The sequence below is a fragment of the Thalassospira lohafexi genome (assembly GCF_002844275.1).
In the GTDB taxonomy this organism is placed as follows: Bacteria; Pseudomonadota; Alphaproteobacteria; order Rhodospirillales; family Thalassospiraceae; genus Thalassospira; species Thalassospira lohafexi.
Genome location: NZ_NXGX01000001.1, coordinates 692,059 through 749,729 on the forward strand (window position 1 = coordinate 692,059; position 57,671 = coordinate 749,729).

Below are 57,671 nucleotides of genomic sequence, written 5' to 3' on the forward strand. Positions count from 1 at the left end.
CCCGACCGCCCATTGGCGGGTGGGGGAACGGATTTATATCCATGGGGCGTCGAAAAACCGCATTCTGGGCGCGATTGCCGAGGGGGCGGAGGCCTGCCTGTGCATCACCCACCTTGATGGGCTGGTGATGGCGCGTTCGGCATTCCATCATTCAGCCAATTATCGTTCGGTCGTGATTTACGGCAAGGGTGAGGTTGTATCTGATGACGCAGGCAAGATGGAACATTCCCGCCTGTTTATGGAAAAGCTTGAACCGGGACGGTGGGACACCATCCGTGAACCCAACAAGCAGGAGCTTAAAGCCACCATGTTCCTCGGCTTTGACCTGAACGAAGTTTCCGCCAAAGTCCGGGCCGGTGATCCGGTCGATGATGACGAAGATTATAGCTTGCCGGTGTGGGCCGGGGTTCTGCCGTGTCAGAACGTCTGGGGCACGCCGATTGACGATGCCAAGATTGATCCCGGCTTTGTCGGTAAAGGCAAAAAACCGGAATAGGATTTCTCGCTGAAACGAAAACCGGCTGGCAGAGGGAACTCTGTCAGCCGGTTTTCTGTATCGTGATGCTTGATTGTGAGACGGATTAATCGACCATCGCCGCCGCAATTTTTGCGCCAAGGCGGGCATTGTTACGCACAAGGGCGATGTTGGCTTCAAGGCTTTTGCCATCGGTCAGTTCGGTCACGCGTTTAAGCAGGAACGGGGTAACATCGCGCCCCTGAATGCCTTTTTCGGTGGCCTCGACCAGTGCACTTTCAATCGCACCTTCGATGGCTTCGCGTGCGAGTGCCTTATCAGCCTCGGGCGGGTTGCCAATCACGGCCCCGCCTTCAAGACCAAATTCCCATTTCGATGTCAGGAAGGCCGCCAGTTCTTCGGGCGTATCAAGACGCAGCGGCGCTTTTTGACCGCTTTGCACCGAATAGAACGCCGGGAACTCATCGGTGCCATAGGCAATCACTGGCACACCCAGCGTTTCAAGGTGTTCAAGCGTTTTGGGGATATCAAGGATCGCCTTGGCCCCGGCACAGACAACCGCAACACTGGTTTTACCAAGCTCGGTCAAATCAGCCGATACATCGTAATTCCCGGCAAGATCACGGTGAACCCCACCAATGCCACCCGTGGCAAACACCCGGATGCCGGCCTTTTCGGCCAAAATCATGGTGGCGGAAACCGTGGTCGCACCGTCAAGTTTCTTGGCAAGGCAATAGGGAATGTCGCGGCGCGACAGTTTCAGGATGTCCGTGCCCTTGGCGAAATATTCCAGCTCACTGGCGGTAAGACCGATTTTGCAGCGACCACCAATCACGGCGATGGTGGCGGGAACCGCACCATTATCACGCACATCCTGTTCAACAGCGTGCGCCGTTTCAAGGTTCTGCGGGTAGGGCATGCCATGGGAAATAATGGTCGATTCAAGGGCGACAACCGGCTTGCCAGCGGCAAATGCTTCGGCGACTTCGGGGGCGATATCGATATAATTCAACATAAAGTGGCTCATGTTTGAGTTAAAGTTTTAAAGGTCAGAATTAAACAGATCATCCTTCGAAATCCAGCCCAAAGCATTGCATGTCTGCAATGTTTCATATTGATCAATGCCACATCTGAAACGCACTTGTGCCAGTCAACGGATTGTAACGGTTGTGGCAGACGCGTATCTTGTTGAAACCACCAACCTTTTCGGGACCATTCTTTATGCATTCCAAACCAGTTCTGACCCGTGGGCTTCTCGCCTTTATGGCGGTCGGAAGCGGCCTCTCGGTTGCCAGCCTTTATTATGTGCAGCCCTTGCTGGAACTGCTTGCACGTGAATATGGCCTAAGCGACACCAAGGCCGGGCTTTTGGTTACAGTCGCGCAATTGGGTTATCTCGCCGGGTTGATTGTGGTGGTGCCGTTGGGCGATCATCATGAACGGCGCAAGTTATTGACCATCACCTCGGCCTTAACGGCCTTGGGTTTGTTGGCGATGGGGTTGTCGCATTCGTTTTTGATGCTGGTCGCATTTAGCATCATGGTCGGCATAAGCTGTGTCACCGCCCAAATCCTTGTGCCGTTGGCGGCCCATCTTGCCAGTGATGATAAGCGCGGATCGGCGGTGGGCACGGTGATGAGTGGCTTGTTGCTGGGTATTCTTTTGGCGCGTACCTTTTCGGGGGTGATGGCCGAACTTGCCGGATGGCGGTCGGTTTTTATCGTCGCGGCGGTCCTGATGGCGGGCTATTCGGTGGCCTGTTACAAAATCTTGCCCCATCTGGTTCCAACCTCAAACACCAGTTACCGGACACTTTACGCCTCCATCCTGCATCTGTTTCGCGATGAGCCGGTGCTGCGCCGTCGCAGCCTGATTGGCGGGCTGCAATATGCGGTGTTTGGCATTTTCTGGACGGCGATGGCCTTTATGCTTGCCCGTCAATATGACATGTCCGAAGCCATGATCGGGATGTTTGGCCTTATCGGGGCCATTGGTATTTTGGCGGCCCGCATTGCCGGCAGGCTGGCGGATCGGGGTTGGGCAAGGCTGAGCACCGGCGGATTTTTAATGGTAACGGTGTCAAGCTGGGGGCTGCTGTATTGGGGGCAATGGTCGCTGGTTGCCTTTGGCGTCGGTGTCGTGTTGCTCGACCTTGGTATTCAAGGTGCGCATATCTCCAACCAAAGCGAGATTTACCGTCTTAATCCCGAAGCCAGAAGCCGCCTGACGACGGGCTATATGGCCAGTTACTTCCTCGGCGGTGCATGTGGTTCGGCCAGTGCAGCCGTTTCGTACGGGATGGGCGGGTGGCCCGCTATCGTGGCCCTTGGATCAAGTGTGTCGATCCTTTGTGTCGTGATCTGGGCTGTCACGGAATTGCGCTTCCCGGTGAAGCGCATGCGTCAGTAATCCTGATTGTTTCGGGCATAGCCCTCAAAGCAAAACGGCCGCCCCATCGGGACGGCCGTTTGCATCAAAAACCTAAGATTTTGCTTAGTTCTTTTCTTTGTCGACCAGCTGGTTGGCAGCAATCCACGGCATCATAGCGCGCAGTTTGGTGCCAACTTCTTCGATCGGATGTTCGGCATTCAGGCGGCGTGTTGCTTTGAACATCGGCTCACCGCAATGCATTTCCTGAACGAAGTCACGTACGAATTTACCTTCCTGAATGTCAGCAAGGACTTCTTTCATGCGGTCTTTGACCGATGCGTCGATCACGCGCGGGCCGGTGACATAGTCGCCGTATTCTGCGGTGTTCGAGATTGAGTAACGCATGTTGGCCATACCGCCTTCATACATCAGGTCAACAATCAGTTTCACTTCGTGCAGGCACTCGAAATATGCCATTTCCGGTGCGTAGCCAGCTTCGGTCAGGGTTTCAAAACCGTATTTGATCAGCTGGGTCAGGCCGCCACAGAGAACAGCCTGTTCGCCGAACAGATCGGTTTCGCACTCTTCACGGAAGGTGGTTTCGATCACGCCCGAACGGCCGCCACCGATTGCAGATGCATAAGACAGTGCGACTTCAAGTGCATTGCCCGATGCGTTCTGTTCAACAGCAACAAGGCAAGGAACCCCGCCGCCACGTGCATATTCAGAACGAACCGTGTGGCCCGGGCCTTTTGGTGCGATCATCATAACGTCAAGATCAGCGCGCGGCTCGATCAGGCCGAAATGCACGTTCAGACCGTGTGCGAACAGAAGGGCGGCACCCTGTTTGAGGTTGTCGCGCAGTTCTTTGGCATAGATCGCTGCCTGATGCTCATCAGGGGTCAGCATCATGACAACATCTGCCCAAGCAGCTGCTTCGGCCGGGGTCATGGTTTTCAGACCGGCTTTTTCAGCCTTTTTACGCGAAGAGGAACCTTCACGCAGGCCAACGGCCACTTCTGCAACACCGGAATCATGAAGGTTCAGCGCATGGGCGTGACCCTGCGAACCGTAACCGATGATGGCAACTTTTTTGGTTTTGATCAGATTAACATCTGCATCGCGGTCGTAATAAACACGCATCTTTCGATACCTCTGGACGTTGGACCACGCTTATTTTTATCTGCGTGGTGGGATGGATCAAATTTGTTTAGGGGCAAAACCCCCAATGCCTTGCCCGATGCGGATCACCGGGCAGGGCAAACTCACATCGTCAGTGTGCCGCGCGAAATTGCCGCGACACCCGTACGCGAAATTTCCGAAAGCCCCAGCGGTTCCATCAATTTGATGAAAGCGTCAATCTTTTCGGGGCTGCCGATGATTTCATAAACGAAGGAACTGTTGGTCGCATCGACTGCGCGTGCCTTGAAGATATCGGCAATACGCAGGGATTCGACGCGTTTCTCACCCGTTGCAATCACCTTGATCAGGGCCAGTTCACGTTCAACACTTGGTCCCGACAGGGTCAGATCATTGACCTTGTGAACCGGGACAAGACGCGAAAGCTGTGCCTTGATCTGTTCGATGACCATCGGGGTGCCCGATGTGACAACGGTGATACGCGATTCATGTGTATGCGCATCGACCTCGGCCACGGTCAGGCTTTCGATGTTATAGCCACGGCCCGAAAACAGCCCGATGACACGGGCCAGGACGCCTGCTTCGTTATCCACCAGAACAGAAATGGTGTGCTTCGAAATTTCGGTTTCTTTCACGGTTTCGCTCCGCTAGGGCGCGGTGGGGGGCAATATGTTGCCGCCCGCACCGGCTTTTTCATTATGGTTTTGATGATGTCGTCTCACGCTTTTATTGGGTGCGGATCAGACCAGAACCATTCCTTCGTCGGAATCAATGGCTTCGTTGCCGTTGGTTTCCTGCCCAAGCAGCATTTCATTGTGCGGCTTGCCCGACGGGATCATCGGATAGCAGTTTTCCTTATCATCGACAGCAACATCCAGAATAACCGGACCATCAATTTCGAGCATCTTGGCAATGGCATCATCAAGATCAGCCGGATTTTCGCACTTCATGCCGGTAAAGCCGAAGGCCTCGGACAATTTGACGAAGTCGGGCAGGGTTTCGCTATAACTTTCGGAATAGCGCGACCCGTGCAGAAGCTGCTGCCACTGGCGGACCATGCCCATGTAACGGTTGTTCAGGATCACGGTTTTGATCGGCAGACGATACTGCGTCATCGTCGCGCATTCCTGAATGTTCATCATGATCGACGCATCACCGGTAAAGCAGACAACCGTTGCATCCGGGTGGGCAACCTGAACGCCAAGGGCGGCAGGCATGCCGTATCCCATGGTGCCAAGACCACCGGACGTCATCCATTCATACGGGTGTTCAAACCCGAAATGCTGGGCGGCCCACATCTGGTGCTGCCCCACATCGGTGGTGATATAGGTTTTGCGATCACGGGTCAGGGCATGCACACGGCGAATAACGTGCTGTGGCTTGATCACGTCTTTGGGCTGCTTGTAGGACAGGCAGTGTTTTTCACGCCAGCCTTCAATCTCTTTCCACCAGCCATCAAGCGCCTGTGCGTCGAGCTTGTATTGCTTGGCTTTCCAGATTTTGATCATGTCTTCAAGAACGTGACCGATGTCGCCAACAATGCCGATATCGACCGGAACGTTTTTGTTGATCGAACTTGGATCAATATCAATCTGGACTTTCTGTGATCCCGGCGCAAAGAAATCAAGGTTGCCGGTTACACGGTCATCAAAACGTGCACCAACGGCAAACATGACATCGCAATCATGCATCGCCATGTTGGCTTCGTAGGTTCCGTGCATGCCCAGCATGCCAAGGTGCTGCTTGTCAGACGCCGGATAGGCACCAAGACCCATCAGGGTCAGCGTGATCGGAATGCCGGTGGTGCGGGTGAATTCCGCCAGAAGCTTACAGGCTTGTTCGCCCGAATTGATCACACCGCCGCCGCAATACAGGATCGGTTTTTTGGCCGATGCCAGCATTTCAAGGGCTTGTTCGATCTGACCACGGTCGCCTTTGACCACCGGGTTATAGGTCCGGTGCTGAACCTGTGACGGTTCAAGGTACGGCGCCTTGCCAACCAGAATATCCTTGGGAAGGTCAATCACAACCGGCCCCGGACGCCCGGAAGACGCAACGTGGAAGGCTTCATGCATGGTGCGGGCAAGACGTTCCGGATCTTTCACCAGATAGTTATGCTTGGTGCACGGGCGGGTAATGCCGGTGGTGTCGGCTTCCTGAAACGCATCATTGCCGATCAAATGGGTCGGCACCTGACCGGTCAGGCAGACAACTGGAATCGAGTCCATCAACGCATCGGTAAGGCCCGTTACGGCATTGGTTGCCCCCGGTCCGCTGGTTACAAGCACAACGCCGACCTTACCGGTCGAGCGGGCGTAACCTTCAGCAGCGTGGACAGCAGCCTGTTCATGGCGCACGAGAACGTGACGAATTCGGTTCTGTTTAAATATCTCGTCATATAGCGGTAGGACAGCGCCGCCGGGATAGCCGAACACGACTTCCACACCCTGATCTGCAAGGGCCTGCAACACTACTTCCGAACCGTTCAAAATACGTTCTGCCATGATTTTCGAGCCTCTTTACTTAGCGACAACAACGTGTCGCGTGATAACCGCGTGGTTGAAACATGATCCAATTATCCTCGAATTGGAGTTGAAAAATCCGCCGAAACGGCGGTTTTCCGCCATTCCGGCGGTGGAAGCGCCAACCTATCGCCTCACTTTGGCGTGGTCAACAGAAATTGGTTAATATCATGACGCAATTTGTCCGCCAAACTTTCCGAATATTGCGTGTCGATGATTTCCTTGTCGGTCATCTGATGGCGAAACCAGGTTAATTGCCGTTTGGCATAGCGTCTGGTTTCGCGTTGCGACAGGTCGCGCGCGGTCTCAAGATCGGTGGTGCCCGATAAGTATGAGGAAAGCTCTCTGACGCCGACAGCCTTCATTACAGGCGCTGTTGGCGGCAAATTCAAGGCGATCAGATCACGAACTTCGTCAAGTGCGCCTTGCGCGATCATCAGATCAAAACGCCGATTGCAGCGGTCATACAGAATGTCGCGCGGCGGCATGTAACAAAGCTTCTTGAAAAACATGTTTTCGGGCGGCGTCAGTACGGGCTCGTTGTGCCAACTGGCCAATCCACGTCCGGTATGGGCAAAAACTTCGGCGGCGCGAATCATCCTTTGGGTGTTGTTGCCATCAAGCTTCGCGGCGGTTTCCGGGTCATCGCGTTTGAGTTTGTCAAAGAACGCGACGTGGCCCATTTCGGCCAGTTCGGCGGTAACGGTCTCGCGAATCCGCATCGGAACATCCGGGATCGGCGCAATCCCGGCGGTCAGCGCATTTAAATACATGCCAGTACCCCCGGTAATGATCGGAAGTTTGCCCTTGGCGTGACACTCGGCAATTTCGGCCATTGCCATTTCACGCCATTTCCCGGCTGAGCAGGCCTCGGCCCCGGAAAGAACCCCATACAAACGATGCGGCGCACGGGCAAGTTCGCCATCGTCGGGCCGCGCACTGAGCACACGCAGTTCTTTATAGACCTGCATGCTGTCGGCATTGATCACCACACCGTCAAAGGTATTGGCCATATCAAGGGCAAGTGCAGACTTGCCGCTGGCAGTGGGGCCGGCAACGATCAGGACGGGCTGGAAGTCGGGTTTATTGGGTGTGGGCATTTTATAAATTCGTCTCTGATCAATTCGGGTGCCATGGATCAAACAGACGCGCGCCTGTTTGATCAAAGTCTTTTACATTGCGCGTCACAATTGTCATGCCATGAACCAGTGCGGTTGCGGCAATCAGGGCGTCACGTTCTGATTTGGGGTCGGGAACATGCAAACTTGCACATTTGCGCGCAATGATGTGGTCAATCGGCAAGATGCGTTCGTGAAATGCTGCCAAAACCTGTTCTTCAAACCAGTCATGCAGCAATTGCGCCTGTTGGGCATCTTTGCGTGCGATTTTCAAAATGCCGGTTTCAATTTCCAGCACACTGATCGCTGACATATACAGGCTAACCGTCGATACCGAGCGTGCCCAGGCAACAACGTTTTCGTCCGCACGGCCCGATACCGCCTTGCGCAGTTCGGATATGACATTGGTATCAAGGATAAACATCAGGACAGGTCAGCCGACTTTATACCGATATGGGTCGGTTGCGGGTCGAAGGCAAAATCGCCAGTGTCAGCAGGCATCGCCAGCAACTCGACAATCGATGGCAGGTTGCCGGTCAGCTTCTGATACTCTTCAATCGATAACAAAACATGCGATGGCTTGCCCCGGTCGGTGATCACAACCGGACCGCTATTGGATGCTTTCTTTGCGCTGCTTGTATCCTGATTGAATTCACGGCTTGATATTGTCGTAATTCCCATATCGCACCTCCTTAAAAATGTAGAAACAATACTACAATCGAAAGGAGTTCAGATCAAGATAATCGACAAAATCAACAAACGCTCTTGTCATGGTTCGATGCAATCCGGATAAAGGCGATATATCGGTTTAATCTCTTTTCCGCCAAGGAGCCTCCATACCATGAAATTGGTACTGACCCTGATTGCTGCCCCGAACTCGAGTGCACTGACAGATGACATCATTGATCGTGCGGCGATTGCGCTGACCGGGGCGGGGGCACTTGTTGGCGGTGTAAGCTGGCTTGCCGGTGGGGAGGCCTGTGACCTTGAGTTCGACGGCATCACCCTTGATGTCGCCGACACCACGCTGGCCGAGGCCGAGCTTGAAGTCGACGCCGTCACCCAAAAGATTGCCACCCGGCGCAAAAAGCTTCTGATTGCTGATATGGACAGTACCATGGTCACGGGTGAAACGTTGGATGAACTGGCTGAGTTTGCCGGGGTCAAGGACCGGGTTGCGGCGATCACCGCGCGCGCGATGAATGGCGAGCTTGATTTTGAAGCCGCCCTTGATGAACGGGTCGGGCTTTTGGATGGCATGTCGACCGATATGTTGGCCGAAGCATGGAAAACGGTTGAATATACCGGCGGGGCCAAGACGCTGGTCGCGACGATGAAGGCCAATGGCGCGTTTGCCGCCCTTGTGTCGGGTGGGTTTGATTTCTTTACCGCAGCGGTTCGCAAGGAGCTTGGCTTTGATTTTGATCAGGCCAATGTTTTGATGACCAGAGACGGTAAATTGACCGGCAAGGTGCAAAAGCCGGTTCTAGACCGTCAGGCCAAGGTTGATGCGCTTGAAAACCTGACCGAAGAACATGGCATGACAGTGGATGATGCGATGGCAGTTGGCGATGGGGCCAATGACCTTCAGATGATTTCGCTCGCCGGAACCGGTGTGGCCTTCCACGCCAAGCCATCGGTGCGCGAACAGGCGCGTATCTGCATCAATCATGGTGATCTGACCGCACTTTTGTATCTGCAAGGGTATCGGAAATCTGAATTCGTTGTTTGATTGACGAAACCCAAGTTAACGAAAAAGGGCGACCTGTGTGAAACAGGCCGCCCTTTTTGATGTCTGAGACGTACCGAACGGTTTATTCGGTGCTGTTCAGCGTCAGGCCAAAGTAACGCGCGCCAGCCGATGTTTCGATCAACATCAGGATGGTGCGTTTTTCATCGTCAACGGCGGACTTAACCGCATCCATGACGTCTTCGACGTTTGACACCGAACTATGCGACGCTTCAATGATGATGTCGCCCGGACGGACACCCTTTTCAGCAGCAAAGCTGTCGCTGCTGACGTCGGTGACGATGACACCCTCGGTACCTTCTGCAAGGTTATAGCGGGTGCGCAGTTCGTCATTAACGTTGGCAATCTTGATGCCAAGGGCGTCAACCGATGCTTCGGCAATTGCCGGGGCTTCGGTTTGGTCGTTGGCCGGTGCATTTGCGGCAACGACGTCTTCTTCAAGTTCGCCAAGCTCGACCTGTACGGTCTGCTTTTTGCCGTCACGCCAGATCACCACATCGACGTCCTTGCCGATTTTGGTTTCTGCAACGATGCGCGGCAAGTTGCGCATGCTTTCGACTTTCTTGCCATCAAAGGTCAGAATGACGTCACCCTGTTTGATGCCAGCTTCTTTGGCCGGACCTTCGTCCGAGACACCGGCAACCATTGCACCAGCACTTTCATCAAGGCCGACCGAGTCTGCGATGTCTTCGGTAACGGTCTGGATGTGAACACCAAGCCACCCGCGACGGGTACGGCCGTATTCTTTAAGCTGGTCGACAACGCTTTGGGCGATTGCCGACGGGATGGCAAAGCCGATACCGACAGAACCACCTGACGGGGAATAGATCGCACTGTTAATGCCGATCACGTCGCCATCAAGGTTAAACAGTGGACCGCCAGAGTTGCCACGGTTGATTGAGGCATCGGTCTGGATGAAGTCATCATACGGACCCTGGTTGATGTTACGGTTACGGGCCGAAACGATCCCGGCCGTCACAGTGCCACCAAGACCAAACGGGTTGCCGATCGCCATGGCCCAATCGCCAATACGCGCATCATCGGAACTGCCCCATTTAACAAATGGCAGGTCTTCTTTTGGCTCGACCTTAAGCAAGGCAACGTCGGTTTTGGGGTCGCGGCCAATCAGTTTGGCGTCAAGCGTGTCACCATCATGAAGGCGAACGCTGATTTCATCGGCGCCATCAATGACGTGATTGTTGGTTACGATATAGCCATCGGCTGAAATGATGAAACCCGAACCAAGGGCTGTGGCACGGCGTTTCTGCGGGCTTGGGCCACCCTGTTCGCCGCCCTGACCGTTGCGATCCATGAAATCGCGGAAAAGGTCTTCAAAAGGCGAGCCGGGAGGAAACTGGAAGTCTGGTCCCTGACGATCAGCAACCATTTGGCTGGTCGCGATGTTCACAACACTGGGCAGAAGGCGTTCAGCCAGATCTGCGAAGCTGTCAGGAGCGGGGCGGGCATTCGCGATTTGCGAAACACTGGTCACGCCAAGAAGAACAATCACCAGTGCTGCGCTTACTTTGCTCCGCACCGGGTTGTAGAATGCCTGTAGCATGTTTTTGATCCTGTTCGTTGCCGCGTTCACGGTATTTGTATGTTGCAGCGCGCGATGGAGCCTCGTAATTCACCCATCGCTTAACTATCCAAATTAAACCCGACTTTGGCAGAATTTGGGCAAGCCTGAGGAAAAAGAAGGAAATATCATCACTTTATTGTGGCGATAACTCCGTACTGCTGCTGTTTTCCAGCCAAAAACCCAGTCTTACAGCCAGGTTCGCACGGCCCAAATTGCCCCAATTGCTGCTATGGCTGCAATCAGTCCGCCTGCACGAAGTTGTGATTCCGGGATTTCCTGAACCATTTCCATCACCCGTTTCATGCCGCCCGGAAACAGCGAATAAAACATGCCTTCTAGCGCAATCGCCAGAAGTATGGCTGTGGCAAGTTCCTTCATGGGTGCGGACGTTCCGGCGGTTTTTTTTATGTCCGTCAGCTATGTTTGCTAACAGATCAAAATTATGAAAACAAAAAGGGCGACCTGACTAATATGCAGGTCGCCCTTGTGTTTTGTCTAGCGGCTTGTTTGCGGCGCCGACTTATTAAAGTATTGGAAAAACTCGCTGTCTGGTGAAAGCACCATGGTCGAGCCGTTCGAAAGCGCGGATTTGTAGGATTCTAGCGAACGATAAAATTCGAAGAATTCCGCGTCTTGGCCATAGGCTTTACCCAGAACGATGTTTCGTTCCGCGTCGCCTTCACCGCTAAGAACCTCAGCCTGACGGCTTGCCTCGGCAAGGATGCCGATGCGTTCACGATCCGCTTCTGCCTGAATTTTCGCCTTGAGCTCTTCACCTTCTGCGCGAAGCTGTGCGGCCTCGGCAATACGGGAAGAACGCATACGGTTATACACCGCCTGGGACGTTTCCTGTGGCAGATCGGTACGACCAATACGCACGTCAATCAGTTCAACACCAAATTCCTTGGCTGGTTCGATCAGACTGGACTGGATCTTTTCCATGATCTGCGCACGGTTGTCCGACAGAAGTGTCACAAGCGGGGCCTGTGCCAATTCACCACGGATCACCGAGTTCAGACGCTGGCCAAACAACTGAACAAAGTTCGTTGTGTTGGTCGCACGTTGACGGAAGGTCAGCGGATCAACGATTTTCCAGCGGGCAAAGCTGTCAACATTGACACGCTTCTGATCCGACAGAAGAACCTGCTGGACCGGCGGGTCAAGCTCCAGAATACGGCGCTCATAATATTCCACGTTCTGGATCGGCAGTTTGAAATGCAGACCCGGTTCGGAAACAGCATGGACCGGATTACCAAACTGAAGAACAAGCGCCTGCTGGTCCTGACGTACGGTAAACACACACATGGAGCCAACTACGGCGGCGATAACGACAACGACGCCTGCGGCAATAAGTTTAGGACTTGCCATTATTTATTGCCTCCTGCATTTGCACGTTTTTCAATTTCCGGCAGCGGAAGATACGGCACAACGCCATTCCCCTGAGATTTCTGATCAATAATGACTTTGTCAGATTTGCTCAGAATTTCCTGCATCGTTTCAAGATACAGGCGGCGCGTGGTGACATCTTGCGCGGTCAGATAGGAATTATAGATCGAGGTAAAGCGTTCTGCTTCACCCTGTGCTTCCTTGGTCACGCGATCCTTATATGCGCGGGCCTGCAGAATGGTTCGTTCTGCTTCACCTTTTGCACGCGGGATGATGTCATTGCGATAGGCCAGTGCTTCGTTCTGGGAACGATCACGGTCCTGACGCGCACGCTGCACATCGTTAAACGCATCAATAACGTCACGCGGCGGATCCACTTTCTGCATTTTTACTTCAGCAATGAAAACGCCCGACTCATAGCCGTCCATAATCGCCTGAAGCAAAACACGTGTCTGTTCTTCAACCCGGACGCGACCGACAGTCAGGGCTTCTTCCAGATTGGTTTTGCCGATGACTTCGCGGATCGCACTTTCTGCTGCAAGCTTGATCGTGTTTTCAGGATCACGGACATTAAACAGATAGGAGCCAGCGTCGCTGATGCGCCACTGAACCACATAGTCAATGTCGATGATGTTCTGATCACCCGTCAGCATCAGGCTTTCTTCCGGAACGTCCCGGGTGCCGCCACTGCCGACAGTACCATTGCCGCGATAACCGATCTCGATCTGGTTGGTCCGTTCGACGTTCGGTTTAATAACCTCGCCAATCGGGGCCGGAAGGAAATAGTTCAGACCCGGACCCGTTGTGCCAACCCATTTGCCGAACATAAGTGTGACACCCTGTTCGCCCGGTTGGACACGGTAAAAGCCGGTCAAAAGCCACAACCCGATGATCGCGATACCAATCAGCACGAAGCCCTTGTATCCGCCACCGCCGGGGAACAGCCGTTTCAGGCGTTCCTGGCTCTTGCGAATCATTTCGTCAAAATCGGGGGGCGTATTTCCACCGCCGCCGCCACCACCCGAAGGACGCTGTCCCCACGGGTTTTGACCGCCGCCATTATTTCCGCCGCTGCCCCAGGGGCCACCGCCCCCTTGTGAATTCCATGGCATCGAGTGTTTTCCTCTTCTTGCCGTTCGGTGTTTATTTTGGTTACCGAGCGCACGCTCCGTCCAACAAACTCCATTGTGCCAAGCCAGCCTTTTGTCCTGCAAGGATAAACCGGCAGGGCGTAGCTCACTACGCGTAAACGGGCTTGGCGCTGCGGGCAACAGACAATCTAAAGATGATCTGGCCCGACGGTCTTGTTTTAACGCTATTTGACTTTACCGCATCGGGTCGGCGATGGTGCCCATCGATTTTCCCGCTCGTATTTAAGTCAAACAGTACGCCAAAAACAAACACACTGAAACTTGTTGGACGGCGCATGCTCTTTCGCCTTATATGACAGCTTGCCTTGCAAAACAACGATACGCGCTTGCAAGTTCTATATGATCCCGGACTTAAGGCACAAATTGGAGACCGCAATATGACCTCGCCCAACCGTGAACAGATTATCGCCGCCCTTAACAGCGTGATCGACCCGGTAGACGGCCAATCAATCGTCGCCAAGGATATGGTGCAAGGTATTGATATAAATGACCAAACAGTCAATATCATGATTGCTGTTGATCCGCAACGCGGACCGTCCCTCGAAGATTTGCGCCAGACTGCTGAGAAGGCGGTGGCTGCTGTGAACGGGGTCACAACGGCCCGTGTGGCCCTGACCGCCGAGCGCGCCAAGGGTGCACCCGATAGCGCGCCAAAGGCACCGGGTGGCCCGTCACGCCCTGCTGGTGCGGCTTCCGGGCAAGCAGGTCAGGTGGGGCAACGTCCTCAGGGTGGCGGCCAAAAGCCGCTTGAACTGCCTGACGTGCGCAGCATCATTACGGTGGCGTCGGGTAAGGGCGGGGTTGGTAAATCGACCACCTCGGTCAATCTGGCGCTGTCGCTGGCGGCCAAGGGGCTTAAGGTCGGTTTGCTGGATGCCGATATCTATGGCCCGAGTCTGCCGCGGATGCTGGGGCTTCGCGATGCCAAACCGAAACCATCTGATATTGATGGCAAAATGACCCCACCATCGGCCTTTGGCATTCGGATCATGTCGATTGGCTTTATGATTGACGAAGAACAACCGGTGATCTGGCGCGGCCCGATGGCGATGGGCGCACTTGAACAGCTTCTGCGCGATACCGATTGGGGCGTTCTCGACGTGATGGTTGTCGATATGCCGCCGGGAACAGGCGATATTCAACTTTCCATGGCGCAGCGTGTGCCTGTTACCGGGGCGGTGATCGTTTCCACCCCGCAGGACATCGCCCTTTTGGATGCTCGCAAAGGGCTTAACATGTTCCGCAAGGTCAATGTGCCGGTGTTTGGCCTGATCGAAAACATGTCCTATTACAAATGCCCGGAGTGCGGCCATATCGACCATGTGTTTGATCACGGTGGTGCGCATAAAGCAGCCGATGAGCTGAATGTGCCGTTCCTTGGCGAAATCCCGCTTGATCTGAAAATTCGTCTGGGGGCGGATGAAGGCAAGCCGATTGTCCATTCAGACCCGGACGGCGAACACACCAAGGCCTATGGCGCGATTGCCGACAAGATTGCAGCGGCAATTGACGAACAGGTTGGTCCCGTGTCCGAGCCCAAGAAAAAAAGCCTGTTCCCGAAGATCAGCTTTAAGTAACGACTGTTCTGCCAAGGTCTTTTGGCAAATCAGAAAACGATCAAACCCCGCCAGTATGCTGGCGGGGTTTTGCTTTTGCGGTTTGGGACTTGGGACTTGGGACTTGGGGCAGAAGGATTTAAGCCGTTGCAAGCTTGCCGGTGCTCGCAAGCATCCGGTATTCCAGCCCAGCCAATAGGCAAACTGCCAATGCCTGCACGATGACAAAGCCAAAGCCGAGTAACGAGGGCGACATGGCGGGCAGCAGCAGGACGGCAATGCTTGCGATGACCCATCCGACATTGCCAATGATAATCAGCCAAACCAGTGCGGGACTTGGTGTTGCCTGACGTCCGGTGACATACATCAGGACGGCACAGGGAAACAAAATCACACCAGCAATCAGAAGAAGGTCGCTCGGCAGGCCAAACCATTCACCCAGAAGGTCTGCGCCAAGGGTTAGCAGGACGCCAAAGGCAAGGCAGGTTGCGGCGTCGAGCACCAATACAGTTTTTAGCAATTTTGCAGAAGAAGCTACAGACATCGTTCTAACCTTTCGGGTTGGTTGTGATGGCTGCAGCATATCGGCGACAGGTAATGGCCGCGATTACCTCGGAGGTAATGTCACGTCGAATTGTTTAATGATAGTCTGTGTCAAATTCATGCAGGGCAAACAATGAACCAGATAAACCGCGACACATTTTCAGGTGTTTTGAAAGCATGGCGCAAACAACGCCGGTTGAGCCAGCTTGACCTTGCAGGTATGGCGCAGATTTCAACGCGGCATCTCAGTTTCCTTGAAACCGGTCGATCAAAGCCCAGCCGGGACATGGTTCTGCATCTTTCCGATTGTCTTGAAATTCCCCTGCGTGAACGTAACAGTTTGCTGGTTGCTGGCGGTTTTGCGCCGATCTATGCCGAACATGATTTTGCCGATGATCAGTCAATGGCGATACGCGCAGCTGTTGATCAAATTCTGTCGGCGCATGAACCTTATCCGGCACTTGCCATGGATCGACACTGGAACATGGTGGCTGCCAACAAGATTGTCCCTTTGATGCTTGGCGGTGTTGATGCTGAGTTACTGCGTCCGCCGGTAAACCTGTTGCGGCTGAGCCTGCATCCCGATGGTCTGGCATCGCGTGTGGTCAATTATATCCAATGGAAGGATCATTTGCTTGATCGTCTGCGCCGCCAGATCGAGGTGACAGCGGATCCCAAGCTGCGTGGTCTGTATGACGAAGCCAGCCATTATCGCATGCCACCGACGGCAAAGGGTGCTGAAAACACGCCACCGGCAGATGCCGGGGCCTTGTCCGGGCTTGTGGTGCCATTGGTGCTGCAAACAGAGATTGGCACATTACGGTTTGTCAGCACGACGACCGTGTTTGGGACACCGGTCGAAGTCACATTGTCAGAATTGGCAATCGAGACGCTATTGCCTGCGGACGCCGCGACGGGACATGCGTTGCGCCAATTGGCATCCGGTCTTTAAAACAAAACCCCACCGGATTGCTCTGGCGGGGTTTTGTGTTTGCAGAAAATGACCGCTGATTAGGTGGCGTCTGCCATGAAGGACGGCATCCAGCCTTCGTTCAGATCGCGCAGGTCGGAAACGCTGACTTTGGCGTCGCCTTCGATGCTGATGGCATCGCCACCGATCTGACCAACGATGACGGCGGCAACATTGGCACTTGCCGCAGCATTCAGAACCTTGTCCGGATCGCTGGTTGCGATCACGTAGCGGCCCTGATCTTCGCCAAACAGCCATGCGGCTTCGCTGCCCTGTTCTGGCAGGCTGACGTCCGCACCGATCTTGCCCGCCATGCACATTTCAGCAACGGTGACCAAAAGGCCGCCATCGGCGATATCGTGGCAGGTTTTGACAGCACCAAGCTCAATCAATTCGCGCACCAGCGTACCGGCACGTTTTTCCGCATTCAGATCAACCGGCGGCGGTGCACCTTCTTCGCGACCTTCGATGGTCTTGAGATACAACGACTGACCCAATTCGCCCGTGGCCGCACCGATCATGACCAGCGCACCTTCACCAGCTTTAAGGCCGATGGTGGCATGATGAGCCAGATCGGAAATCACGCCAACGCCGCCAATGGCGGGGGTTGGCATGATGCCTTCGCCATTGGTTTCGTTGTAAAGCGACACGTTGCCCGACACGACCGGGAATTCCAGCGTGATGCAGGCGTCTGCAATGCCCTTACAGGCGCCGACAAACTGACCCATGATGCGCGGGCGTTCCGGGTTGCCAAAGTTCATATTGTCGGTGATCGCCAGCGGTTTGGCACCGGTCGCGATCAGGTTGCGATATGCTTCGGCAACAGCCTGTTTGCCGCCTTCGACCGGATCGGCCATGACATAACGCGGGGTACAGTCGGTGGTGGCTGCAATGCCCTTATTGGTGCCAGAAACACGCACAACACCGGCATCCCCGCCCGGACGGACAATCGTGTTGCCCATGACCAGATGGTCATACTGTTCCCAGATCCAGCGACGTGAAGCCAAATCAGGCGACGCAATCAGGGTTTTCAGTGCATCGATATGATCGACCTTGCCCGAAAGGCTGGCCGGATCAATGCGGTCCTGTTTTGGCGTCTCTTCCCATGGGCGGTCATATTCTGGGGATGCTTCGGCCAGCGGATCAATCGGAAGATCACCGGCAAGTTCACCATGCCATTTCAGAACCATGCGTTTGGTATCAGTCAGCGTGCCGATCACCGCAAAGTCGAGTTCCCATTTGTCAAAGATCGCCTTGGCGGCCTCTTCGCAACCGGGTTTCAGCACCATCAGCATGCGTTCCTGTGACTCTGACAGCATCAGCTCATAGGGCGTCATGCCTTCTTCGCGCATTGGCACTTTATCAAGCCACAGCTCAACACCAACGCCGCCTTTGGACGCCATCTCGAACGAGGATGACGTCAGGCCAGCAGCCCCCATATCCTGAATGGCAACGATCATGTCGGTTGCCATCAGTTCAAGGCAGGCTTCAAGCAGAAGTTTCTCGGTGAACGGATCGCCAACCTGAACGGTGGGGCGCTTTTCATCGCTGTCATCATCAAACTCGGCCGATGCCATGGTCGCACCATGGATACCGTCACGACCGGTTTTCGACCCGACATAAACAACCGGGTTACCAATACCAGCCGCTGCGGAATAGAAAATATTGTCCGTATCGGCCAGACCCACGGTCATCGCATTGACCAGGATATTGCCGTTATAGGACGCATGGAAGTTGGTTTCGCCACCAATGGTCGGAACGCCCATGCAGTTGCCATACCCGCCGATGCCTTCGACAACGCCGCTAAGCAAGTGGCGTGTTTTCGGATGCTCAGGCGCGCCAAAGCGCAGCGCATTGAGGTTGGCAATCGGACGTGCGCCCATGGTGAAGACATCACGCATGATGCCGCCAACACCGGTTGCCGCCCCCTGATAAGGTTCGATGAACGACGGATGATTGTGGCTTTCCATTTTGAAAATGGCGGCCTGACCATCGCCGATGTCAATCACACCGGCGTTTTCACCCGGACCCTGAATAACCCAGTCGGCCTTGGTCGGCAGCGTTTTCAGCCATTTTTTCGATGATTTGTAGGAGCAATGCTCAGACCACATAACCGAAAAAATACCAAGTTCGTTGATGTTGGGTTCACGGCCCATGATTTCGAGGACGAGTTTGTACTCTTCCTCGTTCAGGCCGTGTTCTTTGACCAGTTCAGGCGTGATCGGTGTGCTGTTGAATTGGTTGGTGCTCACGATACGGCCTCCACCATGCTTTTGAACAGACCGCGACCATCAATCCCGCCATGTAGCGGATCAATGGCGTTTTCCGGATGGGGCATCATGCCAAGAACATTGCCCGCCTCGTTGATGATGCCTGCGATGTTGCGCTGCGACCCATTAAGGTTGGTTTCTGTGTCAACGGCACCATTGGCATCGCAGTAGCGCAGGACAACGCGGCCTTCGCCTTCAAGACGGTTGAGCGTGTCTTCATCGGCAAAATAATTGCCATCATGATGGGCCACCGGATAATCGACCACATCGCCTTTGCCATACTGGTTGGTAAAGCGGGTTGTGGTGTTTTCGATTTTCAGATGCGTGTTTTTGCAAATGAATTTCAGGCTGGCGTTACGCATCAGCGCACCGGGCAGAAGACCTGCTTCTGTCAAAATCTGGAAACCGTTACACACGCCCAGAATGGTCACACCCTGGCTTGCGCGATCGGCAACGGCGCGCATGATCGGCGATTTGGCAGCCATCGCCCCGCAGCGCAGATAGTCACCATAAGAAAAGCCGCCGGGAACCATGATGATGTCGACGTTGGGAAGCTCGGTTTCGCCATGCCAAACCAGGGTCGGCTGGGTGCCGGTCGCCTGTTTTAAGGCTGCGATGGCGTCATTTTCCCGGTTGATGCCGGGAAACAGGATGACAGCGGATTTCATGAAATACCGTCTCTCGATTAGGGTCCGTTACGTAATCTCGAACCGCAAAAGTCTGCCGAAGCAAAACCTTGGCGGGGCGGTTAAGCCAGCTCGATGGTGTAGTCTTCGATCACGGTATTGGCGAGAAGCTTCTCGCACATTTCGGTGACCTCGGCTTTGGCCTTGGCTGTATCCGTACCGTCGATTTCCAGTTCAATGAACTTGCCCTGACGGACGTCATTAACGCCATCAAAACCAAGACCCTGAAGGGCGTGGTGAACGGCTTTGCCTTGCGGATCAAGAACACCGTTCTTCAGGGTGACATGAACACGTGCTTTCACGGGAAGCTCCTTTAACGTTCGCATGCGAAGGCGCATGCGCGATATTGCTTGCAAACAAAACGCTGTCCGATGACATCGATCACCGATCAGCCATAAGAAAAAGGCCGCGCGAACGCGGCCTTGGGATTATTTGTCTTTATTGAGCATTTCTATTTCGGCGGATTCAGGCAGCACACCAAGACGGCGGGCGACTTCCTGATAGGCCTCTTCAACGCCACCCATGTCGCGGCGGAAACGGTCCTTATCCATCTTTTCGTTGGTTTCTGCATCCCAAAGACGGCAGTTGTCCGGGCTAAACTCATCGGCCAGAACCAGATGGGCAAAATCGCCTTCCCAAACACGGCCAAATTCAAGTTTGAAATCAACCAGTTTGATGCCGATACCGCGCATCAGACCACACAGGTAGTCATTGACACGCAGCGTCATACCGACAATTTCCTCAAGCTCTTCGGCACTTGCCCAGCCCAGTGCGAGGATATGTTCGTCAGATACCAGCGGATCGCCAAGATCGTCGTCTTTGTAATAAAATTCGACAATCGGACGCGGCAGACGTTCGCCTTCTTCAAGGCCAAGACGCTTTGCCATCGATCCGGCCACGATGTTGCGCACGACAACTTCGATCGGAACGATTTCACATTTGCGGCACAGCTGTTCGCGCATGTTCAGGCGGCGAATGAAGTGGGTCGGGATGCCGATTTCCGCCAGACGGGTCATGACGAATTCGGTAATCATGTTGTTGAGCACACCCTTGCCTGCAATCGTGCCGCGCTTCTGCGCGTTAAAGGCGGTGGCATCATCCTTGAAATACTGAATGATCGTGCCGGGTTCGGTACCTTCGTAAAGAACCTTGGCTTTGCCCTCATAGATGGGCGTCTTTCTGGACATTGGCGGGATCTTTCACATCTTGGCTTGCGGGGAGTGTCCCCGAGCACCCTGAAAATCGCGCCCCCCATATAGCAGTGCTGGGCGAGAAACTCAATTGTCGCGTAAGGTCTATTTATGCAGACTTGATAATCGTATTTTGCAACCGTCACGCCGAACGGTGCCGCAATGCAATATTTCCATTGTATTACGCCGTTTTTACAAACAGTTGCCGGTTTATAGTGCCACCGGATGAAACGGGGTCTCATCGGGTTGCCCGTTGGAAAATAACCAGACAGGACGACGGGGAAGTTCGTTTTTGTCAGTGGGAATCGCCGGCAGGCCGATCACGGATGAACACAGGGTTTCAAATCCGATATTGCTTCGGACCAGCATCGCATCGGCGCGAATATCGTGATGATCCGGGTCGGCTGGCAGAGTTCCGGTATCCGCCAGAAGCGCCTGCCAGGCAAACCAGTCATCGGCTTCGGGATTGGGGGCCGGGGCGCTGATGAAACGCGGCAGATTGCGTTTTGTCCGGGCACTATTTTCCGTGTCGTTCAGATCGTGGGCGGTGACAATCGACAGACCTTCGGGAATGTCGGTGATTTCAATCTTGCCTTCGCCATGATTGGCAAGCCAGTATGCATCACGGTTATCGGCAATCACCATGTTAAATGGCCGATAGGCGGTGCCATCAAGTTCGGCCAGTGCCTGTGCCGCATCAATTGCATCGGCATGATCAAGTGCTTCAAGCGGCAATTCACCGCGTGATCGTTTGCCATCGGCTGGGCCAAGGGTGCCAAACCGGTTCAGCACGGCGGCAACCACACCGTCTTCGTTGATGCCAAGCCATGTGCCACCGGCTGTTTCATCCAGGCCGGCAATCACATGGGGGCGGTCTTCCCAGTGGCGGGCCGGGGGCTGCCACGGGCGGTTGTTCATTTCGTCGCGATTGGCGCCAATGATGACAGGCCATTCGTGGTCGGGGCGGCGTAAAATAATGACAGTACACATGAGCCAGATCAAAGCGTCATGGGGGCATATTTGTCAAATTCAAAAGTGACCGATGAAGGGATGAAATTACCTCTGTCCGGTCACACCTATCAATCTGGCCTATCAATCTAACCGTAATCTATTTGAACAATCGGACGTCAAACCGGCAGGAGGGAACATCATGAACAATTTTAATGATCGTGAACGGGGCTTTGAGGCCAAATACAGCTTTGATCTGGAACAGGATTTTCGCATCGAAGCCCATCTTTACAAGATGCTGGCGGTGTGGGCTGGCGAACAGATGGGCATGGCCCCGGCCGATTGTGATGCCTATGCCAAGAAAGTCATTGGCGAAGTGATCGCAAACCCCAAAGAAAACAGCATTGTTACTTTTTTGCTGGCGGATTTCGGCCGCAACAACATTGATGTAACCGTTAGCACGCTGCAGGCGAAACTCGAACAATTGCGCCCGATTGCACGTGCGGAAATGCTTGCGGGTTAAACGCAGTCAAAACCCTTGCAAAAATCTTCGTGTTTGCAAACGCCTAAGGGGTCCCGTATTCTCCGACTGGAAACAATAAAAACAACGGGTGCAACTTCTTAGTGTGGTACTCATGGCATCTGGGTGGAGATGTCTACTTGGGAAAGAAGGGCAAGGGTTTTGCGTATCCTATTGGCAGACGATCACGACCTGGTTCGTGAAGCATTATCGTTGCTGTTTCAGCAATATTTCGAAGATTGCGAAGTCGTCGAAGCCGGGGCATTGGATCCGGCGCTTGATCATATTGCGGCAACCAATGATTTCGACCTTGTTCTGCTCGATCTGCGGATGCCGGGCATGAACGGGCTTGAAGGCCTTAAGCGGACACTTCAGAAGGTCACCGAAACCACGGCGGTTGTTTTGCTGTCCGGAGCTTATCGCAGCGAGGATGTCCGCCACGCCATTGAGGCAGGTGCACAGGGGTTTATTCCCAAAACGCTGCGCGGGCAGGCCTTGGCAAATGCCATTCAGCTTGTCCTTGCCGGTGAAAAATACCTGCCATCGTCCATTCTCAATGATATGACCGACGGTATTGTCGGTGGTCCTGATCGCGAAAAGCGTATGGCGGGTGGTTTCGGGGTCGAGGGGGATTTTGCCCGACTTACACCGCGCGAACGCGAAGTACTGGCGTTGCTATCTGAAGGTCGTCCGAACAAGGATATTGCACGCCATCTTGATCTGCGTGAAATCACGGTGAAATATCACCTGAAAAACATCTATCGCAAACTCAACGTTTCGAACCGCGCCCAAGCGGTAAAAACCGCGCTTGAAGATATGGCGCGCTCGGGAACTTTGTAATATACTCGTCAAAGGCAGCTTTGTTTGAGCTTGCGATCCGGCCCGTGTTTTTCACGGGCCGTTTTTTGTTGCCATTGCGGATGTCGTTTCCGGTACGGGCTGCACTCAGCCTTCCTGTTTGCAGGCATAGTCTGCCCGGGCTTTTTCGATGGTATCAAAGTTCGCCTCTGCCCACAGCCAGACCCCGCAAAAGGCTTTGCTGAGGCCCAATCCCAGCTCTGTTAACCGGTATTCCACCTTGGGCGGGACGACGGGATAGACCGTGCGGGTGACAAGACCGTCCCGTTCCAGCGCACGCAAGGTTTGCGTCAGCATCTTCTGGCTGATGCCTTCACATTCGCGGGCCAGTTCACTGAAGCGGCAGCATTTTTTCTCGGTTAGAATTTCGATCAGAAGCATCGTCCATTTATCGGCAACCCGACCAATGATTTCTTCGACCAGCTTGTCGACCGCAGGGTCGGTTGGCGGAATACTGTTGAGTTCGTGCTGTAGCGATCCCTCTGCCATTCCCATACTCTCTTTTAGGTAAGTATAAAACTTTTTGGTGCCTTCTTCCCTTAAGTTAGCACAAAGGTCATCTTCAGGTCATCCAAAGACCTGATCTGGAAAGGACCCATCCAATGAGTTTTATAAATCGTACCATTCTTATCACCGGTGGCAATTCGGGAATTGGCCTGGCTCTGGCAGAAGCCCTTCAATCCAAAGGCAACCGCATCATTGTCACCGGGCGCAAGCAGGAAAGCCTGCAGGCCGTGCTCGACCGTAATTCGGATATGGTAGGATATCAGCTCGATGTCACCGATGATGCTGCACTGGCTGCGTTTCCGGCCAAGGTGATTAGCGATCATCCCGAGCTTGATACCGTGATTCTCAACGCCGGCATCATGGAGGGGGAGGACTACACCGCCAGCTCGGTCACCGTTGATGTCGCAAACCGGACGATTGCTACAAACCTGACCGCACCCATTGCCATGGCGGCGGCCTTCCTGCCGCATTTGCAATCCCGGCCCAAGTCGGCATTGATTACGGTGTCATCCGGGCTCGCCTTCGTGCCCAAGGCCGCAAACCCGGTTTACTCGGCCACAAAGGCAGCCATCCATTCATGGACGCAGGCCGTGCGTCATCAATTGCGCGGGACATCGGTCGCCGTGCATGAAATCGCGCCGCCACTGGTTGCAACCGAACTCACACCGGGGCAGTCAAAGATCGAAGCCGCAATGTCCCTGCAGGAATTCACTGATGAGGTGGTCGGCATCATGTCGCGCGACCAAGTGCCGGGTGAAATTCTGGTGTCACGCGTGAGCTTCCAGCGCAATGCCGAGGCCGAACACCGTTACGAAGCGGCCTTCACCGCGATTAACGGTTAGTCGCCGGGCGGAGCTCTGGCGGACGGGAATGGGTGCTATTCCTGTCCGCCTTGCGCGGCTGGCCTGACTGCATGACGACAACTCCGGTTATGATTGCTGCCATCGCAATGAGATCAAACAGGTGAACCGTTTCGCCCAAGATCAACGCTCCGGTCAAAAGGCCGATCACCGGCGGGATATAGGTGACACTGGCGGTTTTGACCGCACCAAGGTTCTCGACCAAATAATAAAAGCACATAAAGGCGATGCCCGTGCCAAACAGGCCCAGCCCAATAAACAGCGATCCTGCGGCTTTCCAGTCGGTGAAGATCATCTCAAGTCCATCAAAATCGCCAATCACCATGGCGGTCAGTGACGACAGGCCCAACTGATACGTGCACAGCGCAATCGGTGAAATGCCAAGCGGGCTCAGGAACTTTCGGGCATAGACAAACGACAGTCCAACACATGCTGATCCAAACGCGATGTACAGAACACCGGTCAAATCATTGTTGGCAATATTGGCGTCCCAGGGCCGTGCAATCACAATGACCCCGCCAAACCCGATCAAAAGGCCGGTGATGGAGCGAAAGTTAACCGGTTCGCTGCGCAGGAAAATCGCCGCTCCGACAAAGGAAAAAAGCGGGATTGCACCGCTTAGCATGCCCGCGCTGCTTGTTGGCAAAAGTGAAATGCCTTTGGCAAAGGCAAAATAGTAAACGGTAGCCGCCATCAGCGACATCACCACAAAATGGTGGATGTAGCGGACATGCTCCCAGCGCAGAACTTTGCGCGACAGGGCAAAAGCCAGCACGGGCAAAAACCCTATCACCACACGCACCATAACGATCTGCATCGGAGACACCACACCGCCTGCGATCTTGTTGAACAAAAACGTCATGCCCCAAAGAAGGGCCAGAAAACCAAAAACAAGATACGAGGTGGGGATGCTGCGTTTCATGGCGGTACTTTCGGTGGCGGTGATTGCCAGATTGTAGGCAGCACGCAGATCGGCTACAAATCATGTTATCTGTTCAATGAAATAGAAAAATTGCATCATGGCTGCATATCCACCGCTGAATTCATTGCGTGCGTTCGAGGCATCTATTCGACTAAATAGTTTTTCTCTTGCTGCCGAGGAACTGAACGTCACACCGGGGGCTGTTGGTCAGCAGATCAAAAAGCTTGAAGACTGGCTGGGGATGGAGCTGTTTACCCGGTCCGTTCGGCAGGTGCGCCCAACTGCGGATGGATTGGATTATGCCGCGCGCATTGGGCCTGCCTTGCGCCAGATCGTCGATGCCAGCCAGCAGGTGCGTGGGCGTTCTGATCGCTCGGTACGGGTTGTGATGCCGCCAAGTTTTGCCGCAAAATGGTTTTCACGGCGGATGGCCCGCTTTTTGATCGATTATCCGACAACGTCGCTTCATGTCGGATCGCAAAGCCAAATGATCGATTTTAACCGGGACCCGGTCGATATCGCTGTGCGCTATTTTGATGGATGCGATGACAGCCTTGAGACAGTTCTGCTGTATCGTGGGCGGGCTGCGGCCTATTGCGCGCCGTCTTACCGTGATTACATGGGATTGGCAAAACCATCCGATCTGGTTCGGGCAACCTTGCTCAATGATATTTTGCATGCGTGGTGGCCGGAATGGCTGGGGGCTTATGCCGGTTTGAGTGCGGCGAATGTCAGCACGATCACGCAGATTGAAATCGATCAGACCTCGATGGCCATCGAAGCTGCCATTCACGGGCAAGGCGTGGTTTTGGCCAATCCGCTACTGACCGAAGAAGACATTGCCGAGGGCAAGCTGGTCCACCTCTTCCCCGAAAACGTCCTCACCGTTCCGTTCGGCTATTACCTGGTTCACCCCAAAAATCGCGCCCATCGCGGTCAGGTAAAGCTGTTTCGCGATTGGCTGCTGGCTGAGGCACATGAGCTTGACGTTGGCTGACGTGATTTCGTCATAAGGCGTGACACGTTTTGTTCAAGATTCGGCTTGGCCGGGTTTGGTCTCCGCAGAGCTAACCCAAGCTTAGCTGAAGTCTTGCTGTTTTCCTCCTCTGCAGACCCGCGGACTCCCTACGCGGTCTTCGGCGACTCTGGCGCCTGATATACGCGCAACTCAGCCGGGAATTTTCTTTGAATCATTCTTTTTAACGGCAAACACATGCTGTGTGTTTGTGTTTTTTGCTCATGTGCGGCGCAATAATGATCGTTTTGTTTCATTTTGTGACTAAAATATTGCAAAAAAGATAAAGATCGTTCATCGTCAACGGTAATGATCGGTGGAAATAAAACCGACACTCTAGGGATGGACGTCGAATGAGTGATCTACCAAGACACCAGGCAATCGTTGAATTGCTGGAAGAAAAGACCTTTGTTTCGGTCAATGAGCTTGCATCTGTCATGGGTGTCTCGTCTGCTACGGCGCGACGCGATATCGAAAAGCTTTCGGATGCGGGATTGGGCCAGAAAGTTCACGGTGGAATCGCGGCAAACGCGGTGCCCATGCAGCGTCGTGCGGTCAATCTTCCCTTCATTGAAAACCGTGACATTGCGGTCGAGAATAAACGCGCAATTGCCCAGGCCGCCGCGAGCCTTGTGCGCGATGGTTCATCAATCATCATTCATGCGGGTTCGACCTGTTTTCACTTCGGTACACAGATTGCGTCGCGCAATATTCGCGTCTTTACCAATTCAACGCCGCTTGCGGGCTATCTCTCGGAAAATGGCACGTGCCAACTGACGGTAGGTGGCGGTGATGTGCACCGTGAACCGGGGATTCTCTATGATCCTGCGGGCAAGGGCTATGACTTCTTTGCGGATCAGTTCTTTGTGGGAGCTCTTGGGATCAGCTCACAAGGGCTGCTCGAAAGTCATCCTTTGCTCGTGCGTTTGTGTGACGACATGTCACGACAGGCAAATGAAACGATCGTCCTCGTTGACAGTCGCAAGTTCGCCGAGCGCCCACCGACGGTCGCGCTGCCGCTCACGCGTGTTCATCGGCTCATCACGGATGACGGCTTAACCGATGCCGATGCCAAGGTTTTAGAAGATCACGGTGTTGATTACGTGGTTGTGGAAGCAAGGGAGAGCAAAGGAAAATGACCCCACAAGAACACCCTTTGCTTGAGATGCGCGACATTTCCAAGACCTTCGGGTCAGTTGTTGCGCTGTCAGGCGTATCGCTCACGGCGTATGGCGGCGAGGTTCACGCCCTAATGGGGGAAAACGGTGCTGGAAAATCAACACTGATGAAGATCCTGTCGGGGGCCTATACCCCTGATGCTGGCGGTGATATCCGCATCAATGGGACGGCCATTCAGACCGGAAGTCCCAAAATTTCCCAAGCCAACGGGATTGCCGTGATCTATCAGGAATTGACGCTGGCCCCCAACCTGACGGTTGCGGAGAATGTCTTCCTTGGCAATGAGCGCACACGCCGTGGTATCGTCGACCGGGCCGCAATGCGCGAAGAAACAACCCCAATCCTAAAGCGTCTTGGCGTCAAATTCAGTGCGTCAACGCAGGTGGCGTCCTTGTCGCTTGGCGAACGCCAACTGGTCGAAATTGCGCGCGGAATGTCGCGCGGGGCACGGATCATCGTGATGGATGAACCGACGACGTCCTTATCAAGCAGCGAAACCGAAAAGTTGTTTGACGTGATCGCCGGATTGAAGGCCGAAGGCATTGCGATCATTTATATTTCGCATCGCATGGAAGAAATATATCGCCTGTCTGACCGGTGCTCGGTTCTGCGTGATGGCCACTATGTCGGCACACTCGAACATGACGATTTAAATGCCGAGCGCCTGGTGTCGATGATGGTCGGGCGCGATATGTCGACATTCTACACCAAGGAACACAAGCCCCACACCGGCGAGCGTGACATCGTTTTGTCAGTGAAAGGCATGACCGATTCTCGTCTGGTGAAAGACTGTTCGTTTGATGTTCATCAGGGCGAAGTTCTGGGCATTGCCGGGCTTGTCGGTTCTGGTCGGACAGAACTTGCGCGTTTGATTTATGGTGCTGACCCTGCCGTATCGGGCAAGGTATTTTTGAACGGTAAGGACGTGACACCGACATCACCGCGTGATGCCCTGGCCGAAGGGATCGCCTACCTGACCGAGGATCGTAAGGAACTTGGTCTGTTTCTTGATATGTCGATCTCCGACAATATCAATATATCGGTGATGGAAAACGATTCCGGTCTTGGTGGGACACGCCGCTTTGGCAAAGAAGAAGCGCGCGCACGTCAGTCGTTTGAGAACCTCGAAATCAAATCACCGTCCTCCAAAATCACGGTCGGCTCGCTGTCTGGTGGCAATCAGCAGAAGGTTCTGCTTGCCCGCCTGCTTGAAGCCAAACCCAAGGTCATCATCCTCGATGAACCGACGCGGGGTGTGGATGTTGGTGCGAAATCGGAAATCTACCGCCTGATCGACGGTCTTGCTCAGCAGGGCATTGCGATCATGATGATTTCCAGCGAATTGCCCGAAATCATTGGCGTGTCTGATCGTGTGTTGGTCATGCGAGAGGGTGTCATCGCCGGCGAGATATCTCCGCAAGACGGCAAGGCCATTGAGCAAGAAGATATCATGCGACTTTCAACGGGCCCCTCGGCCAGCCCTTCTGGCGATCATCCCCGTCAAACAGTAACCGCATAAGCTGCCTTATCCTGACTCCCAAAAAGATGGAGACCGAGACGTGACCAACATCGCTGATGCCCAAAACAAGAACAACAGCTTAAAAATACAAGGCGTGATCAGGGCGCTGGGTATGCTGCCGGTTCTGATTCTGCTGGCCATTGGGTTCCAGCTTCTGACGGGCAAGTTTCTTTCAGTGAACAACCTGTCCATCGTGATGCAACAGGCATCGATTAATATTGTCCTCGCAGCGGGGATGACTTTTGTGATCCTGACTGGCGGGATCGACCTGTCTGTCGGCTCGGTCCTTGCTGCATCGGCGATGGGGGCTCTTATTGTGTCTCTTGTGCCGGGCATCGGGTGGATGGCTATTCCTGCTGGACTGGCCTTGGGGCTGATGTTTGGTCTGGTTAATGGGGCTTTGATCGCGTTGTTGGCCTTGCCACCGTTTATTATCACCTTGGGTTCATTAACCGCCGTTCGCGGTGTTGCCCGACTGATGGGCGAAGACACCACGGTCTTTAACGGACAGCTTCCCTTCGCCGTCATCGGGAATGGTTCCTTTCTGGGGATTCCCATTCTGGCGCTGATTGCATTGACCGTCATCGTGGCGTGTTGGTTCATCTTGCGGCGTACGGTTCTGGGGACTTGGATTTATGCCATCGGTGGCAATCACGAAGCAGCCCGTTTGACCGGGATTAAGGTTTCATTTGTTCTGCTGTTTGTTTATGGCGCGTCCGGTTTTCTGGCCGGGGTTGGCGGTATTATGTCTGCCGCACGACTTTATGCCGCCAACGGCCTGCAACTTGGTCAGGCCTACGAACTCGACGCTATTGCGGCCGTGATCCTTGGCGGGACCAGCTTCGTCGGTGGCGTCGGTTCAATCTGGGGCACACTTGTTGGCGCGCTGATCATTGCTGTGCTGACCAATGGTCTGATCCTGACAGGTGTTTCCGATATTTGGCAATTCATCATTAAGGGGCTCGTCATTATCGCTGCCGTTTCCCTTGATCGCTACCGCCTCAAAAGCGGTAACCGCACCTAAGTCTCTCAATGACAAAAATGCATATCTATCTAGGAGGAAAAAATGCAAATTACCAAGAACCTCATGCCGGTACTCAAGAAAATGATGCTGGGCACGGCTCTTGCTGCCTCATTGGCGGGCGGTTTGATGCCGTCGGCGGCACAGGCCGACGATAAGAAACTCGAAAGCATCGGCATCTCTGTTGGTCTGCTGGGCAACCCGTTCTTTGTTGCCACCATCAAAGGCATCGAAGACCACGCCCGCGCAATCAATCCGGATGTCGACATCACCTCGGTATCTGCTGACTACGATCTCAATAAGCAAGTCAGCCAGATTGACAGCTTCATTGCCAAGGGCGTTGACATCATCATGCTCAATGCTGTTGACGACGAGGCAATTGCGCCTGCCGTGATGCGCGCAAAGAATGCTGGTATTGTCATCGCAGCTTTTGACGTGTCCGCACCGGGTGCCGATGTCACGGTTATGACTGACAATATCGCCGCAGGCCGCAAGGCATGTGAATACATCGTCGAGCAACTTGACGGTAAGGGCAATGTTGCCATCATCAAAGGCCCGTCGTCGTCCTCGCTGAACGACCGCTTCAAAGGTTGCTCAGATGTCTTCGCCGCTGCCGGCGGGATAACCGTTCTCTCCGATGGCCAGAACGGCCAAGGTTCGCGTGATGGCGGCCTGCAGGCTATGCAGGGGCTTCTGACCCGTTTTGATGATCTTGATGCTGTGTTCGGTGCGAATGATCCGATGGCGCTTGGTGCGCAACTCGCAGCAAAGCAGTTGGGTCGGACCAATTTGATCATCACCGGTGTTGACGGTGCACCAGACACCGAAGCCAGCCTTGCTGAGGCAGACTCTTTGCTTAAAGCTTCCGCATCGCAGGATCCCTACACGATGGCCGGTCGTGCGCTTGACATGGGCTACGCATTCTTCCAGGGCGAACGTCCAGAACAGCCGACCGTCCTGATCGAGCCGATGCTGATTACGGCTGACAACCTTGATGAATACAAAGGTTGGACCGCCAAGCGTTAAGCTTCGTTTACATGGTGCGCCGGTTGCCGGCGCACCATTCTTTTGACTTTCTCTGATACCGGATGATGACCATCATGAACCTTGATACGCTGAAAGCGAATGTGCTTAACGCGAACCTTGCAACCGTTCGTCACGGACTGGTCAAGGCAACCTTCGGCAACGCCAGCGGCATTGATCGCGAAAGTGGTCTTATCGCCATCAAGCCAAGCGGCGTACCCTACGAAGACATGACGGCCGATCATATGGTGGTCTGTGATCTTGATGGCCGCAGTCAAACCAACCTGTATCGTCCATCATCTGACCTTGAAACACATCTCGCACTTTACCGTGCGTTCGATGGTGTTGGTGCGATTATTCACACCCACTCCACCTTTGCGACGATCATGGCTCAGGCGCGCCATCCAATCATTTCGCTGGGGACCACGCATGCCGATTATTTTCACGGCACGATCCCGGTCACCCGCAATTTGACGCCAGAAGAAATCAAGTCACGCTACGTCGCCGCAACGGGTGACGTCATTGTCGAAGCATTCGAAGGGCGTGATCCGCTTGAGGTCCCCGCCGCATTGGTCGCGGGCCACGGCCCCTTTGTCTGGGGTGATACGCTTGAAAGTGCGGTTTTGAATGCGATGATCCTTGAAGAAGTTGCAAAAATGGCATGGCATACCTTGACCATTTCACCTTCCGCATCGCCGATTTCACAGGACCTTCAGGATCGCCATTATCTGCGAAAGCATGGTGAAAACGCGACCTATGGACAGAACTGAGAGATAACACATGACCTATGTTGTCGGTGCCGATTTCGGCACACTTAGCGTCCGCGTTACGTTGATGGATTGCGACAGCGGTGCGACAGTTGCATCTGTCTCGGAAGGCTATCCGTTGCATCGAAACCCTGCCGATCCGCTGATGGCGCGTCAAGCCCATGCCGATCACATGGCATCCCTCGTCCGGGCGACCCGTGGTGCGATTAAGGCGGCCGGTATTGATGGCCACGACATCGCGGCTTTTGCGGCTGATACCACCGGGTCAAGCGTCGTGGTGGTCGATGAAAACTTACAGCCACTGGCTGATTATTACCTTTGGGCCGATCATTCCGCCCATGCCGAGGCCGAAGAAATCACAGCATTGGCGCGGCGCGAAGGACTGGAAGCACTCGACTGGTGCGGTGGCACATATTCCCACGAATGGGGCTATGCCAAACTGCTGCATTTCTTGCGCAACAATCCGGACAAACGCGATCAGGTTGCGACCGCCCTTGAACATTGCGACATGGTGGCAGCGACCCTGTCGGGCGTTAAGGGTGTTTCTGACATTCCCCGGTCGATTTGTGCAATGGGGCATAAATGGATGTGGAACCCAAAATGGGGCGGGTATCCATCGCAGGATTTCCTGTCGCGCGTTGATCCGTTGTTGGATGGCATCAATGAAAAGCTTGAAGGCCGCTTTGGCATGGCACCGGAAGTCGCCGGGTATTTGTCTGAAGAATGGGCTGAAAAACTGGGCCTGAAACCCGGAATTCCGATCCCGTTTGGGGCGTTTGATGCCCATTGGGATGCGCTGGGGAGCGGCGGCACGCAGGGTGATGTGGTCAACGTGGTTGGCACGTCCACCTGCTTTATCGCAATTGCACCTGATGATGTTGTTCCGGTTCCGGGTATTTGCGGCGTTGTACCGGGCAGTGTCACGCCCGAAACAACTGGTATCGAAGCTGGTCAGTCGGCAACTGGGGACGTTTTCGAAGCCATCGCCAGACGGTCGGGTCGCGATTTGCCGACCTTGATGCAAGGATTGGATGCCTATCGCCCCGGTCAAACCGGGCTTTTGCGCCTGCCGTGGGATAATGGTGACCGCACCGTTCTGGTCCGTCCTGATTTGGGCGGCATTACGCTGGGGTGGGATTTGGGGCATGAGGCCGAAGACGAACTTCACGCCGCCATCGAAGGCATGGCAATGCACACCCGCATCATCCATGACCGGATGGAACAATGCGGCATGAAAATTCGCCATGTTGTGAATGGCGGTGGTATTCCCCAAAAGAACGACGTTCTCAATCAGGTCTATGCCGATGTGTTAAATCGTCCTGTGCATGTGCCTGAAAGCTCCCCAACCGGGGTTGGGTCGTGCATCATGGCGTCCGTTGCCTGTGGGGCGATCGCTGACATTGCAACCGCACAGAAACGGCTTGCGCCCAAGCCACGTATTATCAATCCGCGGCCAGATGCGGTTGCAACCTATAACGAATTGTTTGAAATCTTCCGCGCGATTTATATGGGCTTCGGACAAGGGGACCCGCTTGATCTTGGAAGTATCTTGCCGCGTCTTCGCGCCTTTCGTATTGGCGGGTAACGGCCCCAAAGGTCGTCGTAACAACGTCGTTTGAGTGTTCAAAAATCAAAACAAAAAGCCCCGGCCGTTTAAAACGTGCCGGGGCTTTGTTTTGTTTGCGGTGGATTGCCTTAGTCGGCAAACACACGGGTAAAGATCGTGTCGACATGCTTGGTGTGATAGCCAAGGTCAAACAGCGCTTCGAGCTTATCGGTCGGGATTTTGGCGGTAACGTCTTCGTCGGTTTTCAGAAGCGACAGAAGATCGCCTTCGCGGTTCCAGACCTTCATCGCGTTACGCTGAACGATGCGATATGAATCTTCGCGCGACACGCCATATTGGGTCAGGGTCAGCAACACACGCTGCGAGAACACCAATCCACCCATCTGATTAAGAATCTCGTCCATCCGTTCCGGATAGATGACAAGGTTCTCAACCACATTGGCCAAACGCATCAAAGCAAAATCAAGCGTCACGGTCGCATCTGGACCGATATTACGTTCGACCGAGCTGTGCGAAATGTCACGTTCATGCCAAAGGGCAACGTTTTCCATTGCCGGGATTGCCATTGAACGCACCAGACGGGCAAGACCGGTCAGGTTTTCGGTCAAAACCGGGTTGCGTTTGTGTGGCATCGCCGAGGAGCCTTTCTGCCCCTTGGAGAAAAACTCCTCAACTTCGCGCACTTCGGTGCGCTGCAGATGACGAATTTCGGTTGCCAGATGTTCGATCGACGATGCGATGACACCCAGAACCGCAAAATAGGCCGCATGGCGGTCGCGCGGGATCACCTGTGTTGAAACCGGTTCTGGTTTCAGACCAAGTTTCGCAGCAACATGTTCTTCAACGCTCGGATCGATGTTGGCGAATGTGCCAACAGCACCGGAAATCGCACAGGTGGCGATTTCTTCGCGCGCAGCAACCAGACGATCACGGTTGCGCTTGAATTCGGCATAGAAGGTGGCAAGTTTCAGACCAAAGGTCACCGGTTCTGCGTGAATGCCGTGCGAACGGCCCATGCAGGGGACGTCTTTGGTTTCATAGGCGCGCTTTTTAAGCGCTGCCAGAAGCTTGTCCATATCTTCAAGCAGGATGTCGGTTGCTTGGGTCAACTGAACGTTAAAGCAGGTATCAAGAACGTCCGAGCTGGTCATGCCCTGATGAACAAAGCGGGCTTCTTCGCCAACCTGTTCAGACAGTTCGGTCAGAAACGCAATGACGTCATGTTTGACTTCGGCCTCGACGGTGTCGATGCGATCAATACGGTCCTGAGTATAAGGTTTGTCACCTTTTTCCCAAACCAGCTTGGCAGATTGGGTCGGGATAACACCGAGTTCAGCCAGTTTGTCAGCAGCGTGTGCTTCGATTTCAAACCAGATACGGAATTTGTTCGCCGGTTCCCAGATGGTAGTCATCTGTGGACGGGAATAACGGGGGATCATGCGGTCGCCTCCGGGCAAGATGGTTGGGTGCCGGGGTATGATCTGAATGATCGGATTGCGTGATCACTTCCACGATCATCAGGCCAGCACGCTTTCACCGCGTCGGATAGTCCATTCCGGCCCGATTGGCAAGCCTGCAGACAGGTATGACTGGGATGTGATTGTATTTTTACCGGTTAAAAACTTGTGTTCTGTTAGAATTATAGCAACTTAGATAGAATACATATGCAAACGGACATTATGTATATGATGGCATTCTGGTCATCCGGTTGTTGAGTGGACGGGAAATTAATGACGCGCGAAGGCGACGGGGCGAAGGATCTTCCAAAAGAAGGGACGGAGACCCGCGAAACAGACGCCAACTATCTTGCGCAGCTTGTGGATTTGGGTATTGCGCTTTCCGCCGAGCAGGGACGCGAGGAGCTTAACCAGAAGATCCTGATGGCTGCGCGTAAATTCACCAACGCGGATGGTGGATCGCTTTATCTCGTCAATAAAGACGAAAGCGAACTGCATTTCCGTATCCTGATGAATGATACGCTCAACACATTCTTTGTTTCCGGCCGCGAAAATGAAAAACCGTTTCCACCCTTGCCGCTTTATGATGTCGAAGGGCGGCCCAATTATCGCAACATCGCGACCTATGTCGCGCTGACCGGCAAGCCGATCAATATCGAAGATGCCTATTGTGCCGACGGGTTTGATTTTTCCGGCACGCGCGCCTTTGATGCCAAAACGGGCTATCGGTCGAAATCATTTTTGACCGTGCCGCTAAAAAGTACGCGTGGTGCGATGATGGGGGTGTTGCAGCTGATCAATGCCCGCGATGAAGCCGGGCAGGTGATTGCCTTTGATAAATCAATTGAACCAATCATCGCCGCATTGGCCAGTCAGGCCGCGGTTGCGATTGAAAACAGCCGTCTTTTGCTGGCGCAGCGCGATTTGATGGAAAGTTTCGTGCGCGTATTGGGCCATGCGATTGATGCCAAGTCGCCGCACACGGCCGACCATTGTTCGCGCGTTCCGGTGATTGCGCGCATGCTGGCGCAGGCCGCAGTTGATGACAAACTTGGACCATTTTCCAATTTCTACCTGACCGATATGGAATGGTATGAGCTTGATCTGGCCGCCTGGCTTCATGATTGCGGCAAAATCGTCACCCCTGACCATGTGATGGAAAAGGCGACCAAGCTTGAAACCATCCATAACCGCATTCACGAAATTCGCACCCGGTTTGAAGTCCTGCGCCGGGATGCCGAAATCGATATGCTTAAACGCAAACTGGCGGGCGAAGACGCCGATGCCTGCGATGCCGATTTCAAGCAAAAGGTTGCCGAGCTGGAAAATCAGTTCGCCATGGTCGCCGATGCCAATATTGGCGATACGGAACTTGATACCGACACCATCTATGCCCTGCACGATATTGCCGAACTGACATGGGTGCGCCATTTTGATCGAACAGTCGGGCTGTCGTGGTCGGAAAATCAACGGCTGACCGATGCGGATCTGGTAAGCCTACGCGAAGCGGGCACAGAAACCTTGCTGATGGACCGCGAAGATCAGGTGTATCTGGGCTTTAACCGTGGGGAGCTTTATAATCTCTCGATCCCGCACGGCACCCTGACATCCGAAGAACGACAGGTGATCAATGATCACGTTGTCGTAACGCAGGATATGCTTGCCCAATTGCCTTATCCGCGCGAACTGCAACGTATTCCTGCTATTGCGGGCAATCACCATGAAAAAATGGATGGATCAGGGTATCCGCACGGCATGACCGGCGATGACATGGGCATTCTTGAAAAGGTCATGGTGATTGCCGACATTTTCGAAGCACTCACCGCGGTTGATCGCCCGTATAAACGGCCCAAACTGTTGTCTGAATGCATTTCGATCCTTGGCGATATGCGCGACAAGGGGCAGATCGACAATGACCTGTTCGAGCTGTTTCTGGTCAGTGGCACCTACCTTGTTTACGGTAAAAAATACCTGCGCCCCGATCAGTGCGACGAAGTGGATGTCAGTCAGTTTCTGTCATCGTAACGGGACTGTTTCGGGATGTGGCAGCGGCAAATGTCTTGCAAATGTTTGTTGTCGCACGGCGCACACTGACGTATTCCTGACCGGTGCATTCGTTTCAGGGGCCTGCGTTCTGCTTGGTCCGACGCATATTCAATTGGGTTCAGACGCTAGAATACCGAACCGCCATGACGGACGTAAGGATGTTTGAAACACTCGATATTCTTTTTCTGATCGTTTCGGTGCTTGGAGCCGCTCAGGCGATTTTCCTGATTGTCCTGCTGATGGATGAAGGAAAACGGGCGTTTAAGGCCAATCGCTGGCTGATGGTGTTTGGGTTTTCGGTCGGGATGAGTTTTGTCGACGATACGTTCGATCCGATCATCAGTCCGCTTGTTAACCTGTATCTTGTGCCAGTTTTTGCGCCGTTCTTTTTTGCCTTCATTCCGTCGATCTACCTGTATTTCCGCGAAATTTCCGGCGACCCGGCATCACGGCCATACCGGCATTTTCTTGTCCTGGTGCCCGTAGCTGCAGCAATCGGGCTTATGGTCTATTTCAAGCGTTCGCGCATGATCGCCGATGAGGGACATGTGCGTGATGTCGGCTTGCAGATTACGTTCTCGTCGAGTGGTTTGGCAGATATGGTGCTGCTTGCGATCGTCATCCTGTTTTGCACGCTGTTTGCGGTTTACATGACGGGTATCTGGCGACGGGCCCGGCGTTACCTGCGACAGGCGGACTGGCAGCTTCAGGTTGACAGCGAACGGCTGCGCCGCTGGGTGATAGAACTTCTTGTCGGGATGACGATACTGTTTACCGTTTTTACCGTGACCCAGTTGTTTGATCTTTTTGTTTCGCAGGCCGAGTGGCTGTCGCTTGGCGTAAAGGCGGCGTTCGTTCTTGTGTTTTTCCGCATGTGTCAGGTGATTGCGCAGAACCCTGCGCTGTTTGTCCAACCGGAAACCGGTACGGAAGGTGTGCCCGGTGATGCCGCGACACCGCCAGATACGGGCCGGGATGATGGCAGTGAACAGGCACGGATGCTGCGCATGATTGTCGATGAGGACAATGTCATGCGCATTCGAACCCGGCTTGAGAAAGTCGTTGCTAGCCGCAATGTGATGTTCGACCCGCTTCTGACCATGCCGAAACTGGCTGCGGCGGTGGGGGTAACTCCCAATCAACTTTCTTTCGTGCTGAATAAGCATCTGGACAAAAATTTCTTCGATTTCGTCAATGAAGTTCGGATTAATGAGGCAGAGCGCCTTCTGGTCAGCGAATCGGAACGTACTGTCCTCGATATTGCGACCAGTGTTGGCTTCAATTCGAAATCGACTTTCAACCTTGCATTCAAGACGATCACGGGATTGACGCCAAGTAAGTATCGTCATGAAAACGTTGATAAACCAAACGACTAAGGCGTACGAATGCGCATTCGTACCATCCGGGGGCGCCTGATGCGTACGACCATATAACAACGGACGCCAGGTTCAGGGCTTCGGGGCAGTGTCGGCACATCAACCAATTTCAGGGTGTTCCGATACATGTCTTTCAATCACGTTTTACGCCGCTCCGGTGATATCATGCTTCTTACCGGTCTGGGGCTTTGTACGATGGCGATCATTTTGATGATTGCCGCTCCGGTTCATGCCCAACAAGGCAGAAGAGAAATTCTGCGTGAACAGGTTAACCCAAATGCCGACAGCGAGGACCCGTGGCTTGGCGGGGACTGGCAATTTGGTGCATTTGGACAAATAGAAAGCAATCCTTATCGCGGAGCGGACAGTACCGATTTAGGCGGGCTTCCACTTCTTGCATATGATGCGGAGCGGATGCATATCGGGATCGACGGGATCGACATCAAAGCGTGGCAAAATGATTTTGCCAGTCTGTCAGTGATCGGTGGCTTCCGTGATGGACCATTTGAGTCAGGTGATAGCAACTACCTGAGAGGAATGAAGGATACCGACATGGGATATGATGTTGGTATTGGCTTTAGCACGCGGTTATGGCGCGGCGAACTGATTGGAAGCTATCTGACCGATGTTGCCGATACCCATAACGGTCATGAAGTTGATGTGTCCTATTTCGTGCCGCTGCAATTAGGGGATGTCAACTTTGAGTGGGGTGCCGGTGTTACGTGGCAAAGCGAGAACCTGGTTGATTATGGAACGGGTGTTTCGCGCACTGAAGTCCGCAGCGACCGGGCATACTATGCCCCGGATGCAACCTTCCTGCCGCATCTTGATGTGACCGTCGCCTATCCGTTGACCGAAAGCCTCAATATCATTGGCACCGGCGGGTTCATCTATCTGTCAGATGAATATACCGACAGCCCGATCATTGATGATGACTATGTTCTTAGTGCTGGTCTTGGGCTTGTCTATACGTTCTGATTTTCCGTAATGGACATCAGATCGGGATGATCAAACGGGCAATCTGCACAAAAAAAACGGACCGTCGCAAGACGGTCCGTTAAGTTTCAGGGTGCAATTGTGGTCGGCTTGTTATTCAAATGTTGTCGTGGAAATGACAGGCGACCTCCTGAGTTTCCGAAACACGATCAATTTTCGGGACATCTGTCGCGCATTTTTCCTGTGCAAACGGGCAACGCGTTCGAAACACACATCCTGATGGCGGCGACAGCGGACTTGGCAAATCACCGGTCAGGACAATGCGTTCCTTGTTGCGTTCAATTTCCGGGTCGGGGATTGGTACAGCTGAAATCAGCGCCTTGGTATAGGGGTGTCTTGGCGCGGCATAGATGCTGTCACGGTCCGCAAGCTCCATCACATTGCCAAGATACAGCACCATAATGCGGTGACAGATATGGCGCACAATTGACAAATCATGGCTGATGAAAATCAGCGACAGGTCAAATTCGCGCTGCAATTCCTGCAACAGATTGACGATCTGCGCCTGGATCGACACATCAAGGGCGGAAACCGGTTCATCACAAACAATCAGTTTTGGTTCAAGGATCATTGCGCGCGCAATGCCGATACGCTGGCATTGTCCGCCGGAAAATTCATGCGGATAACGGTTGATCATTTGCGGCAAAAGGCCAACGCGCGCCATCATGCGTTTGACGCGTGTCTTGATTTCATCCTTGCCCAATTCGGGTTTGTGGGTGACCAGCGGCTCGGCAATGATTTCGCCGATCGTCATGCGCGGATTAAGGCAGGCCAGCGGATCCTGAAAAATGATCTGAAAATCACGGCGCAGGGGCTGCATATCGCGGTGCGGAATGCCAACAATGTTTTTGCCAAGCCATGCGACCTGTCCGCCCGACGGGGCAATCAATTGCAAAATCGCCCGGCCCAGTGTCGATTTACCGCACCCTGATTCCCCAACCACGCCCAGCGTTTCACCCGGAAACAGGTCAAAATTCACCCCATCGACAGCCTTAAGCGGACGGTCCTTGGCGAACAGGCCTTTGCCGGGTATCGGGAAATGAACCTTAAGATCGCGGACTGAAAGGATCGGGGCGTTGTCGCGTTTGTCTGGTGCTGTCATGACCGTCATTGCCCGTCCTCCCGGAAACATGCGCTGGCCCGGCCATCCCCAAAATCTTTGAGCAACGGGCGCTCCACACAGCATCGATCCATGACATAGCCACATCGTTCCTGATAGGCACAGCCCGTCGGCAGGTTTTGAAGATTGGGTGGTTGGCCGGGAATGGCGAACATGCTGTCTTCGTTGGCGCGATCAATGCGTGGCATCGATTTCAACAGTCCCTCGGTATAGGGGTGATGACTGTCATAGAAGATGTCGCGCACGGTACCGGTTTCAACAACCCGCCCGCCATACATCACCATCACCCGATCACACAGGCCAGCCACCACACCCAGATCGTGGGTGATCATGACCGTGGCGGTGTTGAAGTCCTTTTGCAGATCGCGCAACAGATCAAGGATCTGTGCCTGTACCGTGACATCAAGCGCGGTGGTCGGCTCATCGGCAATCAGAACTTCCGGATCACACAAAAGCGCCATGGCAATCATCACGCGTTGGCGCATGCCACCTGAAAATTCATGGGGGTACATGTGAACGCGCTGGGCCGCACCGGAGATGCCCACACGGTCAAGCATCGCAACGGCACGTTTTAGGGCATCTGCCTCGGACATGCCGCGATGTTCGACCAGAACCTCTGTCATTTGCCGGGAGATTTTCAAAAACGGGTTGAGCGATGTCATCGGATCCTGAAAGATCATCGACATTGATACACCGCGAATTTTGTTCAAGTCGCGGGACCGCAGATTGAGGATTTCCTTATCCTTGTAGCGAACCGATCCGGTTGATGTGCCGTTCTTGGCCAAAAGCCCCATCAGGGACAGGAATATCTGGGTTTTGCCCGATCCCGATTCCCCGACAACGCCAAGCGTTTCGCCCGGATCAATGTGGAAATTGACGTTATTGACCGCCTCAACTTCGCCGTCCGGGGTTTGAAACCGCGTAGAAAGGTTTTCGACAGTCAGAATATGGTTGGTTGTCATGATGTGTTTCCTTCCTGTCCTATCTGTCTTTCGGGTCCAGCGCATCGCGCAGGCCATCGCCGATGAAGTTGAAACAGAACAGTGTCAGTGCCAGGAACACCGCCGGATAAATCAGCATCCAGGTCGATGCTTCGATCACTTTTGCGCCTTCGGAAATCAGAACACCCCAACTGGTCAGGGGCTCCTGCACGCCAAGTCCAAGGAACGACAGGAAGCTTTCCGTCAGGATCACTTGGGGAATGGTCAGTGTCATATAGACAATCACCGGCCCCAGAACGTTGGGGATCACATGGCGGAAAATGATTTTGAAGTTCGAAACACCCGTGGCATGGGCGGCCTCAATGAATTCACGCCGCCGCAGCGAAAGCGTCTGCCCCCGGACAATGCGCGCCATGGTCAACCATTCAACCGCGCCGAGGGCGACAAAAATCAAAAAGATGTTTCGGCCAAACACCACCATCAACATGATGACAAAAAACATGAAGGGCAGGGAATACAGCACATCGACAAACCGCATCATGATGCTGTCGATCTTGCCGCCGAAATATCCGGCGATGGCCCCATATGTCACCCCAATGATCAGCGACACGGCTGTTGCCAGAAGCCCGACGGCCAACGACACGCGCGCGCCATACAGCACACGGACAAACAGATCGCGTCCATTGCCATCGGTGCCAAAAATATGGCCGTTTTCCCAGTTCGGACCTTCCTGAATATATCCCCAGTCGATCTGGTCATAGGCATATGGGCTCAAAAGCGGGGCAATGATCGCAAGCAGGGTGATAATCCCCAGAATGATCATCGACCCGACAGCGGCCTTGTTGCGAAACAGGCGGATGCGGGCATCACGCCACAGGCTGCGCCCTTCGATTTCCTTGGTCGCACCTGCGGATTGCAGCAGTGCTGTCTTTTCGGATTTATTCATCATCAGGGTGACTTCAGTTTGGGATCAAGAAGGCCGTAAACCATGTCGACCAGGAAATTCAGCATGATGATCATCACCGCATAGACAATCACCACCCCCATCACCAACGGATAGTCGCGATTTAATGCGGCCTTGATGAAATAGGTGCCAATACCGGGCACACCAAAGATGCTTTCAATCACAACCGAGCCGGTCATCACTGCCGCGGTCGCGGGGCCGAGATAGGAAATCACTGGCAAAAGCGCGCCCTTGATCGCATGACGGTTCACCACCAACTTTTCGCGCAGTCCCTTGGCGCGTGCCGTGCGGATATAATTGGAATGCAGCACTTCGACCATGGATCCGCGCGTCAGGCGCGCGATATAGGCAATCTGGGGCAGGGCAAGGGCAATGATCGGCAAAATCTTGTACTGGATTTCGCCGTCTCCCCACCCTGCGGTCGGCAGGATCGCAAGATACAATCCAAAAACAAGCGACAGCAACGGCGCCATGACAAAGTTCGGGATGGCGATGCCGATCATGGCAATTCCCATCACGGCAAAATCAACCGCACTGTTTTGTCGAAGCGCGGCATAGGTGCCAAACCCGATCCCAAATACAAGGGCCAGGGCAATCGCACTTAAACCAAGTTGCATGGATGCGGGCGCGCCGGCCATGATCAGTTCAGCAACGGAAAAGTCGCGGATCTTGATCGATGGGCCAAAATCACCCTGCAAAAGCTTGCCGATATAGATGCCGTATTGTTCGATCAGCGGTTTATCAAGGTCATAGGCGGCCTTGATATTCTTTTCGATTTCGGGCGGAAGTGCGCGTTCCTGATCGAACGGGCCGCCCGGTGCAATACGCATCATGAAAAAGGCCACCGTGATCACGATGAACAGTGTCGGGATCGCGATCAGCAGGCGCCGAATGGCGTAAGATAACATATTTCTCTCTCATCCCCGTCGGGGTGATCGCAGGCCTTGGGCGGGAGGAAGCCTTCAAAGCCTGCGATACCAAGGCGAAATTTACTCGGCGATGTCGAGCCAGCGGGTCAGGTGACGATCCGGGGCATTATCGATCCAGCCCTTGATCTTTGGCGATACAAGCTGTTTCGAGACATAGTAGTAAATCGGGATGTAGGGCTGGGCCTCCATCATGATGGCTTCGGCCTGATGCATCAGGTCTGCACGCTTTTTCAGGTCGCCTTCGTTTTCGGCGTCCAGCATAAGTTCGTTATAGCGCGGGTTATCGAACGCGGCATAATTCAGCGGGCCGGTGCGTTCTTCACCAAGGAACAGGAAGTTCTGTGCATCGTTGTAATCGGCAATCCAGCCTGCGCGGGCGACTTCGAAATCACCAACTTTCAGGTCGGCATAATGGATTTTGCCTTCGGTGTTAAACAGGTCCGCTTCGACACCAATCTGTTTCCACATGTTTTGCGCCGCAATCGCGATACGCTTGTGGTTTTCCGACGTGTTATACCGCAGGGTGAATTTCAATGGATTGTCCGGCCCATAGCCTGCCTCTGCCATCAGTTTCTTGGCTTCTGCGACCTTCTCGCCATAGGGCAGGTCTTTCCATGAAACATAGGCCGGTTCGGTATAGTTGCCCGTTCCCGGTGGCACGAAGGAATATGCCGGAAGTTCACCGGTTTTCAGAACCGCATCGGTGATGGCTTCGCGGTTGATGGCAAGCGAAAGTGCCTTGCGCACGCGTGGATCGGCGAACTTTTCTTTGTCGGTTCGGATCGCGTAATAATAAATGCCCGCATAGGGCGCGATGCGCAGGCTGTCGCTCAGATTGTCACGCAACCAGGAAATTTGTTCGGATGCGATGTCACGTGCGACGTCAAGTTCGTTAGCACGGAACCGGTTTTGCATCGCGGTGCGATCTTCGTAGGCGTAATAAATGACCTCGTCGATCGGAACGTTCTTGGCGTCATAAAATTCTTCGTTTTTGACCAGTTTGGTATGAACGTTCGGAACCCATTCAACCAGTTTGTAAGGGCCATTCACGACGATGTTTTCCGGCTTTACCCAGTCCTTGCCATATTTTTCAACCACGTGACGCGGGATTGCAAAGGCAGTCTGGTGGGTAAGCTGGGCGAGGAAATAGGGGGCCGGTGCGGTCAGCTTGACCTTAAGGGTATGGTCGTCAACGGCAGTTGCTGCGAGTTTCGCGCCATCTTTGCCGGTGTTGACGTCTTCGGCACCTTCAATGATGTACAAAAGCGACGCATATTCAGCACCCAGTGCCGGATCAAGAAGGCGTTGCCACCCTGCGATGAAGTCCTGTGCGGTGACCGGAGTGCCATCTGACCAGTTATGATCCCGGATTTTAAAGGTATATGTCATCCCGTCGTCTGAAACGGTCCAGCTTTCTGCGGCTCCCGGGACCGGCTGCCCATCCGGGCCATATGTCAGAAGACCCAGTGACATATCATCGGAAATACGACTGGTCTGAACGGTCGAGATGAAATGTGGGTCCATGGATTGTGGTTCACCATCATTCCCGACCCGCAGAATCTTTTCGGCTTGCGCGTGGGTGGAGGACAGCATGGTCATCGACCCGGCAATCAAGGCGGTCCCCAGCACAAAGGCCCGTGACGACTTTATCAGTCCGCTCACGAGACCCTTTGTGGTCATCGCATTTTGTGACATGTGAAATGTCTCCCTCAACAATTTTGATTTGTTGTGACGTACTCCCTGAAAGTACGTACGCAAAAATACTGAGGCTGCCATGCGTCAACTGCAAGTCGTGATTTCACATTGATGAAACAAATGGTGGAATTTTGCGCAATATTGTCCATTTCATAGCTGAACTTTGCGTAAACTGCGTAAGTTGACTGATAATCTAAACATGCACGACACGGGTGACAATTTGGATATCAGGTCACCATTCGATATTCAGGAAAATGTGATGTAACCCGGAAAAGTTGTATTTTTGATGTGAAATACTTCACATTCAAGGCTTTGAGGGGACTTCAATCTTGCGAATCGGGCACCAAAGCGCAAGGCGGTCACTTAAGCGTTGAGAAACATGATTTTACGCGGTACGGGTTACTGCGTACAGAAAACCAACCTCTGAGCGGCATGACCCAACATGTTTGAGACCATCGATATCCTGTCATTCATGATCTCTGTGACCGGGATGGTCCAGGCGGGCCTTTTGCTGCTGGTTCTGCGTAATGAAGGAACAAGTGCCTGGCACGTGAACCGCTGGATGGGTATTTTCCTGTTGGCATTGTCGATGTCATTTGCCCGCGACATTGTTCTGCTGCTGGGTGGTACTGCGGTGGCGCTTTTGCTCGAACCGCTTCTTTTCAGCGCCTATTTTGCGCTTGCCCCTGCGGTGTATCTCTATTTTCGGGAAATGTCGGGGGATCTACCAGATAGGCCCTGGCTCCATATGCTGGCGGTACCTTTGGCCTGTTGTGCCGTGGCGGCAATGATGGTGATGGTTTTCATTCGTTACGGTGACCGGCTGTTTGGCGGTGACCCGCTGCACATCACCTTTGATACGGATTTTGACCTCAGCCTGGTGGCGACCGGGTTGCTTGTTGGGCTGTTTGTTTTTGTGTCAGTTTATCACATTGCTCTTAGTCGGGTGGCGCATCGATATACAAAAATGCTCAAGGCCAAGGGCGATCACGACAGTCTGCTGCGGCGTCGATGGGTACGTGGCGTGGTTTTGTGTCTGCACTCTGCACTGGTGGCATTTGTCCTGTCACAGTTGTTGCAGATGGTGTCACGCGACATGCACTGGTCAAATATGCTGGTCAATCTTGGATTTGTGCTTGTTCTGCTGCGTCTGAATTTCCTGCTGGCAAGTCAGCCTTTCCGGACAGGGAACGCCCATGAACAAACGGGGATAAATGATCTGCGCCCGGAACGTCGTTCGGTGATGGATGAGTATCAGACCGCGCAGATTTGCAAACGGCTGGAGCAGGTTGCCGGCGACGGACAAACATTGTTTGATCCGCTTTTGACGATGCCCAAACTTGCCACCCGGATCGGTGTTACCCCCAATCAGTTATCCCATACGCTGAACAATGTGTTGGGCCAATCCTTCTTTGAATTCGTCAATAGCGTGCGTGTTCACAGGGCGGCAGGGCTGTTATGCGCCGAGCACGACCGCACGATCATTGATATCGCAATGGAGGTAGGCTTTAACTCCAAATCGACATTCAACCTTGCTTTCAAGCGCGTTACCGGTATGACACCCAGTCACTATCGCACCCAGGCCATCACCAAACCGGATGGTCTGGATCTGTCTACACGCTTCGGGTTGACGCCAATCACTCCGAGCGGAAACTAAGATTTGTGATATCCAAACCGGACATAGCAGAATGACCACAGAAATCCCCAAACTTGTACTGATGATCATTGCCATTGTGGGGTTGGCACAGGCAGGATTTCTGATGTTGCTGCTCCGGCACGAGGGCAAGCGCGCATTTCGCGCCAACCGTTGGCTGATGGTCTTTGCCTTTGCATCCTGTCTAAGCTTTATCGAAGACATCACCGACGTTTTGCTGACTCCCAAATGGATGCTGTTGATGGCACCGGTTTTCATGTCGATGACCTTTGCCTTCGTGCCGTCCATTTATCTGTATTTTCGCGAAATTGCAGACCGGCCGGTACGTCGACCAATCTATCATTTCGTGGTTCTGCTTCCGGTTCTGGTGGCAACGTCCGGAGTGGTGTGGATTCTGTTTGATCAGTTCGTGCCAGAAATCATTCATGGCACCGATGTCGAAATCGATGTTGCCATTGATCAGCACATCTGGCTGTCAGTTCTTCTGATGACTGTCTTTATCGGGCTTTATGTCCAGCTTTTTGCCTATATGCCCAAGATATGGAAAGTCGCCCTTGGGTATCTGCGACAGGCTGGTGAACAGCTTGGTGCGGATCAGTTGGCCTTGCGGCGCTGGACGCTTGAGATCCTGATCGGCATTACCGTTATTTTCCTGATTTTCACCATGACGTCCGTCATCGACGTCTTTGTTGACGATGGAACATGGCTGACCACCCTTGTTCAGGGCAGTTTTGCCGTCGTATTTTTCCGGATGTGTCATCTTTTGGCATCGAACCCCGCCTTGTTCGTTCAAGCCGAATGGCAGGAAAGCGATCCTCAGGAATCAGATGGATCGGTTACCTCAGCTGGGAAGGGCGCGATTTCAACTGTTGTGGCCGACATGCGGAAATCACTTCTTGAAGATGATGACGTCGTGCGTATTCGCGAACGCCTGACGCGTATTGTGGATAGCACCGATACGATGTTTGATCCGCTTTTATCGATGCCCAAACTTGCGAATATGGTCGGGGCCACGCCAAACCAGTTGTCCCATGTTCTTAATCAGCATCTCGGCAAAAGCTTCTTTGATTTCGTCAATGAAGTCCGCACCAAAGAGGCGTCGATACTTCTGATTGATGAGCCGGATCGCACGGTTCTCGATATTGCGACCAGTGTCGGCTTCAATTCCAAGTCAACTTTCAATCTGGCCTTTAAAAAAATCACCGGCAAAACACCAAGCGCGTATCGCATTGAAAATTCAAAATAATCAAATTCTTAGCCGGTGAGAATGATCATTCGTACCCTGAGATTATTGATATCCGGTTCGAGGATATAGGGCCGGTCGCCAAACAAAACGTTATCAGGCAGCTTCTGCACACCTTCCAATCTCAAGGTGTTTAAATAGATGTCTGAAAATTACGTTTTGCGTCGTGCCGGTGACAGTATGGTGGTCGTCGGGGTGGCGTTGTGTCTTATGTCACTTCTGATGTTGTTCGCGTCTCCTGCGCAGGCCCAGCAGGCGACAAAGGAAATTCTCCGCGATCAGGTCAACCCGAAAACCGGCGGTGCCGTCGACCCATGGTTCGACGGAAGCTGGCAAATTGGTGCATTCGGTGGTGCATCAAATAATCCATATCGCGGGACTGATGATGTTGAGCTTGGTCTGCTGCCGATTGCTGCTTATGATTCTGAACGCATGCATATCGGTGTGGATGGTATCGACATCAAGTTCTTTAAAAACGATGTCTTTAGCGCGTCGCTGATCGGGTCAGTTCGGACCGAACCGTTTGATAACGGCGATGGCAATTATCTTCGCGGGATGGAAGAACGGGACATGGCATTTGAGGCCGGTCTTGGTTTCTCTGCCAACATCTGGCGCGGTGCGTTAATTACCAACTATCTTACCGATGTTAACGACGCCCATGATGGTCATCAGGTGGATGTATCTTATGTCGTCCCGGAGCAATGGGGGGACGTGAGTTTCAGCTGGGGCGGCGGCGTTACCTGGCAAAGCGATAAACTTGTTGATCACATGGTTGGTGTTCGTCACAAGGAAGTTCGTAGCGACCGGGCATATTATGCGCCAGATGCAGCCTTCATTCCATATATCGATTTCACCGTCACCTACCCGTTGACGGAGCAAATCACCCTGATTGGAACCCACGGTTTCCAGTATCTGCCAGACCAGTATACCGACAGCCCGATCATTGATGAGGATTATGTTTTCAGTGCCGGTATCGGCCTTGTTTACAGCTTCTAGGGGCTAAGGAAGCTTCTTTATCGTCTCACCCCTCATGTCTCCATAACGTGTTGGCGAGCAATCCTGCTTTGCCGACCTGACGGGCCGGTTTACCAAGCTTCTATCCAACCGCCGGTCCGTCCTTTTTTCAGGATTACTGCGATGATCCGTGTGCAATTGCGCCTTGTTCTCCCGCTTACCATTCTTGTTCTGTCTGCGTGCAGTGGCATCGGGAGCGAATACGAACCTGTTGTTGATGGACCGCGTGATGAAAAATATCAGGTCGATCTTGGCGAATGCCGGGGACTCTCCAAACAAAGTGAATATCTCGGCGGGAAAGCCAAAACCGACGCCACGATTGGTGCCGCGCTGGGTGGTGTCGTCGGAGCTATTTCGAATAGTTGGGAAGGGTTGCTCGTCGGTCTTGGGATCGGTGCAGCTCTTGGCGCTGGATCAGCCGCCTACGAAAATATCGAAAAACGTGAAGAGATTATTGGAAACTGTATGGCTGGCCGTGGACACAAGGTGGTTGGGTAACTACAGGCTTATGTGCCGAGCTCAAGAAAATCCCACTTGTTGTCATATAAGGTCTTCAAATACCGCCACCGTGCCATATGGCCTTTATTTTCCCACATAGGCCGCGAGCTCATCGGGTGTTCCTTTGGGAAAGGCCTCTCGTAAAAAGTCGAGGAATGCCGACACGCGCGCGCTTAGCAATCGGCGAGACGGGTAGAGCGCCCACAAGGTGATTTCATTGCCGTCAACATCGCCCCACTGCACCAGCGTGCCATCGCCAATATCGTGACCAACGAGGGACACTGGAAGTCGTCCGGCGCCAGCCCCTTTGCGAACGGCATCCCGAACCATGACCAGTGATGACAGGCTCAGAACCGGGTTGATCACGATCCTTGATGGGCCCTTCGGCGTTTTCACATTCCAGATTTCGTCCTGGCGGACTTGGCCCCGCACGACAGCCGGGACGGCGGAGCCGTCTACTGGTGGCGTCAGATCAGGGCTGGCAACGATCACCAGTCGGTCATGAAGGAAAGCTCTTCCAACCAGACTTTCGTCGGGCTCCGGGTTGACCCTTATCACCAGATCATAGGCTTCCTCGATCATATCGACGGGCCGATCTTCGGTCGTGACTTCAAGTTGGACCCTCGGATACTTAAGGGCAAAGTCTGCGGCCAACTTACCCATCGCAGTCTGCGAAAACAGCAAAGGCGCACTGATCCGAAGCCGTCCCCTCGGTTCGCGTCCACCAGAAGCGATTGCCGCAGTTGTTTCGTCGAGTTCGGTGAACAACTGGCTCGTCCGCTCGAACAGGGCTCTTCCTTCCTCTGTCAGCTTGAGTAGCCGTGCGCCGCGCTCGAACAAGCGCAGCTCAAGGCTCGCCTCAAGCTCTGCGACGCGTCGCGACAGTGTCGCTTTTGGGCGGCCGGTGGCGCGCGACGCTTTTCCAAACCCTTCGTGGCGGGCAACCAGATTGAAATCGGCAAGGGCAAGAAGATCCATGTGTTCCACCAGTGAGACGATCTGTCTAAATATAGCGTCTATTCGCATCAATGTGGATCACTAAATTGGGGGCAGTCAAATTGCTCAACCAAGGAGAGAAACCATGACCATTCTAATCACCGGTGCGACTGGAAATGTCGGTCGTAATGTCGTCGAACAACTTGTGAACCGTGGTGCCGATGTACGTGCGCTGGTCCGTGATCCGTCTAAGGCGAGTTTGCCGACCGGCGTGGAAGTCGTGCAGGGTGACTTGCTTGACGTCGATTCCCTGCGGCACGCCATGTCGGGCGTCTCCACCCTGTTTCTGTTGAACGGGGTTGTTGCCGACGAATACACGCAGGCGCTGATTGCTCTTAACCTTGCCCGTGAGGCCGGGATTGAGCGGATTGTATACCTGTCGGTAATCCACAGCGATATCTACGTCAACGTGCCGCATTTTGCCGGGAAGTTTGGCGTAGAGCGGATGATCGAACACATGGGTCTTGGTGCGACCATTCTGCGCCCGGCCTATTACATGGACAATGAGATCACGATCAAGGATGTCGTCACCAATTATGGCATCTATCCGATGCCGATTGGCGAGAAGGGCCTTGCGATGATCGACGCACGTGATGTCGGCGAAATTGCTGCACTCGAATTGATCCGTCGCGAACAGTCAGCGACACCGTTGCCGATCAATCGCATTAATCTTGTTGGTCCGGACACGCTAACCGGCAACGATGCCGCCACGATCTGGGGCGATGTCCTTGGCCGTGCAATCGCCTTTCCCGGCAACGATACCGTCGGGTTTGAACAGAACTTGCGTCAGTTTATGCCCAGTTGGATGGCATTCGACATGCGCTTGATGGCGGAGCGTTTCCTGACCGATGGCATGCTTCCGGATGCTGGCGACGTTGACAGGTTGACATCAATGCTTGGCCGTCCGCTGCGCTCTTATCGCGACTATGTTGCGCAGATTGTTGGCTGATCGCCTCCATTCCAACACCACCGAAAAAGGACCATCGACATGATCTATTCGACTGCAACCGTCCCGGTGAACCCGGAAGGCGAGGCAAAACTCACGCGCGCGCAGGTCTGGAAAGGCCTCGAACTGAAGGCCCGCGATGCGCGCCAATTCCTCCCGGCAGGCCTCTGCACCCGCTGCGACGTGACAGAGGAAAGTGCCACGCACTTCGTCCGCGACGCCACGATCGGCGGTGCCGACCTGCGTGAGATCATCACGCTTGAACCGCAACGCAAAGTCACCTTCTTTCAGGCGACTGGCCCGCGTGAAGGTGCCATCATCAACGAATTGTTCGAGGATGAGGCGGGCGACCTTCAGCTCAAATTCTATTGCTACCTCGGACTGCGCGACAAGGAACCGAACGGCCCGGAGGAACAGGCAGAGCAGGCGCAGTTCGACAGCGATAAGGGCTACAAAGCAGCCCTTTTATCCACATTGAAGCATACACGTGAAATGGTTGCCGAAGGCAGGATTTGATCCGCGCCAATCTCATCAACCAACAATACAAACAGCACATGTCACTGTTGTCTGGTCGGTCATTTGAAATGGTCGACCAGGCTTTTCTGTTTCTACCGGTTTGCGCTGGTTTTGTGGCTATGTCGCACTTTGATTGGCCAAAGATCTTATCGTGCCAGATCGGTTGTGGGCTTGGTTTTTAGTTCCAGCAAATCCCACTTGTTGCCATACAGGTCTTCAAATACGGCGACCGTGCCATAGGGTTCATGGCGTGGCTGTTCGAGAAATGGCACGCCGGCTTGGCGCATGCGGTCATAATCGCGGGTAAAATCATCGGTATTAAGGAAAAATCCGACCCGGCCACCCGTTTGATCGCCAATGATGCATGTTTGGCGCTCGCCACTTGCACGGGCCAGCAAAATGCGGGTTTCCTGTGCCCCCTTCGGGCCAACAATCACCCAGCGTTTGCCATCACCAAGATCGGTATCTTCAAGAAGCTCAAACCCGACCTTGTCGGTATAAAACGCAATGGCGGCATCGTAATCGCGTACAACAAGCGTGATCAAACCAATATGGGGCATGGTAATTTTTCCGGTTGGAAATAGGGGGAGCTTTGGGGTGGTGGCCTTAAATCAAGCCAAGCGTTTTAAATGAATTATATCCCGCTTGACTGATGATGATGTGGTCATGCACCGCAATCTCCATCGCCTTGGCGGCATCAACGATCTTGCGCGTCATCTCGATATCGCCGCGTGACGGGGTGGCGTCCCCGCTTGGATGGTTGTGGACCAGTATGATCGCGGATGCATGCAGCTCAAGCGCGCGTTTGATGACTTCGCGTGGATAAACCGGGGTGTGATCGACTGTGCCGCGCTGATGGCATTCATCGGCAATCAGCCGGTTTTTACGATCCAGAAACAGCAAATGCAGTTCTTCGTTTTTCAAATGCCCGATCCGCACCCGGCAATAGTCAATCAGCTGTTCCCAACTGGCAATCACCGGCAGTTCCATGGCACGTTCACGCGATAAATGCTGTGCACTGGCCTCGGCAATCTTGATCGCGGCAATGCCGGCCTCGCCAAGCCCCTTGGCCTTGTGCAAATCTTCGGGGCGGGCGGATAACACATTGGCAAAGCTGCCAAACTGCGCAATCAGCGATTTGGCCAGCGGTTTAACATCACCACGCGGCATCGCCATGCACAACATCAGTTCCAGCAATTCATAATCGGCCAAGGCCGTCGCACCGCCTTTGATAAAGCGCTCGCGCAACCGTTGGCGGTGGCCGTGATAATGCGGTTTGGCGGATTTCGGTGTTGTGGCATCTGCCGACGATGCGGGCAGGGGCGTATCGTGCTCGGAAACGGGTGGGGATGCCGGGCTCTGCATCGCAGAAGGGATATCGTGGGCCTGATCAAAAAACACCCGCGTCCCGTCATCGATTTCAGAAGTCGGGGTCAAAGCAGCTTTGCGATTTTTGGTGTCGCTCAAATCTGCTTCCCCCGTTTACCCGTTACTCGGCTGCTTTGCCAAGATCATAGGGTGGTTTGTCCAGACCAGCCGGTGAGCGGGTAAAGATTTCAAACCCGTCGTCGGTCACGCCAAGCGAATGTTCAAACTGTGACGACAGTTTGCGGTCTCGCGTCACCGCTGTCCAGCCATCAGGTAAAATTTTACACGCATAAGTGCCCTGATTGATCATCGGCTCAATCGTAAAGATCATGCCGGGTTCCAGAATAAGCCCTTCGCCGGGTTTGCCGTAATGCAGGATATTTGGCGCATCATGGAATACCTGACCAAGCCCGTGACCACAGAAATCACGCACGACAGAGAACCGCTCACCTTCGGCATAGGACTGGATCGCATGACCGATATCGCCAAGGGTCGCACCCGGCTTAACCGCGTTAATCCCGCGCCAAAGCGCTTCATAAGTCACATCGACAAGGCGCTGGGCCATGACTTTGGGCGTACCGGCGATATACATGCGTGATGTATCGCCGTACCAGCCATCAACAATGACCGTGACATCAATGTTCATGATGTCGCCATTCTGCAGTTTCTTGTCACCCGGAATGCCGTGGCAAACTACGTGATTGATCGATGTGCAGATTGATTTTGGGAAACCGCGATAATTCAGGCAGGCCGAAATCGAATTGTGATCGCGGATATATTCATCACACAGGCGATCAAGCTCACCGGTGGTCACACCCGGCACAACATGCGGGGTAATCATATCAAGCACTTCCGCTGCCAGCCGACCGGCGGCGCGCATGCCTTCAAATGCTTCGGGGCCGTGAAGTTTAACTTTTCCGTTCGCCACCCGAAATCTCCTTAAGCTCGGCTACATATCTATCGAATTTGTTGGACAATGACATAAAGCCAGATGCTGGAATTGGCAAGGTTTGGCTGATATGCGCGTGGTTTAGGGCCGTTAAACACCGACAATCGGCAATGCGTTGCGCACCGTTACCGTATCGGTATCAATTGCACAGTCATAAGCAATCGCCTCAACCCCGTTTTCGCGCGCGGCCTTAAACCGATCGCCATAGTGCGGATCAATATCGGTCGAAAGCGTAAACCGGTCACAATCGGTCCGCTGGATCAGGTAAAACATCACCGCCCGGTGTCCCTCCGCGACCATATCGGTCATTTCATCGAGGTGCTTTGCCCCGCGTGCGGTGACGGCATCGGGGAATTCGGCCAGCCCCGGTATATCTTCATCACGTTTAAGATGGACGTTTTTGACCTCGACATAACAAAGCCCCCGGTCTGGATCAGACAGCAGGATATCAATCCGCGAATTCTTGCCGTATTTCACTTCGCGTTTGAGGTCCTGATAGCCCGCAAGCTCTTTGATCTTGCCGGCCAAAATGGCTTCTTCGACAATCGCATTGGGGTGCGATGTGTTGATGCCAATCCAGGCATCCCCGATCTGGCACAGCTCCCAGCTATATTTCAGTTTGCGTTTCGGGTTGTCTGATTGCGACAGCCAGACATCAATGCCCGGCTCCTTAAGCCCGATCATCCCGCCCGGATTGGCACAATGCGCGGTAATAACCTCCCCGCTATCAAGTTCAACATCGGCCAGAAACCGTTTGTAACGTTTGATCAGCGTGCCGTGGATCAGCGGGGTTGGAAGATGCATCGTCGGCCTTTCGGGGAAACTGTCCTGACAGGAACTGTCATGTGATTTCTAAAACATGCTGCCAATTTCACGGCAATCGCGCCATACATCAACCCTTTGCTGCCCAAAGCCCTCAAAGGATTGAAAATTGCACCAGACCCTTCGCGATAAAGCCATTGCCGTTTGCGACAAAAAGATCGCGCAAAAAGGCCCAAATGTCGGGCTGTCATTCTATGCGTTTTTTGCCAACCGCAATGATGACCCGGATATGTTGATGGAGGCCGCCACATGGTGGATCAAAACCCACCGGCTTGATCATTTCGAAAAGGCGGCCAAAATCCGCGAGATGGTTCTTGCGGGCCAATAAGTCCTAGTTTTGTGGTTCCGGCTTGTCTGGAACGTCACCAAGGAAATCCACCAGACTAACCTGACCGGACCCCCGGCGCAGCGGCTTGGGCTGACTATCATCGGGTGCCCAGCCGGTCAGATAGATCACTTGAAACTTGGCATGCACCCGGCCATCTTCCCTGCCATGGCGTTCGTGATAGATCGCGGCGGCACGTGCCAATGTACTGCGTTTGGTGAATTTCTTGGACCGTTTGGCGACAATGTTGCTTTCGCCCATCCCCGAAAGGTCGCGCATCAGTTTAAGCGCATCGGGGTAATCAATCGTGATGTCATCGGCATCGACCACCGGCAGGGCAAAGCCGCTGCGTTGAAGCAATGCACCAGCATCTTTGACATCGACAAACGGTGAAACACGCGGCGATACGCCGCCTTCTTCTTCGGCCTCCGCCGTCATCAGGGCTTCGCGCAGGTCTTTAAGCGTCTCGCCACCGAGCATAGACGCCAAAAACAGCCCGTCGGGTTTCAGCGCACGGCGGGCCTGCAGCAACATGCCCGGCAGATCATTGACCCAATGCAGGCTCAAGTTCGACAAGATCAGATCAAGCGATCCTTCGGCAAAGGGCAGGAATTCTTCATCCGCCACCATGCTGGATCGGCCATTAAGATCACGCGCGGCCTTGGCATAACGATACGAGATATCAGCTTGATGCAATGTCTCGACCCGGCTGCTTGCGGCAAGGATCTGTGCCAACTCACCACTGTGACAGCCAAGATCAACCGCACGCGGGAAATTGCGCGTGGTGTCTTCAAGCCGGTCGGCCAGCCGGTCGGCGGTTTCGGCAAACAGGAAGTTGAACTCGGACGCGCGCGACGCGGCGCGGTCACGGCGCAGTTTAAGGATATGACGATCAAAGACCGTGATCGGATCGGCCATGGGGCGGGAAGCTCCGGCAAAGTCGTTTCAAATGTTACGACCTAGATAGAGCGTCCCGCCCCAGGGCGCAATCGAAGATCGGCCTTAAAGTTCCAATATCAGCGGCGCATCACCGTCGGTTTCCGATGCAGCAGGCATAGCACAGCAGATCAATGCCTCGTCAGGTTTAACCGCCGCACTGGGTTGGGTTTTATAGGTCACGTGTCCTTGTAAAATTTTGGTCCGGCATGTGCCGCAATTCCCACCGCGACAGCTGGCTTCGGGGGCAAGCCCGGCATCCTCGGCAAGTTCAAGCAGCGTCTTGTCGGCGTCGGGTTGCCAGATGGCGGCCTGAGCGGATTTCGCGAATTCGACCTGTGTTGCTTTGGGGCTCGCCGGGGCGAGTTCGGGCAACTGGTCATTGGCATCAAGGCTTCGTTGAAGCGATGCGGGGCCAAAGGCCTCGGCATGGATGCGGTTATTGGTAATGTTTAACCCGCGCAGGCCGTCATACATCGCCTGCATGAAGGGCGGCGGCCCACACAGATAAAAATCAAAATCATCAAACGGCAGCAGCGACCGAAGCAAATTCATGTCGATATGACCTGATGCTTCGTAATCCTTGCGCGGTTCTGCCCCATCTGCATCGGCCAGAACCCGGACAAGGCGAATGTTGCCCTGTGCGGCCTTCACAAGTTCAATGATCTCGCTGTCAAAGGCCCGGTCAGCGAGATTGCGGGCAGAATAAAACAGCCATGTCGGACGGAAACCGCGCGTGCGCAGTCCTTCATAGACAATATGGCGCAGCATCGAAATCATTGGGGTAATGCCAATGCCGCCCGCCATCAGAACCACCGGCCGCTTTGCATCGACATCAAGGTGAAACTCCCCGGCTGGTGCCCGCGCCTCAATCACATCGCCAACACGCAGGGTGTCATGCAAGTGGCTTGAGACAACACCTTCGCGCTTTACGCTGATGCGATAGGTATAATCCGATGGCCCATTTGAAAGCGTATAGGTTCGGATCAACGGCGTGTCCGTGCCGGGTATCTCCACACGGATCGGTAAATGCTGTCCCGCTTTGTTGGGCAAAGTGCCATTCTGATCTGCCGGTTCAAGGTGGAACGATTTGATCAGGTGGTTTTCCTCGGTAATCCGGGCAATTTTGAACGGACGCCAGCTTTTTGCTGCCTCAATGGCCGCAAGGTTCCGTGCCGCACTTTCCCAGTCCCCGGTCAGAAGGCTGTTGGGCGACGCACCATCCGCTTGATCGCGCCAGCGTATCGGCAGGGCAGAGCCCCTGAAAACCACCTTGCGCGGGAAAACCCGCCAAAGGCGTTCAGCCCCCTGAAAGGCGGCAATTTCCGGCCCTTCGACAATGACGTCGGCATCGCCGGTGATTTGCAGGACATTGCCCGTGTTAAAATCGGTAAAGATCAACCCTGCCTTCGGGTTGGTCAGGATATTGCCCAGCGTGTTGAAAAACAGGTTTCCGGCAAAATCG

Annotated in this window: 57 protein-coding genes (2 of these 57 only partly in view); 25 read left to right on the forward strand and 32 right to left on the reverse strand. The window is 53.9% G+C overall.

Annotated elements, in window-relative coordinates; genetic code table 11:
• A protein-coding gene (locus tag COO92_RS03115) for a pyridoxamine 5'-phosphate oxidase family protein (protein WP_101299776.1) crosses the window boundary here: on the forward strand, positions 1 to 496 show its 3' portion. It extends 167 nt beyond the left edge of the window; only the last 496 of its 663 coding nucleotides appear in the window; its start codon lies beyond the left edge, outside the window; its stop codon occupies positions 494 to 496.
• Positions 497 to 581: 85 nt separating this feature from the next.
• Here COO92_RS03115 and COO92_RS03120 read toward each other — a convergent pair whose 3' ends face one another.
• Positions 582 to 1,490: a pseudouridine-5'-phosphate glycosidase gene (locus COO92_RS03120; protein WP_101299778.1), complete on the reverse strand. Its 909-nt coding sequence runs from the start codon at positions 1,488 to 1,490 to the stop codon at positions 582 to 584.
• A 206-nt stretch (positions 1,491 to 1,696) separates the two neighbouring features.
• Between COO92_RS03120 and COO92_RS03125 the strand changes: the two genes are divergently transcribed.
• Positions 1,697 to 2,884, forward strand: coding sequence for an MFS transporter (locus COO92_RS03125; protein WP_206186343.1), 1,188 nt, complete (start codon positions 1,697 to 1,699; stop codon positions 2,882 to 2,884).
• An 84-nt stretch (positions 2,885 to 2,968) separates the two neighbouring features.
• Here the strand turns inward: COO92_RS03125 and ilvC are convergent, their stop codons facing one another.
• The 6 genes from ilvC to COO92_RS03155 form a co-directional block, all read right to left on the reverse strand.
• Positions 2,969 to 3,988 (reverse strand): ketol-acid reductoisomerase, encoded by a 1,020-nt coding sequence (gene ilvC, locus COO92_RS03130; protein ID WP_101299780.1) that lies wholly within the window; start codon positions 3,986 to 3,988, stop codon positions 2,969 to 2,971.
• Between the two features lie 122 nt (positions 3,989 to 4,110).
• Positions 4,111 to 4,620, reverse strand: a complete 510-nt coding sequence (gene ilvN, locus COO92_RS03135) for an acetolactate synthase small subunit (RefSeq protein ID WP_022733020.1) — start codon at positions 4,618 to 4,620, stop codon at positions 4,111 to 4,113.
• Positions 4,621 to 4,725: 105 nt separating this feature from the next.
• Positions 4,726 to 6,489: an acetolactate synthase 3 large subunit gene (locus COO92_RS03140; RefSeq protein WP_101299782.1), complete on the reverse strand. Its 1,764-nt coding sequence runs from the start codon at positions 6,487 to 6,489 to the stop codon at positions 4,726 to 4,728.
• Positions 6,490 to 6,641: 152 nt separating this feature from the next.
• The gene (gene miaA, locus COO92_RS03145; protein ID WP_101299784.1) at positions 6,642 to 7,607 is read right to left on the reverse strand and encodes a tRNA (adenosine(37)-N6)-dimethylallyltransferase MiaA; all 966 of its coding nucleotides are present in this window, start codon (positions 7,605 to 7,607) and stop codon (positions 6,642 to 6,644) included.
• A 19-nt stretch (positions 7,608 to 7,626) separates the two neighbouring features.
• The gene (locus COO92_RS03150; protein ID WP_101299786.1) at positions 7,627 to 8,049 is read right to left on the reverse strand and encodes a type II toxin-antitoxin system VapC family toxin; all 423 of its coding nucleotides are present in this window, start codon (positions 8,047 to 8,049) and stop codon (positions 7,627 to 7,629) included.
• Entirely contained in the window at positions 8,049 to 8,306 is a 258-nt protein-coding gene (locus COO92_RS03155; protein ID WP_022733024.1) for a type II toxin-antitoxin system Phd/YefM family antitoxin, read from the reverse strand. Before COO92_RS03155 ends, COO92_RS03150 begins: the two co-directional genes overlap by 1 nt.
• A gap of 160 nt (positions 8,307 to 8,466) precedes the next feature.
• On the opposite strand from COO92_RS03155, the gene serB reads away from it, so the two are divergent.
• Entirely contained in the window at positions 8,467 to 9,357 is an 891-nt protein-coding gene (gene serB / locus COO92_RS03160) for a phosphoserine phosphatase SerB (protein ID WP_101299788.1), read from the forward strand.
• Between the two features lie 82 nt (positions 9,358 to 9,439).
• Here the strand turns inward: serB and COO92_RS03165 are convergent, their stop codons facing one another.
• The 4 genes from COO92_RS03165 to hflK all read right to left on the reverse strand — a co-directional run bounded on the left by COO92_RS03165 (position 9,440) and on the right by hflK (position 13,455).
• Positions 9,440 to 10,936, reverse strand: coding sequence for a DegQ family serine endoprotease (locus COO92_RS03165; RefSeq protein ID WP_101299790.1), 1,497 nt, complete (start codon positions 10,934 to 10,936; stop codon positions 9,440 to 9,442).
• A 207-nt stretch (positions 10,937 to 11,143) separates the two neighbouring features.
• A complete protein-coding gene (locus COO92_RS03170) occupies positions 11,144 to 11,335 on the reverse strand; it encodes a DUF2065 family protein (protein WP_022733027.1) in 192 nt (63 codons plus the stop codon).
• A gap of 117 nt (positions 11,336 to 11,452) precedes the next feature.
• Positions 11,453 to 12,325, reverse strand: coding sequence for a protease modulator HflC (gene hflC, locus COO92_RS03175; protein WP_101299792.1), 873 nt, complete (start codon positions 12,323 to 12,325; stop codon positions 11,453 to 11,455).
• The gene (gene hflK / locus COO92_RS03180) at positions 12,325 to 13,455 is read right to left on the reverse strand and encodes an FtsH protease activity modulator HflK (protein WP_101299794.1); all 1,131 of its coding nucleotides are present in this window, start codon (positions 13,453 to 13,455) and stop codon (positions 12,325 to 12,327) included. The genes hflC and hflK overlap by 1 nt, the downstream gene beginning before the upstream one ends.
• A gap of 416 nt (positions 13,456 to 13,871) precedes the next feature.
• On the opposite strand from hflK, the gene COO92_RS03185 reads away from it, so the two are divergent.
• A complete protein-coding gene (locus COO92_RS03185; RefSeq protein WP_101299796.1) occupies positions 13,872 to 15,071 on the forward strand; it encodes an Mrp/NBP35 family ATP-binding protein in 1,200 nt (399 codons plus the stop codon).
• A 118-nt stretch (positions 15,072 to 15,189) separates the two neighbouring features.
• Here COO92_RS03185 and COO92_RS03190 read toward each other — a convergent pair whose 3' ends face one another.
• A complete protein-coding gene (locus COO92_RS03190) occupies positions 15,190 to 15,594 on the reverse strand; it encodes a hypothetical protein (protein WP_133125040.1) in 405 nt (134 codons plus the stop codon).
• 132 nt (positions 15,595 to 15,726) lie between these two features.
• Between COO92_RS03190 and COO92_RS03195 the strand changes: the two genes are divergently transcribed.
• Positions 15,727 to 16,545 carry a helix-turn-helix domain-containing protein gene (locus COO92_RS03195; protein WP_101299800.1) on the forward strand — a complete coding sequence of 273 codons (819 nt, stop codon included), beginning with the start codon at positions 15,727 to 15,729 and terminating at the stop codon, positions 16,543 to 16,545.
• Between the two features lie 59 nt (positions 16,546 to 16,604).
• Here COO92_RS03195 and purL read toward each other — a convergent pair whose 3' ends face one another.
• The 5 genes from purL to COO92_RS03220 form a co-directional block, all read right to left on the reverse strand.
• Positions 16,605 to 18,815 (reverse strand): phosphoribosylformylglycinamidine synthase subunit PurL, encoded by a 2,211-nt coding sequence (gene purL / locus COO92_RS03200; protein ID WP_101299802.1) that lies wholly within the window; start codon positions 18,813 to 18,815, stop codon positions 16,605 to 16,607.
• Positions 18,812 to 19,501, reverse strand: a complete 690-nt coding sequence (gene purQ, locus COO92_RS03205) for a phosphoribosylformylglycinamidine synthase subunit PurQ (protein WP_101299803.1) — start codon at positions 19,499 to 19,501, stop codon at positions 18,812 to 18,814. Before purQ ends, purL begins: the two co-directional genes overlap by 4 nt.
• 80 nt (positions 19,502 to 19,581) lie before the next feature.
• A complete protein-coding gene (gene purS / locus COO92_RS03210; RefSeq protein ID WP_101300054.1) occupies positions 19,582 to 19,821 on the reverse strand; it encodes a phosphoribosylformylglycinamidine synthase subunit PurS in 240 nt (79 codons plus the stop codon).
• 126 nt (positions 19,822 to 19,947) lie between these two features.
• Positions 19,948 to 20,706, reverse strand: coding sequence for a phosphoribosylaminoimidazolesuccinocarboxamide synthase (gene purC, locus COO92_RS03215; RefSeq protein WP_022733036.1), 759 nt, complete (start codon positions 20,704 to 20,706; stop codon positions 19,948 to 19,950).
• A gap of 213 nt (positions 20,707 to 20,919) precedes the next feature.
• Entirely contained in the window at positions 20,920 to 21,699 is a 780-nt protein-coding gene (locus tag COO92_RS03220; protein ID WP_101299805.1) for an NRDE family protein, read from the reverse strand.
• A gap of 160 nt (positions 21,700 to 21,859) precedes the next feature.
• On the opposite strand from COO92_RS03220, the gene COO92_RS03225 reads away from it, so the two are divergent.
• Entirely contained in the window at positions 21,860 to 22,180 is a 321-nt protein-coding gene (locus tag COO92_RS03225) for a DUF1476 domain-containing protein (RefSeq protein WP_022733038.1), read from the forward strand.
• Positions 22,181 to 22,339: 159 nt separating this feature from the next.
• Positions 22,340 to 23,017, forward strand: coding sequence for a response regulator (locus COO92_RS03230; protein ID WP_101299807.1), 678 nt, complete (start codon positions 22,340 to 22,342; stop codon positions 23,015 to 23,017).
• Positions 23,018 to 23,122: 105 nt separating this feature from the next.
• On the opposite strand, the gene COO92_RS03235 is transcribed toward COO92_RS03230, so the two are convergent.
• On the reverse strand, positions 23,123 to 23,524 hold the full coding sequence (locus COO92_RS03235; RefSeq protein ID WP_101299809.1) for a winged helix-turn-helix transcriptional regulator: 402 nt from the start codon (positions 23,522 to 23,524) through the stop codon (positions 23,123 to 23,125).
• A 113-nt stretch (positions 23,525 to 23,637) separates the two neighbouring features.
• Here COO92_RS03235 and COO92_RS03240 point away from each other — a divergent pair, with 113 nt between their 5' ends.
• A complete protein-coding gene (locus COO92_RS03240; RefSeq protein ID WP_101299811.1) occupies positions 23,638 to 24,384 on the forward strand; it encodes an SDR family oxidoreductase in 747 nt (248 codons plus the stop codon).
• Here the strand turns inward: COO92_RS03240 and COO92_RS03245 are convergent.
• On the reverse strand, positions 24,374 to 25,324 hold the full coding sequence (locus tag COO92_RS03245) for a DMT family transporter (protein WP_101299813.1): 951 nt from the start codon (positions 25,322 to 25,324) through the stop codon (positions 24,374 to 24,376). The genes COO92_RS03240 and COO92_RS03245 overlap by 11 nt on opposite strands.
• 97 nt (positions 25,325 to 25,421) lie before the next feature.
• Here COO92_RS03245 and COO92_RS03250 point away from each other — a divergent pair, with 97 nt between their 5' ends.
• From COO92_RS03250 to COO92_RS03280, 7 genes are all read left to right on the forward strand, one after another.
• Entirely contained in the window at positions 25,422 to 26,321 is a 900-nt protein-coding gene (locus COO92_RS03250; RefSeq protein ID WP_101299814.1) for a LysR substrate-binding domain-containing protein, read from the forward strand.
• A gap of 371 nt (positions 26,322 to 26,692) precedes the next feature.
• Positions 26,693 to 27,478 carry a DeoR/GlpR family DNA-binding transcription regulator gene (locus tag COO92_RS03255; protein ID WP_101299816.1) on the forward strand — a complete coding sequence of 262 codons (786 nt, stop codon included), beginning with the start codon at positions 26,693 to 26,695 and terminating at the stop codon, positions 27,476 to 27,478.
• Positions 27,475 to 29,037 (forward strand): sugar ABC transporter ATP-binding protein, encoded by a 1,563-nt coding sequence (locus tag COO92_RS03260; protein ID WP_101299818.1) that lies wholly within the window; start codon positions 27,475 to 27,477, stop codon positions 29,035 to 29,037. The genes COO92_RS03255 and COO92_RS03260 overlap by 4 nt, the downstream gene beginning before the upstream one ends.
• 40 nt (positions 29,038 to 29,077) lie before the next feature.
• Complete coding sequence (locus COO92_RS03265) at positions 29,078 to 30,061, forward strand: ABC transporter permease subunit (protein WP_240626295.1); 984 nt, start codon at positions 29,078 to 29,080, stop codon at positions 30,059 to 30,061.
• Between the two features lie 42 nt (positions 30,062 to 30,103).
• Positions 30,104 to 31,084, forward strand: a complete 981-nt coding sequence (locus COO92_RS03270; protein ID WP_206186345.1) for an ABC transporter substrate-binding protein — start codon at positions 30,104 to 30,106, stop codon at positions 31,082 to 31,084.
• Between the two features lie 74 nt (positions 31,085 to 31,158).
• The gene (gene araD / locus COO92_RS03275) at positions 31,159 to 31,851 is read left to right on the forward strand and encodes an L-ribulose-5-phosphate 4-epimerase AraD (RefSeq protein ID WP_101300060.1); all 693 of its coding nucleotides are present in this window, start codon (positions 31,159 to 31,161) and stop codon (positions 31,849 to 31,851) included.
• Positions 31,852 to 31,861: 10 nt separating this feature from the next.
• Complete coding sequence (locus COO92_RS03280; protein ID WP_101299820.1) at positions 31,862 to 33,433, forward strand: ribulokinase; 1,572 nt, start codon at positions 31,862 to 31,864, stop codon at positions 33,431 to 33,433.
• 110 nt (positions 33,434 to 33,543) lie between these two features.
• On the opposite strand, the gene purB is transcribed toward COO92_RS03280, so the two are convergent.
• Positions 33,544 to 34,854, reverse strand: a complete 1,311-nt coding sequence (gene purB, locus COO92_RS03285) for an adenylosuccinate lyase (RefSeq protein ID WP_101299822.1) — start codon at positions 34,852 to 34,854, stop codon at positions 33,544 to 33,546.
• A gap of 291 nt (positions 34,855 to 35,145) precedes the next feature.
• On the opposite strand from purB, the gene COO92_RS03290 reads away from it, so the two are divergent.
• The 3 genes from COO92_RS03290 to COO92_RS03300 all read left to right on the forward strand — a co-directional run bounded on the left by COO92_RS03290 (position 35,146) and on the right by COO92_RS03300 (position 39,272).
• Entirely contained in the window at positions 35,146 to 36,897 is a 1,752-nt protein-coding gene (locus tag COO92_RS03290; protein WP_101299824.1) for a GAF and HD-GYP domain-containing protein, read from the forward strand.
• 179 nt (positions 36,898 to 37,076) lie between these two features.
• Entirely contained in the window at positions 37,077 to 38,294 is a 1,218-nt protein-coding gene (locus COO92_RS03295; RefSeq protein WP_101299825.1) for an AraC family transcriptional regulator, read from the forward strand.
• A gap of 165 nt (positions 38,295 to 38,459) precedes the next feature.
• A complete protein-coding gene (locus COO92_RS03300; RefSeq protein WP_101300062.1) occupies positions 38,460 to 39,272 on the forward strand; it encodes a MipA/OmpV family protein in 813 nt (270 codons plus the stop codon).
• Positions 39,273 to 39,387: 115 nt separating this feature from the next.
• Here COO92_RS03300 and COO92_RS03305 read toward each other — a convergent pair whose 3' ends face one another.
• The 5 genes from COO92_RS03305 to COO92_RS03325 all read right to left on the reverse strand — a co-directional run bounded on the left by COO92_RS03305 (position 39,388) and on the right by COO92_RS03325 (position 44,906).
• The gene (locus COO92_RS03305) at positions 39,388 to 40,392 is read right to left on the reverse strand and encodes an ABC transporter ATP-binding protein (RefSeq protein WP_101300064.1); all 1,005 of its coding nucleotides are present in this window, start codon (positions 40,390 to 40,392) and stop codon (positions 39,388 to 39,390) included.
• Between the two features lie 5 nt (positions 40,393 to 40,397).
• On the reverse strand, positions 40,398 to 41,372 hold the full coding sequence (locus COO92_RS03310; RefSeq protein WP_101299827.1) for an ABC transporter ATP-binding protein: 975 nt from the start codon (positions 41,370 to 41,372) through the stop codon (positions 40,398 to 40,400).
• A 19-nt stretch (positions 41,373 to 41,391) separates the two neighbouring features.
• Complete coding sequence (gene oppC / locus COO92_RS03315; RefSeq protein ID WP_022733048.1) at positions 41,392 to 42,300, reverse strand: oligopeptide ABC transporter permease OppC; 909 nt, start codon at positions 42,298 to 42,300, stop codon at positions 41,392 to 41,394.
• Complete coding sequence (oppB, locus tag COO92_RS03320; RefSeq protein ID WP_101299829.1) at positions 42,300 to 43,223, reverse strand: oligopeptide ABC transporter permease OppB; 924 nt, start codon at positions 43,221 to 43,223, stop codon at positions 42,300 to 42,302. The genes oppC and oppB overlap by 1 nt, the downstream gene beginning before the upstream one ends.
• Positions 43,224 to 43,304: 81 nt before the next feature.
• Positions 43,305 to 44,906, reverse strand: a complete 1,602-nt coding sequence (locus tag COO92_RS03325) for a peptide ABC transporter substrate-binding protein (RefSeq protein WP_240626296.1) — start codon at positions 44,904 to 44,906, stop codon at positions 43,305 to 43,307.
• A gap of 475 nt (positions 44,907 to 45,381) precedes the next feature.
• Here COO92_RS03325 and COO92_RS03330 point away from each other — a divergent pair, with 475 nt between their 5' ends.
• The 4 genes from COO92_RS03330 (at position 45,382) to COO92_RS03345 (ending at position 49,348) form a co-directional block, all read left to right on the forward strand.
• The gene (locus tag COO92_RS03330; protein WP_101299832.1) at positions 45,382 to 46,596 is read left to right on the forward strand and encodes an AraC family transcriptional regulator; all 1,215 of its coding nucleotides are present in this window, start codon (positions 45,382 to 45,384) and stop codon (positions 46,594 to 46,596) included.
• 31 nt (positions 46,597 to 46,627) lie between these two features.
• Complete coding sequence (locus COO92_RS03335) at positions 46,628 to 47,839, forward strand: helix-turn-helix domain-containing protein (RefSeq protein ID WP_101299834.1); 1,212 nt, start codon at positions 46,628 to 46,630, stop codon at positions 47,837 to 47,839.
• Between the two features lie 138 nt (positions 47,840 to 47,977).
• Entirely contained in the window at positions 47,978 to 48,832 is an 855-nt protein-coding gene (locus COO92_RS03340; RefSeq protein WP_240626297.1) for a MipA/OmpV family protein, read from the forward strand.
• Between the two features lie 141 nt (positions 48,833 to 48,973).
• Positions 48,974 to 49,348, forward strand: a complete 375-nt coding sequence (locus COO92_RS03345; RefSeq protein ID WP_101299836.1) for a glycine zipper family protein — start codon at positions 48,974 to 48,976, stop codon at positions 49,346 to 49,348.
• Positions 49,349 to 49,432: 84 nt separating this feature from the next.
• On the opposite strand, the gene COO92_RS03350 is transcribed toward COO92_RS03345, so the two are convergent.
• The gene (locus COO92_RS03350; protein WP_101300068.1) at positions 49,433 to 50,326 is read right to left on the reverse strand and encodes a LysR family transcriptional regulator; all 894 of its coding nucleotides are present in this window, start codon (positions 50,324 to 50,326) and stop codon (positions 49,433 to 49,435) included.
• Positions 50,327 to 50,429: 103 nt separating this feature from the next.
• On the opposite strand from COO92_RS03350, the gene COO92_RS03355 reads away from it, so the two are divergent.
• A complete protein-coding gene (locus COO92_RS03355; protein ID WP_101299838.1) occupies positions 50,430 to 51,293 on the forward strand; it encodes an SDR family oxidoreductase in 864 nt (287 codons plus the stop codon).
• A 39-nt stretch (positions 51,294 to 51,332) separates the two neighbouring features.
• Entirely contained in the window at positions 51,333 to 51,806 is a 474-nt protein-coding gene (locus tag COO92_RS03360) for an SRPBCC family protein (RefSeq protein ID WP_101299840.1), read from the forward strand.
• 146 nt (positions 51,807 to 51,952) lie between these two features.
• Here COO92_RS03360 and COO92_RS03365 read toward each other — a convergent pair whose 3' ends face one another.
• From COO92_RS03365 to sfsA, 4 genes are all read right to left on the reverse strand, one after another.
• Positions 51,953 to 52,366, reverse strand: coding sequence for a VOC family protein (locus COO92_RS03365; RefSeq protein ID WP_101299842.1), 414 nt, complete (start codon positions 52,364 to 52,366; stop codon positions 51,953 to 51,955).
• A gap of 46 nt (positions 52,367 to 52,412) precedes the next feature.
• Entirely contained in the window at positions 52,413 to 53,273 is an 861-nt protein-coding gene (gene radC / locus COO92_RS03370; RefSeq protein ID WP_101299844.1) for a RadC family protein, read from the reverse strand.
• A 22-nt stretch (positions 53,274 to 53,295) separates the two neighbouring features.
• Positions 53,296 to 54,102 (reverse strand): type I methionyl aminopeptidase, encoded by an 807-nt coding sequence (gene map, locus COO92_RS03375; RefSeq protein ID WP_101299846.1) that lies wholly within the window; start codon positions 54,100 to 54,102, stop codon positions 53,296 to 53,298.
• 111 nt (positions 54,103 to 54,213) lie between these two features.
• Positions 54,214 to 54,927 carry a DNA/RNA nuclease SfsA gene (sfsA, locus tag COO92_RS03380; protein ID WP_101299847.1) on the reverse strand — a complete coding sequence of 238 codons (714 nt, stop codon included), beginning with the start codon at positions 54,925 to 54,927 and terminating at the stop codon, positions 54,214 to 54,216.
• Positions 54,928 to 55,054: 127 nt separating this feature from the next.
• On the opposite strand from sfsA, the gene COO92_RS03385 reads away from it, so the two are divergent.
• Positions 55,055 to 55,273 (forward strand): DUF6500 family protein, encoded by a 219-nt coding sequence (locus COO92_RS03385; protein ID WP_101299849.1) that lies wholly within the window; start codon positions 55,055 to 55,057, stop codon positions 55,271 to 55,273.
• 3 nt (positions 55,274 to 55,276) lie between these two features.
• On the opposite strand, the gene COO92_RS03390 is transcribed toward COO92_RS03385, so the two are convergent.
• Together COO92_RS03390 and COO92_RS03395 are read right to left on the reverse strand one after the other, a co-directional pair.
• Positions 55,277 to 56,188 carry a methyltransferase domain-containing protein gene (locus tag COO92_RS03390; RefSeq protein WP_101299851.1) on the reverse strand — a complete coding sequence of 304 codons (912 nt, stop codon included), beginning with the start codon at positions 56,186 to 56,188 and terminating at the stop codon, positions 55,277 to 55,279.
• 84 nt (positions 56,189 to 56,272) lie between these two features.
• On the reverse strand, positions 56,273 to 57,671 hold the 3' portion of the coding sequence (locus COO92_RS03395; RefSeq protein ID WP_101299853.1) for a 2Fe-2S iron-sulfur cluster-binding protein. 734 nt of this gene lie beyond the right edge of the window; only the last 1,399 of its 2,133 coding nucleotides appear in the window; the start codon falls outside the window, past its right edge — the gene reads right to left on this strand; it ends in the stop codon at positions 56,273 to 56,275.

Coding starts and splice junctions, on each gene's coding strand:
- COO92_RS03120 (WP_101299778.1), bottom strand. CDS start 1,490: ATGTTGAATTATATCGATATCGCCCCCGAAGTCGCCGAAGCATTTGCC.
- COO92_RS03125 (WP_206186343.1), top strand. CDS start 1,697: ATGCATTCCAAACCAGTTCTGACCCGTGGGCTTCTCGCCTTTATGGCG.
- ilvC (WP_101299780.1), bottom strand. CDS start 3,988: ATGCGTGTTTATTACGACCGCGATGCAGATGTTAATCTGATCAAAACC.
- COO92_RS03140 (WP_101299782.1), bottom strand. CDS start 6,489: ATGGCAGAACGTATTTTGAACGGTTCGGAAGTAGTGTTGCAGGCCCTT.
- miaA (WP_101299784.1), bottom strand. CDS start 7,607: ATGCCCACACCCAATAAACCCGACTTCCAGCCCGTCCTGATCGTTGCC.
- COO92_RS03150 (WP_101299786.1), bottom strand. CDS start 8,049: ATGTTTATCCTTGATACCAATGTCATATCCGAACTGCGCAAGGCGGTA.
- COO92_RS03155 (WP_022733024.1), bottom strand. CDS start 8,306: ATGGGAATTACGACAATATCAAGCCGTGAATTCAATCAGGATACAAGC.
- serB (WP_101299788.1), top strand. CDS start 8,467: ATGAAATTGGTACTGACCCTGATTGCTGCCCCGAACTCGAGTGCACTG.
- COO92_RS03165 (WP_101299790.1), bottom strand. CDS start 10,936: ATGCTACAGGCATTCTACAACCCGGTGCGGAGCAAAGTAAGCGCAGCA.
- COO92_RS03170 (WP_022733027.1), bottom strand. CDS start 11,335: ATGAAGGAACTTGCCACAGCCATACTTCTGGCGATTGCGCTAGAAGGC.
- hflC (WP_101299792.1), bottom strand. CDS start 12,325: ATGGCAAGTCCTAAACTTATTGCCGCAGGCGTCGTTGTCGTTATCGCC.
- hflK (WP_101299794.1), bottom strand. CDS start 13,455: ATGCCATGGAATTCACAAGGGGGCGGTGGCCCCTGGGGCAGCGGCGGA.
- COO92_RS03185 (WP_101299796.1), top strand. CDS start 13,872: ATGACCTCGCCCAACCGTGAACAGATTATCGCCGCCCTTAACAGCGTG.
- COO92_RS03190 (WP_133125040.1), bottom strand. CDS start 15,594: ATGTCTGTAGCTTCTTCTGCAAAATTGCTAAAAACTGTATTGGTGCTC.
- COO92_RS03195 (WP_101299800.1), top strand. CDS start 15,727: ATGAACCAGATAAACCGCGACACATTTTCAGGTGTTTTGAAAGCATGG.
- purQ (WP_101299803.1), bottom strand. CDS start 19,501: ATGAAATCCGCTGTCATCCTGTTTCCCGGCATCAACCGGGAAAATGAC.
- purC (WP_022733036.1), bottom strand. CDS start 20,706: ATGTCCAGAAAGACGCCCATCTATGAGGGCAAAGCCAAGGTTCTTTAC.
- COO92_RS03220 (WP_101299805.1), bottom strand. CDS start 21,699: ATGTGTACTGTCATTATTTTACGCCGCCCCGACCACGAATGGCCTGTC.
- COO92_RS03225 (WP_022733038.1), top strand. CDS start 21,860: ATGAACAATTTTAATGATCGTGAACGGGGCTTTGAGGCCAAATACAGC.
- COO92_RS03235 (WP_101299809.1), bottom strand. CDS start 23,524: ATGGCAGAGGGATCGCTACAGCACGAACTCAACAGTATTCCGCCAACC.
- COO92_RS03240 (WP_101299811.1), top strand. CDS start 23,638: ATGAGTTTTATAAATCGTACCATTCTTATCACCGGTGGCAATTCGGGA.
- COO92_RS03245 (WP_101299813.1), bottom strand. CDS start 25,324: ATGAAACGCAGCATCCCCACCTCGTATCTTGTTTTTGGTTTTCTGGCC.
- COO92_RS03250 (WP_101299814.1), top strand. CDS start 25,422: ATGGCTGCATATCCACCGCTGAATTCATTGCGTGCGTTCGAGGCATCT.
- COO92_RS03255 (WP_101299816.1), top strand. CDS start 26,693: ATGAGTGATCTACCAAGACACCAGGCAATCGTTGAATTGCTGGAAGAA.
- COO92_RS03260 (WP_101299818.1), top strand. CDS start 27,475: ATGACCCCACAAGAACACCCTTTGCTTGAGATGCGCGACATTTCCAAG.
- COO92_RS03270 (WP_206186345.1), top strand. CDS start 30,104: ATGCAAATTACCAAGAACCTCATGCCGGTACTCAAGAAAATGATGCTG.
- araD (WP_101300060.1), top strand. CDS start 31,159: ATGAACCTTGATACGCTGAAAGCGAATGTGCTTAACGCGAACCTTGCA.
- COO92_RS03280 (WP_101299820.1), top strand. CDS start 31,862: ATGACCTATGTTGTCGGTGCCGATTTCGGCACACTTAGCGTCCGCGTT.
- purB (WP_101299822.1), bottom strand. CDS start 34,854: ATGATCCCCCGTTATTCCCGTCCACAGATGACTACCATCTGGGAACCG.
- COO92_RS03290 (WP_101299824.1), top strand. CDS start 35,146: ATGACGCGCGAAGGCGACGGGGCGAAGGATCTTCCAAAAGAAGGGACG.
- COO92_RS03295 (WP_101299825.1), top strand. CDS start 37,077: ATGTTTGAAACACTCGATATTCTTTTTCTGATCGTTTCGGTGCTTGGA.
- COO92_RS03300 (WP_101300062.1), top strand. CDS start 38,460: ATGCTTCTTACCGGTCTGGGGCTTTGTACGATGGCGATCATTTTGATG.
- COO92_RS03305 (WP_101300064.1), bottom strand. CDS start 40,392: ATGACAGCACCAGACAAACGCGACAACGCCCCGATCCTTTCAGTCCGC.
- COO92_RS03310 (WP_101299827.1), bottom strand. CDS start 41,372: ATGACAACCAACCATATTCTGACTGTCGAAAACCTTTCTACGCGGTTT.
- oppC (WP_022733048.1), bottom strand. CDS start 42,300: ATGATGAATAAATCCGAAAAGACAGCACTGCTGCAATCCGCAGGTGCG.
- oppB (WP_101299829.1), bottom strand. CDS start 43,223: ATGTTATCTTACGCCATTCGGCGCCTGCTGATCGCGATCCCGACACTG.
- COO92_RS03330 (WP_101299832.1), top strand. CDS start 45,382: ATGTTTGAGACCATCGATATCCTGTCATTCATGATCTCTGTGACCGGG.
- COO92_RS03335 (WP_101299834.1), top strand. CDS start 46,628: ATGACCACAGAAATCCCCAAACTTGTACTGATGATCATTGCCATTGTG.
- COO92_RS03340 (WP_240626297.1), top strand. CDS start 47,978: ATGTCTGAAAATTACGTTTTGCGTCGTGCCGGTGACAGTATGGTGGTC.
- COO92_RS03345 (WP_101299836.1), top strand. CDS start 48,974: ATGATCCGTGTGCAATTGCGCCTTGTTCTCCCGCTTACCATTCTTGTT.
- COO92_RS03350 (WP_101300068.1), bottom strand. CDS start 50,326: ATGGATCTTCTTGCCCTTGCCGATTTCAATCTGGTTGCCCGCCACGAA.
- COO92_RS03355 (WP_101299838.1), top strand. CDS start 50,430: ATGACCATTCTAATCACCGGTGCGACTGGAAATGTCGGTCGTAATGTC.
- COO92_RS03360 (WP_101299840.1), top strand. CDS start 51,333: ATGATCTATTCGACTGCAACCGTCCCGGTGAACCCGGAAGGCGAGGCA.
- COO92_RS03365 (WP_101299842.1), bottom strand. CDS start 52,366: ATGCCCCATATTGGTTTGATCACGCTTGTTGTACGCGATTACGATGCC.
- sfsA (WP_101299847.1), bottom strand. CDS start 54,927: ATGCATCTTCCAACCCCGCTGATCCACGGCACGCTGATCAAACGTTAC.
- COO92_RS03390 (WP_101299851.1), bottom strand. CDS start 56,188: ATGGCCGATCCGATCACGGTCTTTGATCGTCATATCCTTAAACTGCGC.